At 73.4% G+C, this 57,671-nt stretch carries 45 protein-coding genes (2 of these 45 only partly in view); 33 read left to right on the top strand and 12 right to left on the bottom strand.

What is annotated here, in order from left to right; all coding sequences use genetic code 11:
- The 7 genes from ACF09E_RS31970 to hemL all read left to right on the top strand — a co-directional run.
- Positions 1-433: the 3' portion of an arylmalonate decarboxylase gene (locus ACF09E_RS31970; RefSeq protein WP_392209238.1), read on the top strand. The gene continues 371 nt to the left of window position 1, outside the view; 433 of the gene's 804 nt are visible here — the last part of the coding sequence; its start codon lies beyond the left edge, outside the window; its stop codon occupies positions 431-433.
- The gene (locus tag ACF09E_RS31975) at positions 430-1,686 is read left to right on the top strand and encodes an FAD-dependent oxidoreductase (protein ID WP_392209240.1); all 1,257 of its coding nucleotides are present in this window, start codon (positions 430-432) and stop codon (positions 1,684-1,686) included. Before ACF09E_RS31970 ends, ACF09E_RS31975 begins: the two co-directional genes overlap by 4 nt.
- A complete protein-coding gene (locus ACF09E_RS31980; protein WP_361860440.1) occupies positions 1,655-2,455 on the top strand; it encodes an aspartate/glutamate racemase family protein in 801 nt (266 codons plus the stop codon). Before ACF09E_RS31975 ends, ACF09E_RS31980 begins: the two co-directional genes overlap by 32 nt.
- 139 nt (positions 2,456-2,594) lie before the next feature.
- Positions 2,595-3,614, top strand: coding sequence for a porphobilinogen synthase (gene hemB / locus ACF09E_RS31985; RefSeq protein WP_392209242.1), 1,020 nt, complete (start codon positions 2,595-2,597; stop codon positions 3,612-3,614).
- A 4-nt stretch (positions 3,615-3,618) separates the two neighbouring features.
- Positions 3,619-5,037 (top strand): glutamyl-tRNA reductase, encoded by a 1,419-nt coding sequence (gene hemA, locus ACF09E_RS31990; protein ID WP_392209244.1) that lies wholly within the window; start codon positions 3,619-3,621, stop codon positions 5,035-5,037.
- Positions 5,034-7,097 carry an acetate--CoA ligase family protein gene (locus ACF09E_RS31995; RefSeq protein ID WP_392209246.1) on the top strand — a complete coding sequence of 688 codons (2,064 nt, stop codon included), beginning with the start codon at positions 5,034-5,036 and terminating at the stop codon, positions 7,095-7,097. Before hemA ends, ACF09E_RS31995 begins: the two co-directional genes overlap by 4 nt.
- Complete coding sequence (hemL, locus tag ACF09E_RS32000) at positions 7,094-8,395, top strand: glutamate-1-semialdehyde 2,1-aminomutase (RefSeq protein ID WP_388806885.1); 1,302 nt, start codon at positions 7,094-7,096, stop codon at positions 8,393-8,395. The genes ACF09E_RS31995 and hemL overlap by 4 nt, the downstream gene beginning before the upstream one ends.
- A gap of 90 nt (positions 8,396-8,485) precedes the next feature.
- On the opposite strand, the gene ACF09E_RS32005 is transcribed toward hemL, so the two are convergent.
- Positions 8,486-8,905 carry an organic hydroperoxide resistance protein gene (locus ACF09E_RS32005; protein ID WP_392209249.1) on the bottom strand — a complete coding sequence of 140 codons (420 nt, stop codon included), beginning with the start codon at positions 8,903-8,905 and terminating at the stop codon, positions 8,486-8,488.
- A gap of 229 nt (positions 8,906-9,134) precedes the next feature.
- Between ACF09E_RS32005 and ACF09E_RS32010 the strand changes: the two genes are divergently transcribed.
- Entirely contained in the window at positions 9,135-10,226 is a 1,092-nt protein-coding gene (locus ACF09E_RS32010; RefSeq protein WP_392209251.1) for a CaiB/BaiF CoA transferase family protein, read from the top strand.
- Between the two features lie 13 nt (positions 10,227-10,239).
- Here the strand turns inward: ACF09E_RS32010 and ACF09E_RS32015 are convergent, their stop codons facing one another.
- A complete protein-coding gene (locus ACF09E_RS32015; RefSeq protein WP_392209253.1) occupies positions 10,240-10,896 on the bottom strand; it encodes a DedA family protein in 657 nt (218 codons plus the stop codon).
- Between the two features lie 195 nt (positions 10,897-11,091).
- Between ACF09E_RS32015 and miaB the strand changes: the two genes are divergently transcribed.
- Entirely contained in the window at positions 11,092-12,621 is a 1,530-nt protein-coding gene (gene miaB / locus ACF09E_RS32020; RefSeq protein ID WP_392209255.1) for a tRNA (N6-isopentenyl adenosine(37)-C2)-methylthiotransferase MiaB, read from the top strand.
- 230 nt (positions 12,622-12,851) lie between these two features.
- Complete coding sequence (locus ACF09E_RS32025) at positions 12,852-13,583, top strand: class III extradiol dioxygenase subunit B-like domain-containing protein (RefSeq protein WP_392209257.1); 732 nt, start codon at positions 12,852-12,854, stop codon at positions 13,581-13,583.
- Between the two features lie 90 nt (positions 13,584-13,673).
- Here the strand turns inward: ACF09E_RS32025 and ACF09E_RS32030 are convergent, their stop codons facing one another.
- Together ACF09E_RS32030 and ACF09E_RS32035 are read right to left on the bottom strand one after the other, a co-directional pair.
- Positions 13,674-13,985 (bottom strand): antitoxin, encoded by a 312-nt coding sequence (locus ACF09E_RS32030; protein ID WP_392209259.1) that lies wholly within the window; start codon positions 13,983-13,985, stop codon positions 13,674-13,676.
- A 64-nt stretch (positions 13,986-14,049) separates the two neighbouring features.
- Positions 14,050-14,376, bottom strand: a complete 327-nt coding sequence (locus ACF09E_RS32035) for a hypothetical protein (RefSeq protein ID WP_392209264.1) — start codon at positions 14,374-14,376, stop codon at positions 14,050-14,052.
- Positions 14,377-14,515: 139 nt separating this feature from the next.
- On the opposite strand from ACF09E_RS32035, the gene miaA reads away from it, so the two are divergent.
- From miaA to hflX, 6 genes are all read left to right on the top strand, one after another.
- Positions 14,516-15,454: a tRNA (adenosine(37)-N6)-dimethylallyltransferase MiaA gene (miaA, locus tag ACF09E_RS32040; protein ID WP_392209266.1), complete on the top strand. Its 939-nt coding sequence runs from the start codon at positions 14,516-14,518 to the stop codon at positions 15,452-15,454.
- 108 nt (positions 15,455-15,562) lie between these two features.
- Positions 15,563-16,063 (top strand): hypothetical protein, encoded by a 501-nt coding sequence (locus ACF09E_RS32045; RefSeq protein WP_392209477.1) that lies wholly within the window; start codon positions 15,563-15,565, stop codon positions 16,061-16,063.
- A gap of 50 nt (positions 16,064-16,113) precedes the next feature.
- Positions 16,114-16,995: a diaminopimelate epimerase gene (gene dapF, locus ACF09E_RS32050; protein ID WP_392209268.1), complete on the top strand. Its 882-nt coding sequence runs from the start codon at positions 16,114-16,116 to the stop codon at positions 16,993-16,995.
- Positions 16,996-17,196: 201 nt separating this feature from the next.
- Positions 17,197-19,572 carry a RelA/SpoT family protein gene (locus ACF09E_RS32055; RefSeq protein WP_392209270.1) on the top strand — a complete coding sequence of 792 codons (2,376 nt, stop codon included), beginning with the start codon at positions 17,197-17,199 and terminating at the stop codon, positions 19,570-19,572.
- A 512-nt stretch (positions 19,573-20,084) separates the two neighbouring features.
- Positions 20,085-21,575 carry a M1 family metallopeptidase gene (locus tag ACF09E_RS32060; RefSeq protein ID WP_392209272.1) on the top strand — a complete coding sequence of 497 codons (1,491 nt, stop codon included), beginning with the start codon at positions 20,085-20,087 and terminating at the stop codon, positions 21,573-21,575.
- Positions 21,576-21,735: 160 nt separating this feature from the next.
- Positions 21,736-23,229, top strand: coding sequence for a GTPase HflX (gene hflX, locus ACF09E_RS32065; RefSeq protein ID WP_392209274.1), 1,494 nt, complete (start codon positions 21,736-21,738; stop codon positions 23,227-23,229).
- A 198-nt stretch (positions 23,230-23,427) separates the two neighbouring features.
- Here the strand turns inward: hflX and ACF09E_RS32070 are convergent, their stop codons facing one another.
- Together ACF09E_RS32070 and ACF09E_RS32075 are read right to left on the bottom strand one after the other, a co-directional pair.
- The gene (locus ACF09E_RS32070; RefSeq protein ID WP_392209276.1) at positions 23,428-24,606 is read right to left on the bottom strand and encodes a trypsin-like serine peptidase; all 1,179 of its coding nucleotides are present in this window, start codon (positions 24,604-24,606) and stop codon (positions 23,428-23,430) included.
- A gap of 300 nt (positions 24,607-24,906) precedes the next feature.
- Positions 24,907-26,085 (bottom strand): hypothetical protein, encoded by a 1,179-nt coding sequence (locus tag ACF09E_RS32075; protein WP_361846454.1) that lies wholly within the window; start codon positions 26,083-26,085, stop codon positions 24,907-24,909.
- Between the two features lie 316 nt (positions 26,086-26,401).
- Between ACF09E_RS32075 and ACF09E_RS32080 the strand changes: the two genes are divergently transcribed.
- From ACF09E_RS32080 to ACF09E_RS32100, 5 genes are all read left to right on the top strand, one after another.
- Complete coding sequence (locus tag ACF09E_RS32080) at positions 26,402-27,979, top strand: diaminobutyrate--2-oxoglutarate transaminase family protein (RefSeq protein ID WP_392209278.1); 1,578 nt, start codon at positions 26,402-26,404, stop codon at positions 27,977-27,979.
- 37 nt (positions 27,980-28,016) lie between these two features.
- A complete protein-coding gene (locus tag ACF09E_RS32085; protein WP_392209280.1) occupies positions 28,017-30,470 on the top strand; it encodes an IucA/IucC family protein in 2,454 nt (817 codons plus the stop codon).
- Between the two features lie 218 nt (positions 30,471-30,688).
- A complete protein-coding gene (locus tag ACF09E_RS32090) occupies positions 30,689-31,375 on the top strand; it encodes a GNAT family N-acetyltransferase (protein WP_392209282.1) in 687 nt (228 codons plus the stop codon).
- 262 nt (positions 31,376-31,637) lie between these two features.
- Complete coding sequence (locus ACF09E_RS32095) at positions 31,638-33,410, top strand: IucA/IucC family protein (RefSeq protein WP_392209479.1); 1,773 nt, start codon at positions 31,638-31,640, stop codon at positions 33,408-33,410.
- Between the two features lie 50 nt (positions 33,411-33,460).
- Positions 33,461-35,434: an ATP-dependent DNA helicase gene (locus tag ACF09E_RS32100; protein WP_392209284.1), complete on the top strand. Its 1,974-nt coding sequence runs from the start codon at positions 33,461-33,463 to the stop codon at positions 35,432-35,434.
- 105 nt (positions 35,435-35,539) lie between these two features.
- On the opposite strand, the gene lexA is transcribed toward ACF09E_RS32100, so the two are convergent.
- A complete protein-coding gene (gene lexA, locus ACF09E_RS32105) occupies positions 35,540-36,328 on the bottom strand; it encodes a transcriptional repressor LexA (RefSeq protein WP_361846449.1) in 789 nt (262 codons plus the stop codon).
- Between the two features lie 435 nt (positions 36,329-36,763).
- On the opposite strand from lexA, the gene nrdR reads away from it, so the two are divergent.
- The gene (gene nrdR / locus ACF09E_RS32110; protein ID WP_392209286.1) at positions 36,764-37,273 is read left to right on the top strand and encodes a transcriptional regulator NrdR; all 510 of its coding nucleotides are present in this window, start codon (positions 36,764-36,766) and stop codon (positions 37,271-37,273) included.
- A 170-nt stretch (positions 37,274-37,443) separates the two neighbouring features.
- Positions 37,444-40,332, top strand: coding sequence for a vitamin B12-dependent ribonucleotide reductase (locus ACF09E_RS32115; RefSeq protein WP_392209288.1), 2,889 nt, complete (start codon positions 37,444-37,446; stop codon positions 40,330-40,332).
- 94 nt (positions 40,333-40,426) lie between these two features.
- Here ACF09E_RS32115 and ACF09E_RS32120 read toward each other — a convergent pair whose 3' ends face one another.
- Positions 40,427-40,957 carry a TerD family protein gene (locus tag ACF09E_RS32120; protein WP_392209290.1) on the bottom strand — a complete coding sequence of 177 codons (531 nt, stop codon included), beginning with the start codon at positions 40,955-40,957 and terminating at the stop codon, positions 40,427-40,429.
- Positions 40,958-41,258: 301 nt separating this feature from the next.
- Here ACF09E_RS32120 and ACF09E_RS32125 point away from each other — a divergent pair, with 301 nt between their 5' ends.
- The gene (locus ACF09E_RS32125) at positions 41,259-41,864 is read left to right on the top strand and encodes a YdbC family protein (protein ID WP_361846441.1); all 606 of its coding nucleotides are present in this window, start codon (positions 41,259-41,261) and stop codon (positions 41,862-41,864) included.
- 139 nt (positions 41,865-42,003) lie between these two features.
- On the opposite strand, the gene ACF09E_RS32130 is transcribed toward ACF09E_RS32125, so the two are convergent.
- A complete protein-coding gene (locus ACF09E_RS32130; RefSeq protein WP_392209481.1) occupies positions 42,004-42,588 on the bottom strand; it encodes a TetR/AcrR family transcriptional regulator in 585 nt (194 codons plus the stop codon).
- A 137-nt stretch (positions 42,589-42,725) separates the two neighbouring features.
- Between ACF09E_RS32130 and ACF09E_RS32135 the strand changes: the two genes are divergently transcribed.
- From ACF09E_RS32135 to ACF09E_RS32145, 3 genes are read left to right on the top strand one after another with little or no spacing between them, the layout of a single operon-like run.
- On the top strand, positions 42,726-44,336 hold the full coding sequence (locus tag ACF09E_RS32135) for an ABC-F family ATP-binding cassette domain-containing protein (RefSeq protein WP_392209292.1): 1,611 nt from the start codon (positions 42,726-42,728) through the stop codon (positions 44,334-44,336).
- 33 nt (positions 44,337-44,369) lie between these two features.
- Positions 44,370-45,029: a histidine phosphatase family protein gene (locus ACF09E_RS32140; protein ID WP_392209294.1), complete on the top strand. Its 660-nt coding sequence runs from the start codon at positions 44,370-44,372 to the stop codon at positions 45,027-45,029.
- A 12-nt stretch (positions 45,030-45,041) separates the two neighbouring features.
- On the top strand, positions 45,042-45,950 hold the full coding sequence (locus ACF09E_RS32145; RefSeq protein WP_392209296.1) for an ADP-ribosylglycohydrolase family protein: 909 nt from the start codon (positions 45,042-45,044) through the stop codon (positions 45,948-45,950).
- Between the two features lie 77 nt (positions 45,951-46,027).
- On the opposite strand, the gene ACF09E_RS32150 is transcribed toward ACF09E_RS32145, so the two are convergent.
- Positions 46,028-47,581 carry an MFS transporter gene (locus ACF09E_RS32150; RefSeq protein ID WP_392209298.1) on the bottom strand — a complete coding sequence of 518 codons (1,554 nt, stop codon included), beginning with the start codon at positions 47,579-47,581 and terminating at the stop codon, positions 46,028-46,030.
- 133 nt (positions 47,582-47,714) lie between these two features.
- Between ACF09E_RS32150 and ACF09E_RS32155 the strand changes: the two genes are divergently transcribed.
- The 3 genes from ACF09E_RS32155 to ACF09E_RS32165 all read left to right on the top strand — a co-directional run bounded on the left by ACF09E_RS32155 (position 47,715) and on the right by ACF09E_RS32165 (position 49,926).
- The gene (locus tag ACF09E_RS32155; protein ID WP_392209300.1) at positions 47,715-48,332 is read left to right on the top strand and encodes a TetR/AcrR family transcriptional regulator; all 618 of its coding nucleotides are present in this window, start codon (positions 47,715-47,717) and stop codon (positions 48,330-48,332) included.
- Between the two features lie 126 nt (positions 48,333-48,458).
- The gene (locus tag ACF09E_RS32160; protein WP_392209302.1) at positions 48,459-49,169 is read left to right on the top strand and encodes a ribonuclease HII; all 711 of its coding nucleotides are present in this window, start codon (positions 48,459-48,461) and stop codon (positions 49,167-49,169) included.
- Positions 49,170-49,287: 118 nt separating this feature from the next.
- Positions 49,288-49,926, top strand: coding sequence for a hypothetical protein (locus ACF09E_RS32165; protein WP_392209304.1), 639 nt, complete (start codon positions 49,288-49,290; stop codon positions 49,924-49,926).
- A gap of 59 nt (positions 49,927-49,985) precedes the next feature.
- On the opposite strand, the gene ACF09E_RS32170 is transcribed toward ACF09E_RS32165, so the two are convergent.
- Positions 49,986-50,615: a hypothetical protein gene (locus ACF09E_RS32170; RefSeq protein ID WP_361846426.1), complete on the bottom strand. Its 630-nt coding sequence runs from the start codon at positions 50,613-50,615 to the stop codon at positions 49,986-49,988.
- 228 nt (positions 50,616-50,843) lie between these two features.
- Positions 50,844-53,027 carry a RecQ family ATP-dependent DNA helicase gene (locus ACF09E_RS32175; RefSeq protein ID WP_392209306.1) on the bottom strand — a complete coding sequence of 728 codons (2,184 nt, stop codon included), beginning with the start codon at positions 53,025-53,027 and terminating at the stop codon, positions 50,844-50,846.
- 142 nt (positions 53,028-53,169) lie between these two features.
- On the opposite strand from ACF09E_RS32175, the gene ACF09E_RS32180 reads away from it, so the two are divergent.
- The 3 genes from ACF09E_RS32180 to ACF09E_RS32190 form a co-directional block, all read left to right on the top strand.
- Complete coding sequence (locus ACF09E_RS32180) at positions 53,170-54,588, top strand: DUF4192 domain-containing protein (RefSeq protein ID WP_392209308.1); 1,419 nt, start codon at positions 53,170-53,172, stop codon at positions 54,586-54,588.
- A gap of 115 nt (positions 54,589-54,703) precedes the next feature.
- Complete coding sequence (locus ACF09E_RS32185) at positions 54,704-56,791, top strand: glycogen debranching N-terminal domain-containing protein (protein WP_392209310.1); 2,088 nt, start codon at positions 54,704-54,706, stop codon at positions 56,789-56,791.
- A 109-nt stretch (positions 56,792-56,900) separates the two neighbouring features.
- Positions 56,901-57,671 carry the 5' portion of an NUDIX domain-containing protein gene (locus ACF09E_RS32190; RefSeq protein ID WP_392209312.1) on the top strand. Its footprint extends 66 nt past the window's final position, so only the first 771 of its 837 coding nucleotides appear in the window; it begins with the start codon at positions 56,901-56,903; the stop codon falls past the right edge of the window.

Raw genomic sequence — 57,671 nt, forward strand, 5'->3', positions numbered from 1 at the left:
CCTCGTCTCGCCGTACGAGCCCTGGCTCACCGAACTCTCCCAGGCCTACTGGGAGTCGGCCGGTCTCGCGGTCGACCGGGTGGTCAAGATCCGGGCCGGCGACCGCTTCTCCCCGTACGACGTGACCACCGAGGAGCTGGTCGCCCAGGTCCGGGCGGCCGAACTCCCGGAGGACGCCGCGCTGCTGTTCACCGGCACCGGCATGTTCACCTTCGACGCGCTCGCCGCACTCGGCCGGGACAGCGGGCGCACCCTCCTCACCTCCAACCTGGCGAGCGCCTGGTGGGCCCGGGACGTGCTCGGCCTGCCCGCCGACGGCCCGGACGCCCACCCGCTGCTGCGCCGGCTCGCCGAGCGGACCGGCACGGGCCCGGCCACCCCGGGCGCGGGGCGCGGCGCCGTGGCCGGTGCCGCCGCCGTGGCCGTGCCGTGAGCGGCGCCGGCCCCTCCCACGCCCCCGTCGCGGTCGTCGGTGCCGGGCCCGTGGGCCTCACCGCCGCCCTCGTCCTCGCCCGGACCGGCGTCCGCGTCACGCTCCTGGAGTCCCGGACGTCGCTGGCCACCGAGTCCCGCGCGTCCACCTTCCACCCCTCCACCCTCGACCTCCTCGACGAGCTCGGCGTCGCCGCCGCGCTGCGCCGCCAGGGCCGTACCGTCGACCGGGTCCAGTGGCGCGACCTGGACGGCCACGTCCACGCCGAACTGGACTACGCGGTGCTCGCCGGACACACCGGCCACCCGTACCGGCTCCACGTCGAACAGGCCCGGCTCACCCCGCTGCTGCTCGCCGAACTGGCGGCCACCGGACTCGCCGACGTGCGGTTCGGCACCACCGTCACCGGGGCCGAGACCGCCGACGGGGCCGACGAGGTGCGGGTGCGCGCGGAGGACGCGTCGGGGCGGGCCACCGTCACCCGCCACTCCTACGTCCTGGCGGCCGACGGCAGCCGCAGCCGGCTGCGCGAGCTCGCCGGGCTGCCCGGCACCGCCCGGGAGTACCCCGACTACGCGCTCCGCGTCGTCACCGGGACACCGCTCGACGAGCTGGTCCCCGGGCTCGCCCCGCTGAGCTACGTCCGCGACAGCCGGGCCTCGTTCAGCGCCCTGGGGATGCCCGACCACTGGCGGCTGATCTTCCGGATCCCGCGCGGGACCGACCGGGAGGCCGTCCTCGCGCCGGAGGCCGTCCGGGCCCGGGTCGAGCAGGCCCTGCCCGGCGCCGCCGGGAGGTCCGTACGGATCGCCGAGGCGCACACCTACCGGCTCGCCCGCTTCCTGCTGCCCCGCTACCGGGCCGGCCGGGTGCTGTTCGCCGGGGACGCCGCCCATCTGACGTCGACAGCCGGCGGTCTCAACATGAACTGCGGCATCCACGACGCCGTGGAGACGGCCCGCGCCGTCGCCGCCGTCCTGCGGGGCGACGCCCCGGGCGAGACGGCTCTCGACGCGGCCCTCGAGCACCGCCGTTCGGTCGTCGAGACCGCGGTCCTGCCCCGCAGCGAGGCCCGTACCGCGGGGCTGGACAGCCCGGCCGAACTCCCCGCCCGCCTCGCCGCGATGAGGCGCACCGCGGCCGATCCCCGGTCGGCCGTCGACTACCTGCTCAAGGCCTCACTTCTCGACGTCGCACCACGACCACTGAAAGGTGACGCACATGCGGATCTGGTTTCACAAGCACACCGTTGAGGGACGCCTGCCGCTGCTCGACCAGTGGTACCGCGAGCACCTCGACGCGATCGCCGCACCCGGCACCGTCGTCGACATCAAGACCCTGCCGGCCGACACCTACCCCGACGCCACGCCCTTCGGCCTCGTCGGCCACCACTCCGCCCAGGTCCTCTTCAGCCGCCACTTCTCCGAGTCCGCGCTGGTCGCGGAGCGGGAGGGCTACGACGCCTGGGTGATCGCCGCCGGCCAGGACCCCGGCCTGCGCGACGCCCGCCACCTCGCCTCCATCCCCACCCTCGGCTACGGCGAGACGGCCTTCTTCCTCTCGGCGCTCACCGGCCAGCGCTTCGGCGTCCTCGGCTTCATGCCGCCCCTGGAGGAGCCCATCAGGGCCAACATCCGGCAGTACCGCCTGGAGTCCTCGCTCAGCTCCTACGAGGTCGTCCCCGGCGGCTGGGACTCCGTCCACCGCTCCCTCGAAGGGGACTTCGACCAGTTCGTCGAGGTGTACTCGGCCGCCGCCGAACGCGCCGCGCGGGCCGGGGCCGAGGTCATCATCCCCGCCGAGGGCATCCCCAACGAGATCCTGTGGCACCTCGGCATTCACGAACTCCACGGCCTGCCGGTCGTCGACCCCGCCGGACTCGCGGTCAAGCTCGCCGAGACCCTCGTCCAGCTCGGAGAGCTCAAGCTCTTCCAGCGCAGCGGCCACGGCTACTGGTTCAGCCGCCCGGACGAGCCCGTCGCCAAGCACCTGGAGCAGGTCTTCCTCGGCGAGGCGCTCTAGGAGATGCCGTGTCCGCCGCGGCCCTGTCCGCCGCCCCCGCGCCCCCACACACCCGCCGCGCGCCGTCCGCGCCCCACACCCCGCCTCCGCACCCCGCTCCGCCTCCGCACGCCGCCACGCCCTCGAAGGAGTCACGCTCATGACGTACGACGCCTACGGCCGCAACACCGCGGCCACCGACCCCGCCGCCCCCTATTACCGCCCCCGCCGGCTGCGCCGCACGCCCGCGCTGCGCCGGTTCGCCGCCGAGACGCGGGTCGGCCCCGCCAACCTCGTCCAGCCCCTCTTCCTCCGCGAGGGCCTCACCGAGGCCCGCGAGATCCCCTCCATGCCCGGCGTCTTCCAGCACACCCGTGACACGCTCCGCAAGGCCGCCGCCGAAGCGGTCGCCAACGGGGTCGGCGGACTGATCCTCTTCGGAATCCCCGAGCACAAGGACCCCACCGGCACCGGCGCGGTCGACCCGGACGGCATCCTCCAGGTCGCCCTCCGCGACGTCGTCGCCGAGGTCGGGGACTCCTCCGTGATCATCGGCGACATCAACCTCGACGAGTACACCGACCACGGCCACACCGGCGTCCTCGACGCCGACGGCGACGTCGACAACGACGCCAGCATCGAGCTCTACGCGCAGGCCGCCGTCGTCCAGGCCGACGCGGGCGCCCAGATCGTCGCCCCCAGCGGCATGATGGACGGCCAGGTCCGCCGCATCCGCGAGGCGCTCGACCGGGCCGGACACCAGTCCGTGGCCATCCTCGGCTACTCCGCCAAGTACGCCTCGCACTTCTACGGCCCCTTCCGGGACGCCGTCGAGTCCACCCTGCGCGGCGACCGCAAGGGCTACCAGCAGTTCCCCGGCAACATCCGCGAGTCCCTCCTGGAGGTCTCGCTCGACGTGGCCGAGGGCGCCGACCTCGTCATGGTGAAGCCCGCCCTCGCCTACCTCGACATCGTCCGGCTCATCGCCGACCACGTCCAGGTGCCCGTCGCCGCCTACCAGGTCTCCGGCGAGTACTCCATGGTCGAGGCGGCCGCCGCCAAGGGCTGGATCGACCGCGACCAGGTCGTCCGCGAGAGCCTGGCCTCCATCCACCGCGCGGGCGCCACGCAGATCATCACCTACTGGGCCTCCGAGTTCGCCCAGACGCTGGACCGGTGACCCGGTGAGCCCGTCCTCCACCATGCTGGTCCTCGGCATCAGCCACGCCAGCGCCCCGCTCGACCTCCTGGAGAGACTCGCCGGCACCGACCGGCCCGCCGAGGACCTCGTCTCCGACGCCACCTCGGTCGACGGCATCGACGCCGCCGTCGTCGTCTCCACCTGCAACCGCCTGGAGATCTACGCCGAGACCCGCGACGACACCACCGCAGCGGGCCTCCCCGGCGGCCCCGGCGAACTGAACGGCCTCGACCGGCTGTTCGCCGAGCACACCGGGGTCGACCACGCCGAGATCGCCCCACACCTCTACAGCCACCGCGCCGACGGAGCCGTACGCCACCTGTTCGCCGTCGCCTCCGGACTCGAATCCGTCGTGGTCGGCGAGGACCAGATCCTCGGACAGGTGAAACTGGGCCTCGAACGGTCCCAGCGGCTCGACCGCACCGGCCGGGTCCTCGCCAAGGCCGTCCAGACCGCCCTGCGGGTCGGCAAGCGCGCCCGCAACGAGACCGGACTCAACGAGGCGGGCCGCTCGCTCGCCACCGCCGGACTCGGCTTCTTCGAGCGCCGGGTCGGCTCCCTGCACGGCAAGACGGCCCTGGTCATCGGCGCCGGCGCGTTCGCCGGCGTCGTCGTCGCCGCCCTGCGCCGCTCCGGCCTCGACCGCGTCCACGTCGCCAACCGCACCCCGGAGAAGGCGCAACGGCTCGCCGAGACCACCGGGGGAACCGGCTACGACCTCACGGACCTGCCGCGGCTGCTCACCGAGGTGGACGTGGTCGTCGGCGCCACCGCCGCGACCGGCCACCTCGTCACCGCAGAGGACGTCGAGGACGCGCTCGCCGCCCGCGACGGCCGCGAACTGTTCCTGCTCGACCTGTCCCTCCCGCACAACATCGCCCCCGGCGCGGCCGAACTGCCCGGCGTCACCTTCGTCGACCTCCGCCGGATCGCGGAGGAGGGCCAGGAGGACGAGATCTCGGCGGCCAGCGTCCAGGCCGCCCACCAGCTGATCGACGCCGAGGTCGAGCAGTTCCGCACCGGTCTGCGGCTCGCCGGCGCCAAACCGGTCCTCACCGCGCTGCGGACCGCCGCCACCGAGGCCGCCGAGGCCGAACTCGACCGGCTGGCCCGCCGGCTGGACGGATTCGACGGCATCGACGGCACGGTACGGCGGGAGATCGACCGCAGCGTACGGCGCATCGTCGACAAGGCCCTGCACCAGCCCATTGTCCTGGTACGGGAGTTGGCCGCCGACCCGGACGGGGCCCGGCACATCGCCGCCTTCACCCGCCTCTTCGCGGCGGCGGAGGCCGAGGACGGCCCCCCACAGCAGACACGGCACGCGCAGAACGACCCGAACGCCCCCGCGCAGAACGACCCGAACGCACAGAACGAGACGAAGATCGAGGCCATCGCATGAGTGACATCTCGGCTCTCTGGGAAGCCGAATCCATCGCCGTCATCGGGGCCAGCGAGCGCCCCGGCGCCCTGGGCCGCAAGCCGCTCGACTACCTCCTCCGGTACGGCTACAAGGGCCGCATCCTGCCGGTCAACCCGCGCTCCCCGGAGATCCTCGGCGTCCCCGCGTACCCCAGCGTGAAGGACGCCCCCGGCCCCGTCGACCTGGCCCTGATCATGGTCTCCGCCGAGCGGGTGGCCGGCGCCGTCGACGACTGCGTCGCGGCCGGCGTGAAGCTCGCCGTTATCGCCTCGTCCGGCTTCGCCGAGACCGGCGAGGAGGGCGCCCGGCTCCAGGACGAGATCGTCGCCAAGGCACGCGCCGGGGGCCTGCGGATCATCGGCCCGAACTGCATCGGCGCCGTCGGGTACGAGAACCGCGTCCTCGCCACCTTCAGCCCCCTCTTCGGCGCCGAGTCCGTGCCCTTCGAGCCCGGCACCCTCGCCTTCGTCAGCCAGAGCGGCGCCCTCGGCTTCGGGGCCGCCAGCCTCGCCCTGGAGCGGGGCCTGCGCCCCGGCTGGGTCGTCAGCACCGGCAACGACGCCGACGTCACCGCCCTGGAGGTCCTCCGCGAACTCGCCGCGGTCCCCGAGGTCACCGGTCTCCTGGGCTACCTGGAGGACACCCCGGACATCGGCACCCTGCGCGAACTGGCAGGCTCCGGCAAGCCCGTCGCCCTGCTCAAGTCGGGCCGCACCGAGGCCGGCGGGCGGGCCGCCGCCTCACACACCGGCGCCCTCGCGACCGACGACCGCGTCCTGGACGCGGCCCTGCGTGGACTCGGCATCGTCCGCGTCGACGACATCGACGAACTCCTGGACGTGGCGCGGGTCTTCGAGTCCGACCGGCGCCCCACCGGCAACCGCGTCGCCGTCGTCACCACCTCCGGCGGCTCCGGCATCCTCGCCGCCGACGCCGTCGAGGCGCACGGCCTGGAGCTCAGCGCCCTGGAACCGCGCAGCAAGGAGGCGCTCGCCGAGATCGTCCCCGCCTTCGGAGCCATCGACAACCCCGTCGACATCACGGCCACCGTCCTCAGCGACCCCTCGCTCTTCGACCGCTCCCTCGACGTGCTGATCGCCGACGACACCGTCGACATCATCGTCGCCGCCTTCTGCGTGATGGCCGGACCCGACGTGGAGAAGGCCGTCAACGCCCTCTCCCGGGCCGCCGAGAAGGGCGGCAAGCCCATCCTCGTCGCCCGCACCGGCGCCGACTTCCTCGCCCCCGACGCCCCGCGCGACCTGCGCGAAGCCGGGCTCCCCGAGTACCCGACGCCGGCCCGCGCCCTGCGCGCCGCCGCCGCCCTCTGGGAGGTCAGCCGACCCCGGACGCTGCCCGACGCCCCGCGCCCCGGGACCGTTCCCGGCCCCGGGGCCGAGGCCACCGAACCCGAGCTGAAGCGGCTGCTCGCCGAAGCCGGGATCACGGTGCCCAAGGGGCGGATCGCCGAGGACGCCGAGGACGCGGCACGGGCCGTCGCCGAGGTCGGCGGTACGGCGGTGCTCAAGGCCGTCGTCCCGGGCCTGCTCCACAAGACCGAGGCCGGGGGAGTGGAGATCGGCGTCACCGCCGACACCGCACCCGAGGTCCACGCCCGCCTCGCCGCACTCGGCGGACAGGTCCTCGTCGAGGAACTGGTCGACCCGGCGGGGGAGGGCGTCGAGCTGATCGTCGGCGTCCACACCACCGACCTGGGACCGGTCCTCACCGCGGGACTCGGCGGCATCTTCACCGAGGTCCTGGACGACGTCGGCCACCGGCTCCTGCCCCTCGCCCCCGGCGAGGGCGCCGCCCTCCTCTCCGGACTGCGCGGAGCGCGGATACTCGGCGGGGCGCGTGGGCGGACCGCGGTGGACGTCGAGGCCGCCGCCGACCTCCTCCACAAGGTCGGCGAGCTGGTGCAGGACTGGCCGGCCGGCTTCGCCCTGGACCTCAACCCGGTCCGGGTCCTCCCGAAGGGCGCCGTCGTCCTCGACGCGGCCCTCGGCCACACCGTCTCCGAGGAGGCCGGGCGATGAGCGGTGCCGGGAACGCGAGCAGAGCACTCTTCGAGCGGGCCCGCCGGGTCACCCCCGGCGGCGTCAACTCCCCGGTCCGCGCCTTCGGAGCCGTCGGCGGCACCCCGCCCTTCATGGCCTCGGCCCAGGGCCCGTACCTCACCGACGCCGACGGCAACGAGTACGTCGACCTCATCTGCTCCTGGGGCCCGATGATCCTCGGCCACCGGCACCCGGCCGTCGTCGAGGCGGTCACCGGGGCCCTGGCGCGCGGCACCTCCTTCGGCGCGCCCTCCACCGGGGAGGTCGAGCTCGCCGAGGAGATCGTCGAGCGGGTCGCCCCCGTCGAGCAGGTCCGCCTGGTCAGCTCGGGCACCGAGGCGACGATGTCGGCGATCCGGCTCGCCCGCGGCTTCACCGGGCGCGGGAAGATCGTGAAGTTCGCGGGCTGCTACCACGGCCACGTGGACGCGCTGCTCGCCTCGGCCGGCTCCGGCCTCGCCACCTTCGCCCTCCCCGACACACCGGGCGTCACCGGCGCGCAGGCGAGCGACACGATCGTCCTGCCGTACAACGACCTGGCCGCCGTCGAGAAGGTCTTCGCGGAGATCGGCGACGAGATCGCCGCCGTCATCACGGAGGCCGCGCCCGGGAACATGGGCGCCGTCCCGCCGCTGCCCGGCTTCAACGCGGGCCTGAAGGAGATCACCGCACGGCACGGGGCGCTGCTCGTCTCCGACGAGGTGATGACCGGATTCCGGGCCAGCCGCTCCGGCTGGTACGGCCGCGACGGGGTCGCCCCCGACCTGCTGACCTTCGGCAAGGTCATGGGCGGCGGGTTCCCGGCGGCGGCCTTCGGCGGCCGTGCCGACGTGATGGCGCACCTGGCCCCGGCCGGACCCGTCTACCAGGCGGGCACCCTCTCGGGGAACCCGGTCGCCACCGCCGCCGGCCTCGCCACCCTCCGGCACAGCACCGCCGAGGTGTACGAGCGGCTCGACGAGGTCTCGTCGACACTCGGCCGGGAGGTCTCCGCGGCCCTGACGAAGGAGGGCGTGGCCCACCGGGTCCAGTACTCCGGCACGATGTTCTCGGTCTTCTTCACCGAGGACGAGGTCGTCGACTTCGACGGGGTCCGCGCCACCGAGTCGTACCGGTACACGCCGTTCTTCCACGAGCTGCTGCGCCGGGGCGTCTATCTGCCGCCCTCGCCGTTCGAGGCCTGGTTCGTCTCGGCCTCGCACGACGACCGGGCGGTGGGCCGGGTGGTCGAGGCGCTGCCCGCGGCGGCCGCGGCGGCCGCCGCGGCGACCCCCTGATCCCGGGACGGGACCGCCGCCGACCCGCGAAGGACGAGGAAAATCCCCCGTGGCACCGCCACGGGGGATTTCCCTGCGTTTCCGGGCGGATCACACGGCGGCGATATCCACCCGCACCTCGACATTGCCCCGGACGGCCTTCGAGTAGGGGCAGCGCGCGTGCGCCGCGTCCGTCAGCCGGCGGGCCTCGGCGGCGTCGATTCCCGGCAGTTCGACGGTGAGGACCACCGACAGGTGGAATCCGCTCTCCTCCTTGTGGAGCCCCACCGCGGCGACGACGGTGTCCTCGGTCAGCGCGACCTTGGACTCGCGCGCGGAGACCCGCAGCGCGCTGTGGAAGCAGGCGGCGTAGCCCGCCGCGAAGAGCTGCTCGGGATTGGTGGCGGTGCCGGACCCTCCCACCGCCTTGGGGCTGGTGAGGGGAAGGTCGAGCAGTCCGTCGGAGGAGCGCACGGCGCCGTTGCGCCCGTCTCCGGTGGAGGTGACCTCTGCGGTGTAGACGACGGCCATTCGTCATGCCTTTCGACATCAGGGATTCGGATAATCCGGGAATCCGGGAATCGGGAGGGGGTCGGAGATCGGGGAACGGAGATCGGGAACGGAGATCGGGAACGGAGAAATTCACTCCAGTCTCCGGGGCGGCGTAATGCCGGGCGCTACGGATCTCCGCAGTCCCTCCCGATCCCCCTCGCCCTAGCGTGGAACGCGTCACCGACGCAGCGAAACAGAGGAGTTGGCCATGGCCGGACCGCTGACCGGAGTACGCGTACTGGAATTCGCGGGCTCGGCACCCACCGCGTTCGTCGGCACCGTCCTGTCCGGCCTCGGCGCCGACGTCGTCCGCGTCGACCGGGCACCCGGCCGGACCGCCGGCCCCGACGAGCCGCGCCCGGCGGAGAACCCGCTCTCCCGCGGCCGCCGGTCGGTCGCCCTCGACCTCAAGAGCCCCGAGGGCGTCGAGCGGGCACTGTCGCTCGCCGAGCACGCGGACATCCTGGTCGAGGGCTTCCGCCCCGGTGTCGCGAACCGGCTCGGCATCGGACCGGAGGCGGCCCTCGCCCGCAACCCCCGCCTGGTGTACGGACGGGTCAGCGGCTGGGGCCAGCAGGGCGAATGGGCCGGCCGGGCCGCCCACGACCTGGCCGTCCTCGCCCTGACGGGGGCCCTGGACACCGATCCGGCCACCGGCGACCCGCTGCCGCCGCCGACCGCGTACCTCTCCAGCTTCGCCGGTGGCGCCAACGCCCATGTGCAGGCGCTGCTCGCCGCGCTCCACGAGCGGGAGCGCTCCGGCCGCGGGCAGGTCGTCGACACCGCGCTCGCGGACGGCGCCGCCCTGATCTCCACGCTGATCCACCAGTGGCGCGAGGTCCCCGGCAACCACACGGTCACCGACGCCCCGCACTACTCGCTCTACCGGGCCGCCGACGGCCGCCACCTCGCGGTCGCCGCCATCGAGCCCCGGCTCTACCAGAACCTCCTGGAGCAGCTCGGCCTCGACGGGGCCGACGGCCTCCCCGACCGCGCGGACCCCGAGGCCTGGCCCGCGCTGCGTGCGCTGATCGCGGACCGCTTCGCGACCCGCGACCGCGAGCACTGGGCGAAGCTCTTCGACGCCGTGGACGCCGGAGTGGCCCCGGTCCTCACCCCCGAGGAGGCCGCCGCGCACCACCAGCTCGCCGCCCGGGGTTCCTTCGTGTCCGTCGGCGAAGACGGCACCCGTCAGCCCGCGCCGCCCTCCCGCTTCGACCGCACCCCGGCCGGGACCCCGGGCCGCTCGCCGCTCCCCGGCGAGCACACCGCCGAGGTCCTCGCCGAGTGGCGCAGCTGACCGACGAGCCCCGTCAGGAGGAGCGCCGGTCCTCGGACCGGCTCCGCATCCGGACCGTCACATAGGCGATGACGCCGACGACGGCGAGGGCAAGGACCACCTTCGACAGGACACCGACATAGGTCCCCACGACATCCCACCGGTCGCCCAGCCAGTAGCCCGCCAGGACGAGGGCGGTGTTCCAGATGAGGCTGCCGAGCGCGGTGAGGCCGACGAACAGCGGCATCGGCATCCGTTCGACACCGGCCGGCACCGAGACGAGGCTCCGGAAGACCGGCACCATCCGGCCGAGGAAGACGGCCTTGGTGCCGTGCTTCGCGAACCACTCCTCGGTACGGACCAGGTCGGAGGCCTTCACCAGTGGCAGCTTCCCCCACAGCGCGTGCATCCGCTCCCGGCCGACCAGGACCCCGATCCAGTACAGCGCCACCGCGCCGACCACCGAGCCGAGCGTCGTCCAGAACAGCGCCGAGGCCAGACTCAGCATGCCCTGACCGGCGGCGAAGCCCGTGAGCGGCAGGATGACCTCGCTCGGGAGGGGCGGGAAGAGGTTCTCCAGGGCGATGGCCAGGCCGGCGCCCGGTCCGCCCAGGGTCTCGACGAGGCCGGCTGCCCAGCCCGCTATGCCGTCGGCGGGCTGCTCGGCGGATGCCGTGGTGGTGAGGTTCACGCGGACTCCAGATGGCCGGGGAGGGTGGTTTCGAATGCCCCGTCCGTCTCCTTCGAAACCAGGCGCCGCTCCGCGCCGGTACGAGGGGCGCGGTCCGCCCCGGTGGGGAACCGCACTCCCACCCTACGGAAGCGCGGGGGCCGGGCGCCCGCGGGCCGGGCGGAGGCCTGCCACGGACCGCCTACCCTTGGACGCATGACGAGCAGCAGCGACCGGAGCACCGCAGTGAGCGTTGACGGCACGAAGACCTATGAGATCCGCACCTACGGGTGCCAGATGAACGTCCACGACTCCGAGCGGCTCTCCGGTCTGCTGGAGGAGGCGGGCTACGTCCAGGCCCCCAAGGGCTCCGACGGGGACGCCGACGTCGTCGTCTTCAACACCTGCGCCGTCCGCGAGAACGCCGACAACAAGCTGTACGGCAACCTCGGCCGCCTCGCCCCCCGGAAGACCACGCGCCCCGGCATGCAGATCGCCGTCGGCGGCTGCCTCGCGCAGAAGGACCGCGACACCATCGTCGAGAAGGCCCCCTGGGTCGACGTGGTCTTCGGCACGCACAACATCGGCAAGCTGCCCGTCCTCCTGGAGCGCGCCCGCGTGCAGGAGGAGGCGCAGATCGAGATCGCCGAGTCGCTGGAGGCCTTCCCCTCGACGCTGCCGACCCGCCGCGAGTCCGCGTACGCCGCCTGGGTCTCGATCTCCGTCGGCTGCAACAACACCTGCACCTTCTGCATCGTGCCCGCCCTGCGCGGCAAGGAGGAGGACCGCCGCCCCGGCGACATCCTCGCCGAGATCGAGGCCCTGGTCGCCGAGGGCGTCTCCGAGATCACCCTGCTCGGCCAGAACGTGAACGCCTACGGCTCCGACCTCGGCGACCGCGAGGCCTTCTCCAAGCTGCTGCGCGCCTGCGGACAGATCGAGGGACTGGAGCGGGTCCGCTTCACCTCGCCGCACCCGCGCGACTTCACCGACGACGTGATCGCGGCGATGGCCGAGACGCCGAACGTCATGCCGCAGCTGCACATGCCGATGCAGTCCGGCTCGGACGCGATCCTCCGGGCGATGCGCCGCTCGTACCGGCAGGAGCGTTTCCTCGGGATCATCGAGAAGGTCCGCGCGGCGATTCCGCACGCCGCCATCTCCACCGACATCATCGTGGGCTTCCCCGGCGAGACCGAGGAGGACTTCGAGCAGACGATGCACGCCGTCCGCGAGGCCCGCTTCGCCAACGCCTTCACCTTCCAGTACTCCAAGCGCCCCGGCACCCCGGCGGCCGACATGGAGGGCCAGATCCCCAAGGAGGTCGTGCAGGAGCGCTACATGCGGCTCGTCGCCCTCCAGGAGGAGATCTCCTGGGAGGAGAACAAGAAGCAGGTCGGCCGCACCCTGGAGGTCATGGTCGCCGAGGGCGAGGGCCGCAAGGACGGCGCCACGGACCGCCTCTCGGGCCGCGCCCCCGACAACCGGCTCGTCCACTTCACCAAGCCGGACGAGGACGTCCGCCCCGGTGACGTCGTGACGGTCGAGATCACCTACGCCGCCCCGCACCACCTGCTCGCCGAGGGCCCCGCCACGGCGGTGCGCCGCACCCGCGCCGGCGACGCCTGGGAGAAGCGCAGCACCGCGGCGGCCGCGAAGCCGGCGGGCGTCCTGCTGGGCCTCCCGAAGATCGGCGTCCCGGCCCCCCTCCCGGCAGCCGAGGCCCCGGCCTGCGGGAGCCACTGACACGACGAGGCGCGGGCGCGGGGGCCCACCGAGGCGCGGGCCCGAGCCCCCGCCGGTCCGTCTGCCGAGGCGCGGCAGGCCGTCCGCCGAGGCGCGGCAGGCCGTCCGCCGTGGGCCCACGGCCGGGCACCCGCCATGCAGCGGTCCGGGCGTCCGCCGTGGGCCGTCGGCGGCGCGTCAGGCCGTCGGGGGGCCCGGCCTCGCCGGGCGGGCGCAGTAGGCTGCCGATCATGCTTGTCGCCGCCGCCGTCTGCCCCTGCCCGCCGCTCCTCGTCCCCGAGGTCGCGACCGGCGCCGCCCCCGAGCTGGACGCCGCGCGGGCGGCCTGTACGGACGCGGTCGGGCTGCTCGCCGCGGCGCGCCCCGACCGGCTGTACGTGATCGGACCGGCCGAGAAGGGTGCCCACGGCGTCTTCCCGGCGGGCTCGACCGGCTCCTTCGCGGGCTTCGGCGTCGACCTCTCCGTACGGCTCGGCGACGCCTCGCCGCCGGCCGGGGGAGCCGCCGACGACGCCGACCGGCCCCTGCCCGCCTCCCTCGCCGTCGGCGCCTGGCTCCTCGGCCGGACCGCCTGGGCCGACGCGCCCGTCGAGGGCCTGGGCGTCGAGCCGGGGGCGACCCCGGACGTCTGCGCCGGCATCGGCCGCGGTCTCGCCGGCTCGGCCGACCGGGTCGCCCTCCTGGTGCTGGGCGACGGCAGCGCCTGCCGGACCGTGAAGGCCCCCGGCTACCTCGACGAGCGGGCCGAGGGCTTCGACGCGGAGGCCGCCCGTGCCCTGGGCGCCGCCGACGCCGCCGCGCTGCTCGCCCTGGAGCCGGAGCTCGCGTACGAGCTGAAGGCGGCCGGCCGCGCCCCCTGGCAGGTCCTCGCGGGCGCCGCCGAGAACGCGGACCTGGACGGCCGGCTGCTCTTCGAGGACGCGCCGTACGGCGTGGGGTACTTCGTCGCCGCCTGGTCCTGAGCCCGCGCCACCGGGGCGCACGGAAACGGCGGACGGCCGCGGAGCGAGGTGCTCCGCGGCCGTCCGCCGTGGGGGAGGGACCGGCAGGCGTCAGGCGGCCGGCGGGGGCGTCGGGCCGCCGCTGCCGGGAGCGGGCGGCGTGGTGCCGTCGCCGGGCGGGGGCGGCGTCGCGCCGTCGCCGGGGGCGCCGCCCTCCTTGTGACCGATCCGGTCCAGCGCGTCCTTGGCCTTGTCCGTACCGGAATGGATCTTGTCGCTGTACTTGCCCTTGGTCTTCTCGTCCACCAGCTTCGCGGCCTTGTCGATGCCGTGATCGATCTTTCCGCCGTGCTGCTGTGCGAGATCGGCGACCTTGTCCTTGGCCGGGCCGAGCTTTGCCTTCAGCGAATCCAGGAGACCCATGGGGCACCTTCCCTCCGTGGACCCCCGAGGAGTCCTCGTTCCGATTCCTGCCTACGTGTCCTGCCTACGCGCGGGCGCCTTCGCCGGCCTCGTTGTCCGCGGCGGCCTCGACCGACTGCTGCTTCGGGATCTCCACGACGTCCGCGGCGGTCGCGCCGTCCTCCGCGCCACCGTCCGCATCGGCGGTCGCGTCCGCCGGTACGACGTCCACCGCCACCTCCGCCTCCGCGGTCGCCTCCGCCGCCTCGACCCCGGACTCCGCCCCGGACACAGCCTCCGCGGCGTCGCCGTCGCCGTCCGCGGCCGGAGCGACGGCCACGGTCTCCGTCTCCTCCGACGGGACCGCGGCCGGATCCTTCTTCTTGCGGCTGAACATCGAAAAAACGCCCATATTCACTCCATAGCGTACTCGGACGGGAGGGATTCCGTGATGATCGACAGCCGGAACCTCGCAACAGGCAACGAAGGCGACCGAGGGCCGTCACGTAGCTCGTTCGGGGACGGGCCGTGAGGTTTGCGAGACTGGTGCGGTGAGAAGCGCAGCTCCCGCCCCGCGGGTCATCGCCGTCGTCGGCCCCACGGCAGCCGGAAAGTCCGATCTGGGTGTGTTCCTGGCCCAGCAGCTCGGGGGCGAGGTCGTCAACGCGGACTCCATGCAGCTCTACCGCGGGATGGACATCGGGACCGCCAAACTGACGCCGGAGGAGCGCGGCGGCGTCCCCCACCACCTCCTCGACATCTGGGACGTGACCGAGGCCGCCAGCGTCGCCGAGTACCAGCGGCTCGCCCGCGCCGAGATCGACCGCCTGCTCGCCGCCGGCCGCACCCCCGTCCTCGTCGGCGGCTCGGGCCTGTACGTACGGGGCGCCGTCGACGCCCTCGAGTTCCCCGGCACCGACCCCGCCGTCCGGGCCCGGCTGGAGGCCGAACTGGAGGAGCGCGGCTCCGGCGTCCTGCACGCCCGGCTCGCCGGGGCCGACCCCGAGGCGGCCCGCGCGATCCTGCCCGGCAACGGCCGCCGGATCGTCCGCGCCCTCGAGGTGATCGAGATCACCGGCAAGCCCTTCACCGCCAACCTGCCCGGCCCCGACTCCGTCTACGACACCGTCCAGATCGGCGTCGACGTGGGCCGCCCCGAACTCGACGAGCGGATCACCACCCGCGTGGACCGGATGTGGGAGGCAGGCCTGGTCGACGAGGTGCGCGCCCTGGAGGCCGTCGGCCTGCGCGAGGGGCGCACCGCGGCCCGCGCCCTGGGCTACCAGCAGGTGCTCGCCGCGCTCGCGGGGGAGTGCACCGAGGACGAGGCGCGGACCGAGACCGTGCGCGCCACCAAGCGCTTCGCCCGCCGCCAGGACTCGTGGTTCCGCCGGGACCCCCGGGTCCACTGGCTCAGCGGAGCCGCCGAGCACCGGGGGGAACTCCCGGGGCAGGCGCTCTCGTTGGTCGAACGAGCGGTTACAGCCTGATCACGTGATGGCATCGGGACGCCCTGCCCGTCATTCCGGCGGTCAGGAGCGTGCCATCATCGAGCATCGATCGACCAAGTGAAGTCCGAGTGGGGAGGGCGCGTGGCGATGGAGGCCGGCCCTCGCGACAGAGAACAGCACGAATCGGCGCTCGGCGACCCGACGGGTGACATCCCGGGCCGTCCGACCGGCGACCTGCCCGTCGGTGCCCCCGGGCTGACTCCGGACGGCCCCGACGACGCCGTCGGCACCTCCGTCGAGGTGGACGCCGACGAGGTCGAGGTCGAGCTGCGGCCGCAGCGCCGGCTGCGCATCTGGCAGCTCGCCCCGATCGTGGGCCTGGCCGCCGTCGGCTCCCTGATGTTCGCGTTCCCGCTCGCCTTCGGCTCGGGCGACGGCGGCGCCGTCCTCGCCATGCTCGGCCTCCTCATCAGCTTCTGCGCGGCCGGCTGGGGCATGATGGCCGCCCGCAAGGTCGGCTACACCTGGCCGGGCCTGCCGCCGCGCGGCTCGGGCGAGCGGCCCGACTGGCGGTACCTCGCGCTGTACGTGACAACGATCGCGGCCCTGATCGCCCTCGCGGTCTGGCGCGTCGCCCGCCTGCGCTGACCGCCGGTCGACCAGGCGGTCCGGCGGAGCGACCCCGTACAGTTGATCTCGTGACCAGCACGCAGACCGCCGCACCGCGCCCGCCCCTCCGGTTCCTCAAGGGCCACGGCACCGAGAACGACTTCGTGATCGTCCCCGACGCGGAGAACGCCGTGGACCTTCCCCCGGCCCTCGTCGCGCGCCTCTGCGACCGTCGGGCCGGCATCGGCGCCGACGGAGTGCTGCACGTCGTGCGGAGCGCCGCTCACCCCGAGGCGCGGCACATGGCCGACGACGCCGAGTGGTTCATGGACTACCGGAACGCCGACGGCTCGGTCGCCGAGATGTGCGGCAACGGGGTCCGGGTCTTCGCCCGCTACCTGGAGCACGCCGGGCACGTCACCGCCGGCCAGGTCGCCGTCGCCACCCGCGGCGGGGTCAAGCGCGTCCACCTCGACAAGGACGGCTCCGTGACCGTCGCCATGGGGCGCGCGCTGCTCCCCGAGGCCGGCGTCACCGTGACCGTCGACGGCCGCAGCTGGCCCGCGCGCAACGTGAACATGGGCAATCCGCACGCGGTCGCCTTCGTCGACGACCTCGACCACGCGGGCACCCTCCACACCGAGCCGCCCTACACGCCGGCCTCCGTCTACCCGGACGGCGTGAACATCGAGTTCGTCGCCGACCGCGGGCCCCGGCACGTCGCGATGCGGGTCCACGAGCGCGGCGCCTCGGAGACCCGCTCCTGCGGCACCGGCGCCTGCGCCGTCGCCGTCGCCACCGCCCGCCGCGACGGCGCGGACCCGGCCGCGAGCGGCACCCCCGTCACGTACAACGTCGACGTGCTCGGCGGCACGCTCGTCATCACCGAGCACCCCGACGGGCAGATCGACATGACGGGCCCCGCCGTGATCGTCGCCGAGGGCACCGTCGACCCCGCCTGGCTCGGCTGAGCCCGCGCGACCCGGCGCGGGAATCGAAGGAAGCGGCGAAATCGAAACGGTCAACGACTGATCTGTCGCTCGAATGGGTGATCCGATTCACGCTGAGCGAGAGGGCGACTGCGCCACGTGGTGGGCTCGGTAGCATCAAGCACCGGCCCCCCGGGCACGCCTGGCCCGCCCATCGCCGGTCGACGTTGCCGGAGGTGCCCCATGAGCGCAGAGGCCACCAACCCTGTGAGCGCGGCGGACGCCGCCGTCACCGATGCGACCGCCCGCAGACGCGGACGCTCCCGAATCGACCTGCGCCGGATCGGCCGCGCCGCACTGCTCGGCGCCACGGCCGGACCGGCCCCCCGCGACCGGCTGCCGGACGCGATCAGCCACGTCGCCGAGGCGCACCGGGCCCACCACCCCGAGGCCGACCTCACGGTGCTGCGCCGGGCGTACGTCCTCGCGGAGTCCTCGCACCGCGGCCAGTTCCGCAAGAGCGGCGAGCCGTACATCACCCATCCGCTCGCGGTCACCCTGATCCTCGCCGAACTCGGCGCCGAGACCACCACCCTGACCGCGTCCCTCCTCCACGACACCGTGGAGGACACCGATGTGACGCTCGATCAGGTGCGCCGTGAGTTCGGCGAGGAGGTCGCGTACCTCGTCGACGGCGTCACCAAGGTGGAGAAGATCGACTACGGCGCCGCCGCCGAGCCCGAGACCTTCCGCAAGATGCTCGTCGCCACCGGCAACGACGTACGGGTCATGTCGATCAAGCTCGCCGACCGGCTCCACAACATGCGCACGCTCGGGGTGATGCGGCCCGAGAAACAGGCCAGGATCGCCAAGGTCACCCGGGACGTCCTCATCCCGCTGGCCGAACGGCTCGGGGTCCAGGCCCTCAAGACCGAGCTGGAGGACCTGGTCTTCGCGATCCTCCACCCCGAGGAGTACGAGGCCACCCGCGCGCTCATCGCCGACAACCCGCACGCGGGCGACGCCCTCGACGCCGTCGCGGCGCAGGTCTCGGCGGTCCTGCGCGAGGCGGGCATCGGCGCCGAAGTCCTCGTCCGGCCCCGGCACTTCGTCTCCGTCCACCGCGTCCGCCTCAAGCGCGGCGAGCTGCGCGGCTGCGACTTCGGCCGACTCCTCGTCCTGGTCGCCGAGGACGCCGACTGCTACGCGGTCCTCGGCGAGCTCCACACCTGCTTCACGCCGGTGATCTCCGAGTTCAAGGACTTCATCGCGGCCCCGAAGTTCAACCTGTACCAGTCCCTCCACACGGCCGTCGCGGCCCCGGACGGCGCCGTCGCCGAGGTCCTGATCCGCACCCACCGGATGCACACGGTCGCGGAGGCGGGCGTCGTCGCCCTCGGCAACCCGCACGTGGGCCAGGAGACGGCCGGACAGCCGGGCGCCGCCCCGGACGGCGAGGCCTCCGGCGCCTCCACGGGGACCACCGGACGACCGGGCAGCCCCACCGCGCGGGACGCCGCCACGCGGGACGCCGACGCCCAGGGCTCCGCACCTCGGTCCGGCGCCGCCCCCGCGGGATCACCCGCGGACGCCTCGCCGGCCTCGCCCTCCGCTTCCACCTCCTCCGTCGCACCCGAAGCAGCCGACGCGACGGCCGCCGAGGACGGCGAGCGCGTCGACCCCACCCGGCCCGGCTGGCTCTCCCGGCTCCTCGACTGGCAGCAGGCCGCCCCGGACCCCGACACCTTCTGGACCTCGCTCCGCGCCGACCTCGCCGAGGACGACGAGATCACCGTCTTCCGCGCCGACGGCAGCGGCCCCGGCACCATCAGCCTCCCCGCCGGCGCCAGCTGCGTCGACGCCGCGTACGCGCAGCACGGCGAAGCCGCCCACGCCTGTCACGGCGCGCGCGTCAACGGACGCCTCGCACCGCTCGGCACCGTCCTGCGCGACGGGGACACCGTCCAGCTGCTGCTCGCCCAGGACACCGTCTCCGGACCGTCCCCCGAGTGGCTGGACCACGCCCGCACCCCCGCGGCCCGCATCGCGATCACCGGCTGGCTCCGCGCCCACCCGGAGACCACCGCACCGCCCGTCGCCGCGACCGGCCCCCGCCCGCCGTCCGGGGTCACCAGCGACCACCGCTCCGGGGCGGAGCTCCACGCCGACCTGGAGGGCGAGCCCCGCGCCTCCGTCCGCCCGGCCGGCTGCTGCACCCCCGTACCCCCGGACAAGATCACCGGATTCCGGGTCCGCGGCGGATCCGTCACCGTCCACCGGAGCGGCTGCGCCGCCGTCGACACCATGCGCCGCCTCGGCCGCGAACCCGTCGCCGTCCGCTGGGGCGACACCGCCCAGGGCCGGGTCACCCTCGTCGCGGAGTCCTTCGGGCGGCCGGGTCTCCTCGCCGACCTCACCGAGGCCATCGCCGTCGCCGGGGCCGCCGTCGTCTCCGCCACCGTCGAACCGCCCAGCGAGCAGCGGGTCCGCCACACGTACACCCTCCACCTGCCCGACGTCGCCCGGCTCGCCGCCCTCATGCGGGCCATGCGGGACGTGCCCGGCGTCTACGACGTGAGCCGCGCCCGACACCGCTCCGCGGAACCCCGCAGGGCCTGACCGGGCGGGGGAGACGGCATGGAGGCCTGCCCGGGGCAGGGCTCCGTGGTCGGACGGCCGCGCGGTGTCGGAGGAGCGCGCCGGCGGCCCGATCCCGCACGCCGCCCGGTAGGTCGGTGGAAGAGCGCCCCGCGGCCCGCGCGCCGGCCGGTCGCTCGTCGGACGAGCGCCCCGGGCCCGCACGCCGCCCGGTAGGTCTGCCGGAGAGCGCCCCGGCGCCCTGCCGGCCCGCGCGCCGCACCCCTGCCGGGCCTCGCCGGCCCGCCCCGCCCTGCGCGCCCCGGGGCCCGCACGCCGCCCGGTAGGTCTGCCGAAGAGCGTCCCGGCGCCCCGCGGCCCGCGCGCCGCACCCTGCCGCGCCTCGTCGGCCCGCCCGCCCCGCCCGTCGCATGACGGCGGCGTCCGCCGGAGGACGGCCCGTGCCTCCTTCGAGTGGCGGGCGAGCGCGTCGCCCCGGGGAGCGGGCGCGGCCCTGGTAGCCGTAGGGCCAGTCCTCCGGAAAGGCCTGGCCCATGCCGCTCGTCCGAACGCCCCTGCCCCGCGCGCGATGGCTCCGCTCCGCCGTCCTGGTCGCCTCCTCGGCCGGTCTCGTCGCCGCCGCGCTGCCCGCCCCGGAGCCGCTCGGCATCGGGGACTCGCTCTTCCCCCACCTCGGCAATCCCGGCTACGACGTCCTCGCGTACACCGTCGACCTCACCTACCCCGGGGTCAACACCGCGCCGCTGGCCGCCGTGACCCGGATCGACGCCCTCGCCACCGACGACCTGGACCGGCTCAACCTCGACTTCACCCACGGCACGGTCTCCGCCGTCACCGTCGACGGACTCGCCGCGACCTACGCCGCCGCCGGCGAGGACCTCGTCGTCACCCCCGCCGTCCCGATCGACGAGGGCGAGTCGGTCACGATCACCGTGACGCACACCAGCGACCCCGGCGGCCCCGCCGACACCGGAGGCTGGGTCCGGACGAGCGACGGCCTCGCCATGGCCAACCAGGCCGACGCCGCCCACCGGGTCTTCCCGTCCAACGACCACCCGTCGGACAAGGCGTACTTCACCTTCCGCGTCACCGCCCCCAGCGGCCTCACCGCCGTCGCCAACGGCCTCCCCGCCGGCCGCGTCACCCGCGGGGACACCACGACCTGGACGTACCGCACCGCCCACCCCATGGCCACCGAGCTCGCCCAGGTGTCCATCGGCCGCTCCACGGTCGTGCACCGGGCGGGCCCGCACGGCCTGCCCGTCCGGGACGTGGTGCGCACCGCCGACCGGCAGCTCCTGGAGCCCTGGCTCCGCCGGACCCCCGGCCACCTGGAGTGGATGGAGCGGCAGGTCGGCCCGTACCCCTTCGAGACGTACGGGGTACTCGTCGCCGACGCCACCACGGGCTTCGAGCTGGAGACCCAGACCCTCTCGCTCTTCGAGCGCCGCCTCTTCACCGAGCCCGGCTACCCCGAGTGGTACGTCGACTCCGTGATGGTGCACGAGCTGGCCCACCAGTGGTTCGGCGACAGCGTCTCGCCGCGCACCTGGTCCGACCTCTGGCTCAACGAGGGGCACGCCAGCTGGTACGAGGCGCTGTACGCGGAGGAGACCGCGGGCAGGTCCCTGGAGCGGCGCATGAAGGCCGCCTACGCCGCCTCCGACGGCTGGCGGGCCGCCGGCGGGCCCCCGGCCGCCCCCGAGCCCCCCTCGCCCGGCCACAAGATCAGCCTCTTCCGGCCCGTCGTCTACGACGGCAGCGCCCTCGTCCTCTACGCGCTCCGCCAGGAGATCGGCGCCGAGGCCTTCCGGCGCGTGGAGCGGCGCTGGGTCGCCGACCACCGCGACGGAACCGCCACCACGGCCGACTTCGTCGCCCTGGCCGGTGAGATCGCCGGACGCGACCTCACCGCCTTCTTCCGGGGCTGGCTGTACGAGGCGAAGACCCCGGCCATGCCGGGCCACCCGGACTGGCGCAGCCGCCCCGCCGGGACCGCGCGGACCGCCCCGAAACCCGGATGACGGGCCGCGCCGGGGCGTGTCACCATCGTCAGGTCGGCGACGTGGCCGACGGCCCGGGAATCATCCCGTGCCCTCACGCGTTGTGACGGCATAAGACTCATCGCTCCACGGCTCCGCCGATCCCGGCGCCGGCCGTGCGGGCACTCGACGTAAGGATCCAATGACCTCCTCTTCTTCCCCTTCCCAGGACGAGCAGAGCTTCGCGGAGACGAGCCGTACCGAGAGCCTTCGGGCCGATGCCCTGATGGAAGAGGACGTCGCCTGGAGCCACGAGATCGACGGAGAGCGGGACGGCGACCAGTTCGACCGCTCCGAGCGCGCGGCCCTGCGCCGCGTCGTGGGACTCTCCACCGAGCTCGAGGACGTCACCGAGGTCGAGTACCGCCAGCTGCGCCTCGAGCGCGTCGTGCTGGTCGGTGTCTGGACCTCCGGGACCGTCCAGGACGCGGAGAACTCCCTCGCGGAACTCGCGGCCCTCGCCGAGACGGCGGGTGCCCTCGTACTCGACGGCGTGATCCAGCGCCGCGACAAGCCCGACCCGGCCACCTTCATCGGCTCCGGCAAGGCGCGCGAACTGCGCGACATCGTGGTCGAGACCGGCGCCGACACCGTCGTCTGTGACGGCGAGCTCAGCCCCGGCCAGCTCATCGCCCTCGAAGACGTCGTCAAGGTCAAGGTGGTCGACCGGACCGCCCTGATCCTCGACATCTTCGCCCAGCACGCCAAGTCCCGAGAGGGCAAGGCGCAGGTCGCGCTCGCGCAGATGCAGTACATGCTGCCGCGCCTCCGCGGCTGGGGTCAGTCGCTCTCCCGTCAGATGGGCGGCGGCGGCGGTGGCGGCATGGCCACCCGCGGTCCCGGTGAGACCAAGATCGAGACCGACCGGCGCCGCATCCGCGAGAAGATGGCGAAGATGCGCCGGGAGATCGCGGAGATGAAGACCGGCCGCGACATCAAGCGGCAGGAGCGGCGCCGGAACAAGGTGCCGTCGGTCGCCATCGCCGGATACACCAACGCCGGCAAGTCGTCCCTGCTCAACCGCCTCACCGGCGCGGGCGTGCTCGTGGAGAACGCACTGTTCGCCACCCTCGACCCGACGGTCCGCCGGGCCGAGACGCCCACCGGCCGGGTCTACACCCTGGCCGACACGGTCGGCTTCGTCCGGCACCTGCCGCACCACCTCGTCGAGGCGTTCCGCTCCACCATGGAGGAGGTCGGCGACTCCGACCTCATCCTGCACGTGGTGGACGGCTCGCACCCGGCGCCGGAGGAGCAGCTGGCCGCCGTGCGCGAGGTCTTCCGTGACGTCGGCGCGGTGAAGGTGCCGGAGATCGTCGTCATCAACAAGGCGGACGCCGCGGACCCGCTGGTGCTCCAGCGCCTGCTGCGGACGGAGAAGCACTCCATCGTGGTCTCGGCCCGCTCGGGCCAGGGCATGCAGGAGCTGCTCGCCCTGATCGACTCCGAGCTTCCCCGCCCGCAGGTCGAGCTCGAAGCCCTCGTGCCGTACACGCAGGGCGGTCTCGTCTCGCGGGTGCACGCCGAGGGCGAGGTCGAGTCCGAGGAGCACATCCCGGAGGGGACCCTGCTCAAGGCCCGGGTGCACGAGGAACTGGCGGCGATGCTCGCGCCGTACGTCCCGGCGGCGCACTGACCGAACGACGCCGAAGGCGCCGGCCTCCTCCCGAGCGGGAGGGGACCGGCGCCTTCTGCCTTCGGCTTTCTGCCTTCGCCTTCTGCCTTCGTCTTCTGAGTTCCGGCGTCCGCTGTCCGGCGTCCGCTGTCCGGCGTCCGGCCGTTCCGCCGCGCTGTCAGCGACCGGCGGAACGACGCGGGGCGCCGGTGGGACGGGTCAGCGGGCGTACTTCTTGCTGACCATGTCGTGCGCCGCCTTGGCGCCCCGGCCCAGCTGCGGTCCCGCGAGCCAGCCGTTGCTGCCGGCCGGGCCGATCGAGGTGTTCGACACGAGCGCGGTCCTGCCGTTCGGCATGACGCGGAACCAGCCGCCGCCGGACGAACCCGCGGTCATCGTGCAGCCGATCCGGTACATCACCGGGGTGGCGGGCGCCGTCGTCATGCGGGTCGCGCGGTCCACGCACTTGTGCATGATCACGCCGTTGTACGGGGCGGCCTGCGGGTAGCCCCAGGCGCCGATCGTGCCGGCCTGGGCGGGCGCGGGAGCGGAGAAGTCGACCGGCAGCGCGGCCCCGACGGTCTCCTCCAGGGACTTGCTGCCGCGCTGCGGCTTCACGTGCAGGACGGCGTAGTCGTACGGCCAGGCCTGGTTGGTCCCGCCGGAGTTGATCCACTCGCCCGAGGTGACCGCCCAGTCGGCCCAGTACTGGCCGTACGGGTAGACCTCGTGCGGCTGCGCGTTGTTGAGCGCGGAGGGGGACTTGCCCAGGTCGTTGAAGGCCGGGACGAAGGTGATGTTGCGGTACCAGCCGCCCTTCTTGCCCGCGTGGACGCAGTGGCCCGCCGTCCAGACCAGGTTGGACTTACCGGGCCGCCGCGGGTCCTTCACGATGGTGCCGGAGCAGACCATGTGGCCCTGCGGCGAGTCGAAGAAGATCTTCCCGACCGGTGCCGCGTTGCGGTGGTACGGGGTCTTCTCGCGCTGCGCCCGGACGGGCCGGGGCGCCGGGTCGGTGCCGCCGCCCGCGGCCTGCGCGGTGATCGTGGGGTCCGGGCTCTCGGCGGACTGCATCCGCGCCGGGTCCCACAGCCCGTCGATGACCGGGTTGACGAAGTCCTCGGCCTCACGCAGCCAGGTGTTCGTGTCCCAGTTCTTCCATTCGCCGTCCTTCCACTTCTCCAGGTCGACGCCGCGCTTCTTCAGCCTGTCGGCGAGGTCCTTGGTGAGGCCGGCGTCACCGTCCCCGGTGCCCGCGTCGGTGGCCGACGCGGAACTGCTCGCTCCGGCGGCGGGCTTGTCGGCCGCCGGTGTCTCGGTCGGGCCGCAGGCCGTGGCGGTCAGCGCGAGCGCGGTGACCAGGCCGAGGGCGGCGGGCAGGAGTCGTACGGAACGCATGTGGTGAATTCCCCCTGAGATGATTCCCGCGTCCGGAGAACGGCCTCGATGCGGGCGCGCTCCCGTCCTGGCATTGCCATGGACGCGTCACTTGCGGTGCACAGTATGCCGGTCGGGCCCACGGCCGGACGAAGCCCGGCGCAGGGCCGGGCCGAAGCCCGGCGAAGAGTCGGCCGGAAGCCCGGCAGCGGGTCCTTGCTCGGACCGGCGACGGGTCTCCCGTGCTCACCCGGGGCGCGGCCGGCGCCGGCGGTCATGGGGGAGGCGGGGCCCCAAGGCCCCGCCCCTCCCGTCGGGCGCCTACTGCCCGGCGTACTTCTTACTGACGTCCTCGAAGATGCTCTTGGCCTCGGCGCCCAGACGCGGACCCGCGAGCCAACCGGCCGACGACGGGCCGATCGAGGTGTTCGACACCAGCGCCGGCTTGCCGTCGGCACCCTTGGCGACCCAGCCGCCACCGGACGAACCACCGGTCATCGAGCAGCCGATGCGGTACATCGTCGGCTGCTCCGCCTTCAGGGACAGCCGGCCCGGCTTGTCCGCGCACTGGAACATCCGCTGGCCGTCGTACGGCGCCGCCGCCGGGTAGCCGGTCGCCGTCATGCTCGCGATCTTCGGCACCGCCGGCGCGTTGAACTCCACCGGAAGCGCCGAACCGACGGTCTCCTCCAGCGACTTGCCCGTGCCGCCCTTCTCCGGGGTCACCTTGATGACCGCGAAGTCGTACGGGGCCCCCGCGCCACCGGTGGACGCGCCCTCGGCGATCCACTCGTCGGAGGTCTTGACCCAGTCCGCCCACCACACGCCGTACGGCGCGATCTGCTCCCGCGTCGCCTGCTCGAGAGCGGAGGTCGAGAGCGCCGAGTCGTTGTACGAGGGAACGAAGGCGATGTTGCGGTACCAGCCGCCCTTCTTGCCCTTGTGCACGCAGTGGCCGGCCGTCCACACCATGTTGGACTTGCCGGGGTGCGCCGGGTCCTGCACGACCGTGGCCGAGCAGACCATCGAGCCCTCGGGGCCGTCGAAGAAGACCTTTCCGGACTCCGGCGCGTTGGCGTGGTACTTCGCGTCCACGGCCCTCGCCCGCACCACGGCCGGCGTCGGGTCCGTCACACCCTCGTCGCCCGAGATGTCCTCCTCCTCGACCGGCTTGTCGGGGCGCTCGGCGTCCCGCATGCGGTCCGGGTCCCAGAGGCCCTCGATGATCGGGTTGACGAAGTCCTTGGCCTCACGCAGCCACTTGTCGCGGTCCCAGTTCTTCCACTCGCCGTCCCGCCACCTGTCGACGTCGATCCCGTGCTCCTTCAGGCGCTCCTTCAGGTCCGCCGGAATCTTTATCTTGTCGGCCGGGCTCTGGGCGGTCGCGGGCGCACTGGGCTTGTCCCCCGCGTTGTCCTCGCTCGGTCCGCAGGCCGTAACGGTGAGCGTCAGCGCCGCGACGGCGGATGCCGCCGTCAGCAGCGGACGAATCGATCGCATCTCGTGATCCCCCTGGGACTACGTCAACTGGTGCATGGACAGCGGCCCTGCCCGTACGGGCGACGGCCGACGGCCCCCACTATGCCGGTGCCGGAGGGGACGGTACGCGGCCGGTCGGCGGTTCCGGTCGTCGTTCCGTCGTTGTCGTCCCGTGATCCGGGACACGCCAAGTTCTTGCCTCGGGCCCGTGATCCCGGGCGGTTCCCGTCGTTGGTACGTACGGGGGACACAACGGTGGCGTTCGGGGCAGCCCTTGCGGCGGCTCCACGACGTCCCGATGTGCAACGCAACTGTTACAGCGGGAGGACACCGAGCCGTGGCCGTGACCGAATCAGCTCCGGCCGTCCCACCGGCCGGGGGGACGCAGAGCAGGACGTCCGACGCGCCGGTCGCCGGCGCGCCCGGCGAGGCCGCCCCGGCGGGCGCCGCGGGGACGCGCGTCCCGACGGGCCGCCGCTCCCAGGAGCCGGGCCCGGCCGACCGGACGTCCTCCGCCCGGGGCTCCTCGGAACCCGGCGGTGCCGGATACGAGGGCATCCTGCGCCGCCAGTCCCTGCGGGAGTCCGCGGCCCGTACGTACGCGCGCTCCCTCCCCATCGTCCCCGTACGGGCCAGGGGACTGACCATCGAGGGCGCCGACGGCCGCCGCTACCTGGACTGCCTGTCGGGCGCCGGGACGCTCGCCCTCGGCCACAACCACCCCGTGGTCCTGGAGGCCGTCAAGAAGGTCCTCGACTCCGGGGCCCCGCTGCACGTCCTCGACCTCGCCACCCCCGTCAAGGACGCCTTCACCTCCGAACTGTTCGCCACCCTGCCGGGCGAACTCGCCGACAACGCCCGCATCCAGTTCTGCGGACCGGCCGGAACGGACGCCGTGGAGGCGGCCCTCAAACTGGTCCGCACCGCCACCGGCCGCAGCGGACTCCTCGCCTTCACCGGCGCCTACCACGGCATGACCTCCGGCGCCCTCGACGCCTCCGGCGGCGCGACCGACATCCGTGTCACGAGGCTGCCGTACCCGCACTCCTACCGCTGCCCCTACGGCGTCGGCGGCGCCCGAGGCGCCCAACTCGCCGCCCGCTGGACCGAGAACCTCCTCGACGACCCCAAGAGCGGAGTCACCACCCCCGCCGGAATGATCCTCGAAGCCGTCCAGGGCGAGGGCGGAGTCATCCCGGCGCCCGACGACTGGATGCGCCGCATGCGCCGCATCACCGCCGACCGGTCCATCCCCCTCGTCGTCGACGAGGTCCAGACCGGCGTGGGCCGCACCGGCGCCTTCTGGGCCGTCGAGCACAGCGGCGTCGTGCCCGACGTGATGGTCCTCTCCAAGGCCATCGGCGGCTCCCTCCCCCTCGCCGTCATCGTCTACCGCTCCGAACTCGACGCCTGGGAGCCCGGCGCCCACGCGGGCACCTTCCGCGGCAACCAGCTCGCCATGGCCGCGGGCACCGCCACCCTGGCCTACGTCCGCGAGAACAAGCTCGCGGAGCGCGCCGGCGTCCTCGGCGCCCGGATCCTCGGGCAGCTCCGCGGCCTCGCCGCCGACCACCCCTGCATCGGCGACGTCCGCGGCCGGGGCCTCATGATCGGTGTCGAACTCGTCGACCCCGACGCCGCGGGACCCGACGACACCGTCCCGCCCGCCGCCCCCGCCCTGGCCCTCGCCGTCCAGCAGGAGTGCCTCGCCCGGGGCCTCATCGTCGAACTCGGCGGCCGCCACTCCGCCGTGGTCCGGCTCCTGCCGCCGCTCACCCTCACCGACGAGCAGGCCACCGCCGTCCTGGACCGCTTCGCCGACGCCCTGGCCGCCGCCGAACGGGCCCACACCCCCCAGCCGCCCGCCACCCGCCGGCCCCCGGCTCCCCGTACCGCCCCCGGGCCCTCCCACTGACCGGGCCGTCCCAGCCCCCGCCTCCCAAGGAAGCCCCGTGAACGCCACACCCCCCTCCCCGGCGCCCGAGACCGCTGTCCCCCTCGCCGTCCACCACAGCACCTCCCAGATCCTCACCTCCACGGCACCCCACCCCACGGCCCGGCCCACGGAGACCCCCACCGCCACCACGGAACCCGGCAACGCGATCCCCGCAGCCGCCGCGGACACCGGCACGACGCCCCCCAGCACCTCGGCCCCCGGCACCGCGGGCCCCAGCACCTCGACCCCCGGCACGGCGGGTCCGGGCGCCGTGGGTTCGGGCGCCGCGGGACCCGACGGCTTCCCGGATACCGGGCTGCAGGGCACCGCGGCCCCCGGCACCACCCACGCAGCCGACCTCCCGGGCACCGCGGACCTGAGGGCCGGCCTCCCCGGCGCCGCGGGTTCGAGCAGCGGCCTCTCCCGCATGCCGACCTCGGGCATCGCGGGTTCGAGCGCCGGCCTCCCGGGCGCCGCAGGTCCGCGCGCCGGCGGCCTGCCCGGTACGCCGGCCCCCGGCACCGCGGCCCACGCCCCGGGCCACCCGGGTGATGCCGGGTTCGAGCCCGGCGCCGTCCGCCCCGGCGACCCCACGGTCCCGCGCCAGCACGTCGGCCCGTACGACCCCCGTCCGCACCGGACCTCCGCGGGTACCGACCCGCTGAACGCCGCGGACCCCCAACCGCACCGCTCGGCCGTCGCCGTGGCCCCGGAGCCCGCCCCCGCCCAGGGCCTCCACCACCCGGCCGGCGCCGACCTCTTGGACGACCCGGACCCGCAGCGGGCCGCCGACGCGGCCGCCGTCGAGAACCTCCTCCGCTGCTGGGTCCGTGAGAAGAACCTCCCGGCCCCCGGGTCTCCCACCCTCCGCATCCCCCTCGACGCCAGCGGCACCGCCCTCCTCGTCCCCGTCCGCTACTGGTCGCCCACCGGCTGGCACCGCTTCGGCGCCCCCGCCCTCGAAGGTCTCCCCGCCACGGCACCCACCGTGGACGCCGTGACCGTGGCCGCCCTGCTCAGCCGCGAGACCGGCCGCCCCGAGGGCACCGAACTCGTCGGCAGGGTCGCCGACTCGGCCCGCCGCACCGCCGACTTCCTCGCCGAACGCCGCCGCTCGCCCCAGCCGCACCCGGACGCCGACCTCTTCCTCGCCGCCGAACAGGCCCTGCTCCTCGGCCACCCCCTCCACCCCACACCCAAGAGCCGCGAAGGCCTCTCCGACGCCGAGGCCCGGCTCTACTCACCCGAACTGCACGGTTCCTTCCCCCTCCACTGGCTCGCCGTCGACTCCTCCCTCCTCGCCTCCGACTCCGGCTGGACCGAGCAAGGCCGCCCCGTCACCGCAGAGCAGCTCGCCATCGGCCTCGCCGAAGGGCTCCCGCTCCCCGCCGGGACCGCGCCGCTGCCCGTACACCCCTGGCAGGCCCGGGAACTCCTGCACCGGCCCGACATCCGCGCCCTCGTCGACGCCGGACTCCTCCACGACCTCGGTCTCCACGGCAGCCCGTGGCACCCCACCTCCTCCGTCCGCACCGTGCACCGCCCCGGCGCCCGCGCCATGCTCAAGCTCTCCCTCGGCCTGCGCATCACCAACTCGCGCCGTGAGAACCTCCGCAAGGAACTCCACCGCGGCGTCGAGGTCCACCGACTCCTCCGCACCGGCCTGGTCGACGAATGGCAGGCCGCCCACCCGGGCTTCGACATCGTCCGCGACCCCGCGTGGCTCGCCGTCGACACCCCGGACGGCGCCCCCGTCCCGGGCCTCGACCTGATGATCCGGCACAACCCCTTCGGTCCCGGCGACGACGCCGTCTGCATCGCCTCCCTCACCGCCCCCCGGCCCTGGCCGGGCACCGGCGCCATGCGCTCCCGCCTCGCCGACGTCATCAGCCGCCTCGTCACCCGCACCGGCCGCCCCACCACGGCCGTCGCCACCGAGTGGTTCCTCCGCTACCTCGACCAGGTCATCCGCCCCGTCCTCTGGCTCGACGGCCACGCCGGCATCGCCCTGGAGGCCCACCAGCAGAACACCCTGGTGATCCTCGACCCCGAAGGCTGGCCGGTCGGCGGCCGCTACCGCGACAACCAGGGCTACTACTTCCGCGAGTCCCACCGCGGCGAGCTGGAGAGCCGCCTCCCCGGCATCGGAGCCGAGAGCGACACCTTCGTCTCCGACCAGGTCACCGACGAGCGCTTCGCCTACTACCTCGGCATCAACAACGTCCTCGGTCTGATCGGCGCCTTCGGCGCCCAGCACCTCGCCGACGAGCGCGTGCTCCTCGCCGCCTTCCGCAGCTTCCTCACCTCCGCGACCAGCCTCGGCTCCCCCCTGCCGCACCGCCTCCTGGAGGCCGCCACCCTCCGCAGCAAGGCCAACCTCCTCACCCGCCTCCACGGACTCGACGAACTCGTCGGACCCGTCGACACCCAGTCCGTCTACGTCACCGTCACCAACCCCCTTCGCCCCTAGCCCGTCTCCCTCCGTTCCCGCCGACCCGCGCCGCCCGACACCGCACCCCGCCGCGCCGCCGGGGCCATGAGTACCTCCCGTACCCCAGACCCCCTCCACCCCGCGACGCACGGCACCGGACGACGCGGGACGTCACCGGCAGGCCCGGAAGGAGTCGCCCCGGCCCACCCGCGGCCGGCACACGCCCGACCGCCCACCGCCGAGAGGAGAGCGACACCGTGTCACCCACCCGCCCACCGGCCGACCCACCCGGTGACGACACCCTCGACCTGAGGCTCGACGAACTCGTCACCCTCCTCGAAGGCGGCCACATGGACGCCGAGATCCTCGACGGAGACCTGCTGGACTCCGTCGCCTCCTGGAACCCCGCCCCCACGTCCGCCGGCGTCTTCCAACTCGTCCCCGTACTGCTCGAACGCGACCTGCCGCTCATCACCCGGTGGATGAACGACCCGGCCGTCTCCGCCTTCTGGGAACTCGCCGGCCCCGAGAGCGTGACCGCCCAGCACATCCGCGCCCAACTCGAGGGCGACGGCCGCAGCGTCCCCTGCCTAGGACTGCTCGACGCCACGCCCATGAGCTACTTCGAGATCTACCGGGCGGACCTCGACCCGCTCGCCCGGCACTACCCGGCGCGTCCCCACGACACGGGTGTCCATCTGCTGGTCGGAGGCGTCACCGACCGCGGCCGCGGCGTCGGCAGCACCCTGCTGCGCGCCGTCGCCGATCTCGTCCTCGACCACCGTCCCCGCTGCAGCCGCGTCATCGCCGAACCCGACATCCGCAACACCCCCTCCGTCTCCGCGTTCCTTACCGGCGGCTTCCGCCTCGCGGCGGAAGTCGACCTCCCCGACAAACGAGCGGCGCTCATGATCCGTGACCGCGCCCTCCGTCACGTTCTGTGAACAACCCCCTGCCTTCTATACACCGCCCGACCCACAGCGGTTCCCACTCCGAGGAGTCCTCGTGTCGACGTCCCCTGCACCCCACGACTCCGCACAACCCCGCCCGTCCGCACCGCCCAACGCCTCCGGGGCCGTTCCCGCCCCTTCCGCACCGCCCAGCCCCTCCGAAGCCGTCCGCGGCGGTTCCGAGGCCGTCCCCGGCCCTTCCCGCGCCGTTCCCCACCCCTCCGCCCCACCCGCGCCGCCGACGGGCCCGCGCGCACTGCCCGCGCCTCCGGAACTGCTCGCCCCGCCCGAGCTGACCGCCGCCGCCTGGACCCGGGCCTCCTCCCGGCTCCTCGCCAAGGCCCTCGCCGAGTTCGCCTACGAGGAGATCGTCGAACCCGCACCGGCGGCGGACGACCCGGGCCTGCACACCCTGCGGCTCGACGACGGCACCACCCTCGCCTTCCGCGCCCGCCGAGGCGCCTACGGCAGCTGGTACGTCGCCGCCGACTCGATCACTCACGAGGGCCGGCCCATGACCGACGCCCTCGACTTCCTAATCCGCGCCCGTCGCCTCCTCCAGCTCGACGGAGCCACCCTCGGCCACCTCATTCGCGAGCTCTCCGCGACCCTCGCCGCCGACGCCCGCCTCGACCACACCGCCCTGCCCGCCGCCCGGCTCGCCGACCTCTCGTACGCGGAGCTCGAAGGGCACCAGACCGGTCATCCCTGGCTCGTCCTCAACAAGGGCCGCATCGGCTTCTCCGCCACCGACGCCGCTCGCTGGACCCCCGAGGCCCGCAGCGCCACTCGGCTCCCGTGGATCGCCGTCAGCAACCGCCTCGCCGCCTACCGGGGCGTGTCCGGACTCGGCACCCCCGACCGCCTCTACGCCCAGGAGCTCGACCCCGAGGTCCACGCCGCCTTCCGCGCCGAACTGACCGCCCGCGGACACGAACCCGACGGCTACCTCCTGCTCCCCGTCCACCCCTGGCAGTGGGACGAGATCCTGCTCCCCCTCTACGCCCCCGCCGTCGCCGCCGGAACCGTCGTCCCGCTGTCCACGGACGCCGATCTCCGCCTGCCGCAGCAGTCGGTGCGCACCTTCCTGAACATCAGCCGTCCCGAACGGCACACCGTCAAACTCCCGCTGTCCGTGCTCAACACCCTGGTCTGGCGCGGCCTGCCGACCGAGCGCACGCTCGCCGCCCCGGCCGTCACCGCCTGGGTCCACGGCCTCCGCGACGCCGATCCGTACCTCCGGGACGAGTGCGGGGTCGTCCTCCTCGGCGAGGTCGCCTCCGTCACCGTCGAGCACCCGCTGTACGACCGGCTGCCCGAAGTCCCCTACCAGTACAAGGAACTCCTCGGCGCGATCTGGCGCGAGCCGCTGCGCCTGCCCCCGGGCGAGCGGGCCCGGACCCTCGCCTCCCTGCTGCACACGGACCCCGACGGGCGGGCCTTCGCCGCCGAACTCGTCGAGCGCTCCGGACTCGCGCCGGCCGCCTGGCTCCAGCACCTCTTCGCCGCGCTGCTGCCCCCCCTGCTGCACTTCCTCTACCGCTACGGCACCGTCTTCTCCCCGCACGGCGAGAACGCCATCGTCGTCTACGACGGGGAGGACGTCCCGGTACGCCTGGCGATCAAGGACTTCGTCGACGACGTGAACATCAGCGCCCACCCGCTCCCCGAGCACGACACCCTGCCCGACGACGTGCGCGCCGTCCTCCTCACCGAGGAGCCCGACTTCCTCGTCCAGTTCATCCATTCGGGGCTCTTCGTCGGCGTCTTCCGCTACCTCGCGCCGCTCTGCGAGGAGCAACTCGACGTCCCGGAGGCGGAATTCTGGTCCCTGGTCCGCGCCGAGATCCTCCGCCACCAGGCGCGCTTCCCCGAGCTGAAGGAACGGTTCGAGCTCTTCGACCTCCTCACGCCCCGGATCGAGCGACTCTGCCTCAACCGCAACCGTCTGCACCTGGACGGCTACCGCGACCGCCCGGAGCGGCCCCACGCGGCCGTCCACGGGACCGTTCCCAACCCGCTCGCGTGACGCGCGCGCGTGCCCGGGCTGTCAGTGCTGCCCCGTAGGGTGGAGGGGCTATGACGAAGCCATCCCTCCCCGAGCTCCTCCATGCCGCCGTGACCGCCGTCGGCGGCACGGAGCGGCCCGGCCAGGTCACCATGGCCGAGGCCGTGGCCGAGGCCATCGACGACAATTCCCACCTCCTCGTCCAGGCCGGTACCGGCACCGGAAAGTCGCTCGGCTACCTGGTGCCGGCACTGGCCCAGGGCGAGCGGGTGGTGGTGGCCACGGCCACCCTGGCGCTCCAGCGCCAGCTCGTCGAGCGCGACCTCCCGCGCACGGTCGACGCGCTGCATCCGCAGCTGCGCCGCCGCCCCCAGTTCGCCATGCTCAAGGGCCGGTCGAACTACCTCTGCCTGCACCGGCTTCATGAAGGAGTCCCGCAGGACGAGGAGGACGGGCTCTTCGACCCGTTCGAGGCGGCCGCGCCCACCAGCAAGCTGGGCCAGGACCTGATGCGCCTCCGGGACTGGTCGGACGAGACGGAGACCGGCGACCGGGACGACCTGACGCCCGGCGTCTCCGACAAGGCCTGGGCGCAGGTCTCGGTCTCCTCCCGGGAGTGCCTCGGGGCCACCAAGTGCGCGTACGGCCCGGAGTGCTTCGCCGAGTCGGCCCGCGAGCGGGCCAAGCTCGCCGACGTGGTCGTCACCAACCACGCCCTCCTCGCGATCGACGCCATCGAGGGCGCCCCGGTGCTCCCGCAGCACGAGGTGCTGATCGTCGACGAGGCCCACGAGCTCGTCTCCCGGGTCACCGGGGTCGCCACCGGCGAGCTCACCCCGGGCCAGGTCAACCGTGCGGTGCGCCGGTCCGCGAAGCTGGTCGACGAGAAGATCGCCGACCAGCTGCAGACCGCCGCCGAGGGCTTCGAGCGGGTCATGGAGCTGGCCCTGCCGGGGCGCCTGGAGGAGATCCCGGAGGACCTCGCGTACGCGCTGATGGCGCTCCGGGACGCCGCCCGAGCCGTGATCACCGCCCTGGGTTCCACCCGGGACCGGTCGGTCCAGGACGAGGACGCGGTGCGCCGGCAGGCCATGGCCTCGGTGGAGACCGTCCACGGTGTGGCGGAGCGCATCACGCACGGCTCGGAGTACGACGTCGTCTGGTACGAGCGCCACGACCGCTTCGGCGCGTCGGTGCGGGTCGCGCCGCTCACCGTGTCGGGCCTCCTGAGGGAGAAGCTGTTCACGGAGCGGTCGGTGGTCCTGGCCTCGGCGACGCTCAAGCTGGGTGGCGACTTCAACGGCGTCGGCGCGTCTCTGGGTCTCGCCCCGGAGGGCATCACGGGCGACGACCTGCCCGTCTGGAAGGGGATCGATGTCGGCTCCCCGTTCGACTATCCCCGGCAGGGCATCCTCTACGTCGCCAAGCACCTGTCCCGGCCCGCGCGGGACGGCGACCGGGGCGACATGCTGGACGAGCTGACCGAGCTGATGCAGTCGGCCGGCGGGCGCACCCTCGGCCTCTTCTCCTCGATGCGGGCGGCCCAGCAGGCGGCGGAGGAGCTGCGGGTCCGCGTCCCCGAGCTGCCGATCCTGCTCCAGGGTGAGGACACCCTGGGCGAGTTGATCAAGAACTTCGCCGCCGATCCGAAGACCTGTCTGTTCGGCACGCTGTCGCTCTGGCAGGGCGTGGACGTCCCGGGGGCCAGCTGTCAGCTGGTCGTCATGGACAAGATCCCGTTCCCGCGCCCGGACGACCCGCTGATGAGCGCCCGGCAGAAGGCCGTCGAGGAGGCCGGGGGCAACGGCTTCATGGCGGTCGCGGCGACCCACGCGGCCCTGCTCATGGCTCAGGGCGCCGGCCGTCTCGTCCGGGCGACGGGGGACCGGGGCGTCGTGGCGGTTCTCGATCCGCGGCTGGCCACGGCCCGGTACGGCAGCTATCTGAAGGCCTCGCTGCCCGACTTCTGGTACACGACCGATCGCAACCAGGTGCGGAAGTCGCTGGCGGCCATCGACGCCGCGTCGAAGGCGGCGGAGGCCTGAGGCCCACCCTGTCCGAGCCGGGCGCACCGGGGCTCGGACAGGACATGGCAGGGCCCCGGGACCGGCGCAGTGGGTCCCGGGGCCCGGTCAGAGCCGGCGAGGTGGTCAGACCCGCCGGAGCACCGCCACGACCTTGCCGAGGATGGTCGCCTCGTCGCCGGGGATCGGCTGGTACGCCGCGTTGTGCGGGAGCAGCCAGACGTGGCCGTCCTCGCGCTTGAAGCGCTTGACCGTGGCCTCGCCGTCCAGCATGGCCGCGACGATGTCGCCGTTCTCCGCGACCGGCTGGCGGCGGACGGTGACCCAGTCCCCGTCGCAGATGGCGGCCTCGATCATGGAGTCGCCGACGACCTTGAGGACGAAGAGCTCGCCGTCACCGACGAGCTGTCGGGGGAGGGGGAAGACGTCCTCGACCGACTCCTCGGCCAGGATCGGGCCACCGGCGGCGATCCGGCCGACCAGGGGCACGTAGGACGCTGCGGGCTTGCCCGTGGTGTCCGTCGGCTGAGTGCTCGGCTGGTCGGAGCCGCGTACCTCGTACGCGCGGGGACGGTGCGGGTCCCGGCGGAGGAAGCCCTTGCGCTCGAGCGCCATGAGCTGGTGTGCCACGGAGGACGTGCTGGACAGGCCGACGGCCTGGCCGATCTCGCGCATCGACGGCGGGTAGCCGCGCCGCTGGACCGAGTCGCGGATGACTTCGATGACCCTGCGCTGCCGGTCCGTGAGGCCGGAGCTGTCGGCCCGGATGCCTGGAGGTCGCCCGGGGAGGGCGCGGGCGGGGCGCCCGGGGTCCTCACCGTTCATGCTTGCGTCGTTCATGGCGTGCACCGGCTCGAGTCGGCCCTGGGAGCGGTCCTGGGCGGTGATGGTGGCACTGTCTGCGGTGGTGGTCACGTCGTCGGCCCCTCTCGAATGGTCTCCCTGGCTGGCACAACGGTAGTGGCTTTCGAAAGGTTGCGCCAAACACACGTTCGAGTGAAAATTCGCAGATTGCCTTACGCGTGTATGCATGCGGGTGTATGGGCACTCATGCGCGACCGTCCCGGAGCGGCTTTGCGGTGGCGTTTCGCGGCTGTCGCCGCGCGCGGTGCGCCCTCTCAGTGTCGCACCGGGAGGGGCCGAATCGCGGGAGCGGGCGCCCCGCGACACGCGGAAGGTCCCGAATCGCCTACAACCCAAGATCTAGTGGTTGGATGGCACCGGCCACCTAGGGGTAGTGGTCCCCCGTCTGTCGGGGGTGCCCGCATCGCCTATGCTGGTGGTCGCGTCGAACGGCCTTGACGGCCGTGCGGGGTTCACCAGTCGTGCCGTGAGGGAGGGTCGGAACCTATGCACTGCCCCTTCTGCAGGCACCCCGACAGCCGAGTCGTCGACAGTCGCACCACCGACGACGGGACGTCGATCCGGCGTCGTCGCCAGTGCCCCGACTGCTCCCGTCGCTTCACGACGGTGGAGACGTGCTCGCTCATGGTGGTGAAGCGGTCCGGTGTCACCGAGCCCTTCAGCCGTACCAAGGTCATCTCGGGCGTACGCAAGGCGTGCCAGGGGCGACCGGTCACCGAGGACGCCCTCGCCAAGCTCGGCCAGCGGGTCGAGGAGGCGGTGCGCGCCACCGGCAGTGCCGAGCTGACCACCCACGACGTGGGTCTGGCCATCCTCGGCCCGTTGCAGGAGCTCGACCTCGTCGCCTACCTGCGCTTCGCGTCCGTGTACAAGGCTTTCGACAGCCTCGAAGACTTCGAGGCCGCCATCGCGGAACTCCGCGTGCGGCCCTCCGTCGAGAACTGCGGGACCGGTGCGACCCCCGAGGTCCCCGTTCCCGCCACCGCCGCCGACTGACCGGCGGTCCGGGTCCCGTGCCCGGCGACCGGCCGCGCCGAGCGGCCCTGCAGACGTGCCCCGAGCGACCCCGTGACGCTCGTGGCAGCAGTACAGAACGACGTACAGAAGACGGTGCCCTGGGACTATTTGGGCGCCAAAGTGTGTTTTGCCCGTATATGGGAGGCGGCATGACAGAGACGGCGAGCGGTCCGGCACGTGGTTCTCGTTCCAAGGGGACGAAGGCCACGGGCAAGGGACTGCGCATCGAGCGCATCCACACCACCCCCGGCGTGCACCCGTACGACGAGGTGGCGTGGGAGCGTCGTGACGTCGTCATGACCAACTGGCGCGACGGCTCGATCAACTTCGAGCAGCGTGGCGTCGAGTTCCCCGACTTCTGGTCGGTGAACGCGGTCAACATCGTCACCAGCAAGTACTTCCGCGGGGCCGTCGGCACCCCGCAGCGCGAGACCGGTCTCAAGCAGCTCATCGACCGCATCGTGAAGACGTACACGAAGGCCGGCGAGGACCACGGCTACTTCTCCTCGCCCGCCGACGCCGAGATCTTCGAGCACGAGCTGGCCTACGCCCTCCTGCACCAGATCTTCAGCTTCAACTCGCCGGTCTGGTTCAACGTCGGCACGCCCCAGCCCCAGCAGGTCTCCGCCTGCTTCATCCTCGCCGTCGACGACTCCATGGAGTCCATCCTCGACTGGTACAAGGAAGAGGGCATGATCTTCAAGGGCGGCTCCGGCGCCGGCCTGAACCTCTCCCGCATCCGCTCCTCCAAGGAGCTGCTCTCCTCCGGCGGCAACGCCTCCGGCCCGGTCTCGTTCATGCGCGGCGCCGACGCCTCCGCCGGAACGATCAAGTCGGGCGGCGCGACCCGCCGCGCGGCCAAGATGGTCATCCTCGATGTCGACCACCCCGACATCGAGGACTTCATCGAGACCAAGGTCAAGGAGGAGGAGAAGATCCGCGCGCTGCGCGACGCGGGCTTCGACATGGACCTGGGCGGCGACGACATCACGTCCGTCCAGTACCAGAACGCCAACAACTCCGTCCGCGTGAACGACACGTTCATGAAGGCCGTCGAGTCCGGCGGGAAGTTCGGCCTCACCTCCCGGATGACCGGCGAGGTCATCGAGGAGGTCGACGCCAAGTCGCTCTTCCGCAAGATGGCCGAGGCCGCGTGGGCCTGTGCCGACCCGGGCATCCAGTACGACGACACGATCAACCACTGGCACACCTGCCCCGAGTCCGGCCGCATCAACGGCTCGAACCCGTGCAGCGAGTACATGCACCTGGACAACACGTCCTGCAACCTCGCCTCCCTGAACCTGATGAAGTTCCTCAAGGACGACGGCAAGGGCAACCAGTCCTTCGACGTCGAGCGCTTCGCCAAGGTCGTCGAGCTCGTCATCACCGCGATGGACATCTCCATCTGCTTCGCCGACTTCCCCACCCAGAAGATCGGCGAGAACACCCGCGCCTACCGCCAGCTCGGCATCGGCTACGCCAACCTCGGCGCCCTGCTGATGGCGACCGGCCACGCGTACGACTCCGACGGCGGCCGCGCCCTCGCCGGTGCCATCACCTCCCTGATGACCGGCACCTCCTACAAGCGCTCCGCCGAGCTCGCCGCGGTCGTCGGCGCGTACGACGGCTACGCCCTCAACGCCGAGCCGCACCAGCGCGTCATGCAGCAGCACGCCGACGAGAACACCAAGGCCGTCCGCACGGACGACCTGGACTCGCCGATCTGGGCCGCTGCCACGGAGGCCTGGCAGGACGTGATCCGCCTCGGCGCCAAGAACGGCTTCCGCAACGCCCAGGCGTCGGTCATCGCCCCGACCGGCACCATCGGTCTCGCGATGTCCTGCGACACCACCGGCCTCGAGCCCGACCTCGCCCTGGTCAAGTTCAAGAAGCTCGTCGGCGGCGGCTCGATGCAGATCGTCAACGGCACCGTCCCGCAGGCCCTGCGCCGCCTGGGCTACCAGGAGGAGCAGGTCGAGGCGATCGTCGCCCACATCGCCGAACACGGCAACGTGATCGACGCCCCCGGTCTCAAGACCGAGCACTACGAGGTCTTCGACTGCGCGATGGGCGAGCGCTCCATCTCCGCGATGGGCCACGTCCGCATGATGGCGGCCATCCAGCCGTGGATCTCGGGCGCCCTCTCCAAGACCGTGAACCTGCCGGAGACGGCCACGGTCGAGGACGTCGAGGAGGTCTACTTCGAGGCCTGGAAGATGGGCGTCAAGGCGCTCGCCATCTACCGCGACAACTGCAAGGTCGGCCAGCCCCTCTCCGCCAAGAAGAAGGAGGAGGAGAAGGAAGAGGTCACCGCGAAGACCGAGGCGACGATCCGCGAGGCCGTCGAGAAGGTCGTCGAGTACCGTCCGGTCCGCAAGCGTCTGCCCAAGGGCCGGCCGGGGATCACCACCTCCTTCACCGTCGGCGGCGCCGAGGGCTACATGACCGCCAACTCCTACCCGGACGACGGTCTCGGCGAGGTCTTCCTCAAGATGTCCAAGCAGGGCTCGACGCTCGCGGGCATGATGGACGCCTTCTCCATCGCCGTCTCCGTCGGCCTCCAGTACGGCGTTCCGCTGGAGACCTACGTCTCGAAGTTCACCAACATGCGCTTCGAGCCGGCCGGCATGACGGACGACCCGGACGTGCGGATGGCGCAGTCGATCGTCGACTACATCTTCCGCCGCCTGGCACTCGACTTCCTGCCCTTCGAGACCCGCTCCGCCCTCGGCATCCACTCCGCCGAGGAGCGTCAGCGGCACCTCGACACCGGCTCGTACGAGCAGGCCGAGGACGTCGACGTCGAGGCCCTGGCCCAGTCGGCCCCCCGCGCCCAGGAGCTGAAGGCCGTCGCGGCCCCTGCCCCGAAGATCGAGGTCCCGGCCCCGAAGCAGGCGCACACCTCGGCCGAGCTCGTCGAGATGCAGCTCGGCATCAGCGCCGACGCCCCGCTCTGCTTCTCCTGCGGGACGAAGATGCAGCGCGCAGGCTCCTGCTACATCTGCGAGGGCTGCGGCTCGACCAGCGGCTGCAGCTGACACCGTCTGGCTGACCAGTGAAGGGGACCGGCCTCGCGCCGGTCCCCTTCGCCGTACCCGGACCGGGGAGATTCCGTCCGGGGGAGTCCCGACCTCAGGGGCGTGCGGAGCCGAGGACCGCGCCGAACGCCTGGGGATCGGCGTCGAAGCCGTGGCTGATCGGGCGGTACGTCCAGCCGTCGGCGCCCTCTCTCGTGAACTCCACGACCGTCGCCGAGAGGGCGTCCGGTACGTCCGCGAAGTCATGGAGCAGCAGGTCCGTGTAGCCCTCGCGGACCCGTACGCCCGTGTTCGCCACGTCGCCGAAGGACCGCCGCCCGCCGCCCTGCTGTATGGCAACGCCCACCACCACGCGCGCGTACCGCGGTGCCAGCCGGTCGAGTTCCAGGGTCATGGCCTCGTCGTAGCCGAACCCCTGACCCGTGCGGCTGTCCCGGTGGAGGGTGATCGTGCCGTCGGGGGACCGGCTCCCGAAGTGCACCAGCTGGACCGGCGTCCCGTGGGTGTCCTCCGCGTCGAAGACACCGGCGACGATGTCCAGGTCGTGGGCCGGTGCGCCGCTCGGGGCAGGGTCCCACTTGAGCGTCACCTCGACGCGGCTCACCCCTTTGTTGAGTCCGCTCATGGTGCTTCCCCTCTCCGCGCACGCCCCCGCGCACGCCTCGCGTCGTCCCGCCGGCCCCTTCATCTGCCTGTGGTCGCCGACCGGTTGCTCATGGTGTCACGGTGCTCCGACAGAGAGCCCGGGGGTCGAGGAGGCGAATGGTTCGTGCAGCGATGTGGAGCCGGATCTCGATGCATCAATGGCTCGATTCAAACGTGCGGGCGAGCGGGGCAGGAGGACGCGCGCCGATCGGGGACGAGCGCGCCCCGTGGGAGCCCGACGAGGCCTGCCGGGGCGGTCGTCCGCGCCGTACGATGGCGCGGTGCTGGTCAAGTGGATTCGCTGCACCGTCACGGACCGTCGAGGGTTCGAGCGGGGGCAGCGGAAATGGGCGGGGCTGCTCGGTGAGCCGGGGTTCCGGGGGCAGGGCGGCGGTTGGAGCCGATCTCGGCCGGACGTCGCCCATGTCTTCGGGTTCTGGGAGAGCCGCGCCTTTTACGACTCCTTCATGGCGCGCTCGCACGATCGCCTGGCGGCGACGCAGGCGGGCACCTTCAAGGACAGCCAGGTCAAGCTGTTCGACCACCGCTTCGACGTGAAGACCGGGTTCGAGCCGCGGTTCGCCGACGCGGACGTGGCCAGGGTCGCGCACTGCCGGGTTCACGAGGACCGCGCCGAGCACTTCGCGCTGATGCAGGAGAAGGTGTGGAACCCGGCGATGGCGGGGTCTCCCGGGATGCTGCGGGGGCTGTTCGGCGAGGCGCCCGGCAGCGAGTTCCTGGTGCTGTCGATGTGGCAGTCCGCCGCTGAGCACGGGAAGTACCGGGTGGAGCGGATCGAGCGGCTCGGGCTCCGGGCGAGGACCGACGCCGATGTGGCGGCGCTGGCCGGGGACGTGGTGCAGCTCGAACCGGCCTGGACGGTCTGAACGGGACCGGACTCCGCGCGAGCCCGGCTCGCACGGCCCCGCGCTGGTTCGACTCCTGTCCTCGTGCGGCCGTGCTGCGCAGCTTTCCACGGGCGCGGCCGGGTGATCGCGGGCTCCCGGAAGCACGGGGGAGCAGGGCCTACGCGGGCGCGTAGGCACCGGCTTCGACGCCGGCCAGGACCGTGCGCGCCGCTTGGTCCGCGAGCGCGCCGTCGATCGGTTCGCGGGTGACGAAGAGCCGTAGGAACAGGGGGGCGGAGACCGCCCGGACGACGGCGCCCGCGTCGGTCTCGCGAGGTGCCTCGCCGCGGCCGACCGCCCGTTCGACGACGATCTCGCAGCGGCGGAAGCGCTCGGCGTAGAAGGCGTGCAGGGCCTGCGCCGCCCGCGGGGACTGGAACGCGGCCCCGACGAACGCCGTGGGAGCCGCCGCGACGGCCGGATCGCCGAACGCGTCGACGACCTCGTGCGCGAGTGCGTGCAGATCCCCGGCGAGGGTGCCGGTGTCCGGCGGTGTCCAGGCGTCCTCGTTCGCCAGCTCCAGCGCGTCCGCCAGGAGGCCCTCGACGCTGCCCCAGCGACGGTAGAGCGTCGTCTTGTGGACTCCCGAGTGTTCGGCCACGTACTCCACGGTCAGTGCGGGGTAGCCGTGCTCGGACAGGCCGGTCAGGACGGCGTCGCGGACGGCCGCCCGGGTGCGGGCCGTACGGCCGCCGGGGCGCATGCTGCCCGGCGCCGGGGCCGGGCGGTCCTCGATCGAGTCGTTCAATTGCCACTCCCGTTGCGTTAGGTGATCGAGTGTGCCACACTCGTCTTAATGCGATCCAGGTTGCATTTGACTCTCGGCCGTTGGAGGCGCCCTTGCCCACTCAGATCTCACTGCACGACGTCGTCGTCTCCCGTGGCGACCGACTGCTCCTCGACCAGGTCTCGCTCTCCGTGCGCCCCGGGGAGCGGATCGGGATCGTCGGGGAGAACGGCGCGGGGAAGTCGACCCTGCTCCGGCTCCTCGCCGGGGCGGACCAGCCGGACGAGGGCAGCGTCGTCACCGTCGCCGACGGCGGTCTGCGCATGCTGGCCCAGACCCCCGAGCTGCCGGCCGGCTCCACCGTCGGCGACGCCATCGACGCCGCCCTCGCCGAGCTCCGCGCCATGGAGCGGCGGCTGCGGGAACTCGAAAGCCGGCTCGACGCGGCGGACGCGGCCGAGCTCGACGCCTACGGCGAGCTCCTCACCGCCTACGAGCTGAGAGGCGGCTACGAGGCGGACGCCCGGGTCGACAAGGCGCTGTACGGACTCGGCCTCGCGGGGACCGGCCGTGCGCGGACACTCGGCAGCCTCTCCGGCGGCGAGCTGGCCCGGCTCGGCATCGCCTGCGCGGTCGCCGCGGGGCCCGAGGTGCTCCTGCTCGACGAACCCACCAACCACCTCGACGCGCAGGGTCTCGACTGGCTGGAGCAGGCCCTCGTGGCGCACCGCGGGACGGTCGTGGCCGTCTCCCACGACCGGACCTTCCTGGAGCGGGTCGCCACCGCGATCGTCGAGGTCGACGCCGACCGGCGTGCGCTCGCGCGGTACGGAGACGGATACGCCGGCTACCGCACGGCGCGCGCTGCCGCGCGGCGACGGTGGGAGCAGGACTACGAGGAATGGTGCGAGGAGACGGCGCGGCTGGAGGCGTACGCCTCGACCACGGCCCACGGAGTCGCACAGGGGAGGGAGATGAAGGACAACAACAAGATGGCCTTCGACCGGGCGGCAGGACGGGTCCAGGCCTCCGTCTCGGGCCGGGTCCGCAACGCCCGGGAGCGGCTGAAACGCCTCCGCGAGGAGCCCGTCCCCCCGCCGCCCGCACCGCTCTCCTTCTCCGCGCGCCCCCGGACGGACGGAGCGGAGGGAGCACTCGTCACCCTGACCGGAGTGCGGGTCGCGGACCGCCTCCGCGTGGACGCCCTCACCGTCCGTGCCGGGGAGCGGCTGCTCGTCCACGGCGGCAACGGCGCGGGCAAGTCGACACTGCTACGGATCATGGCGGGTGCGGACGACCCCGACGCCGGAGTCGTCCACCGCGCCGGACGCGTCGGATACCTGGCCCAGGAGATCACGGTCCGGCGTCCGGACGAGCGACTCCTGACCTGCTTCGGCCGAGGACTCGCCCTCGCCGAGGACGAGCGGGCGGAACTGCTCCTCTCGTACGGACTGTTCCGGGTGGGCGACCTCGACGTACCGGTCGGCGCCCTCTCCGCCGGCCAGCTCCGCCGGCTCGCCCTCGCCCGGCTCCTGGCGCGGCCCGCCGACCTGCTCCTGCTCGACGAGCCGGCCAACCACCTGGCCCCCGGGCTCGTGGAGGAATTGGAGCAGGCCCTGGAGCAGTGGACCGGAGCCCTGGTCGTCGTCTCGCACGACCGTGCGCTGCGCCACCGCTTCACCGGGCACATACGCCGGATGGACTCCGGACGCCTCCTCGGTTGAGCCTGCCCGGGAACGGCGATCTAGGGTCGGGGTATGGCACGACCGCGGCGCATCGTCCTCGTACGGCACGGAGAGTCCGAGGGCAATGTCGATGACACGGTGTACGAACGGGAGCCCGATCACGCCCTGCGGCTCACGGAGACCGGATGGCGACAGGCGGAGGAGACGGGGGAGCGGCTGCGGGAACTCTTCGGGGACGAGGCGGTCAGCGTCTACGTCTCGCCGTACCGGCGCACCCACGAGACGCTCCGGGCCTTCCGGCTGCCCCCGGAGCAGGTCCGGGTCCGGGAGGAGCCCCGGCTCCGGGAGCAGGACTGGGGCAACTGGCAGGAGAGGGAGGACGTACGCCTGCAGAAGGCCTACCGGGACGCGTACGGGCACTTCTTCTACCGCTTCGCCCAGGGCGAGTCGGGGGCGGACGTCTACGACCGGGTCGGCGCGTTCCTGGAGAGCCTCTACCGCAGCTTCGAGGCGCCCGACCACCCGCCGAACGTCCTGATCGTCACCCACGGACTGACCATGCGGCTGTTCTGCATGCGATGGTTCCACTGGACCGTCGCGGACTTCGAGTCGCTGTCGAACCCCGGCAACGCCGAGACCCGCACGCTCACGCTCGACGCGCACGGGCGATACCGTCTGGACAGGCCGTTCGAACGCTGGCGCACCCCGGAACCGTACGGCCCCACCGGATAGAGTGGCAGACCGATGACCGCTGACTCCTCATTCGACCGGCGCTTCGACCGCGCCCTGGCCAGCCTGCGCGGGCTGTCCGTGGGAGACGCCCTGGGCTCCCAGTTCTTCGTACCCGCCAACTATCCCCTGCTGAAGCGCCGCGAGCTGCCCGACGGCCCCTGGCAGTGGACCGACGACACCGAGATGGCCTGCTCCGTCCTGGCCGTCCTCGCCCGCCACGAACGGATCGACCAGGACGCCCTGGCCATGTCGTTCGCCCGGCACCACGACTTCGACCGGGGCTACGGGCCCGCGGTCAACCGCATGCTCCGCCTGATCCGGGAGGGTGGCGACTGGCGTGAGCTGGCCGCCGCGCTCTTCCAGGGGCAGGGCTCCTGGGGCAACGGCGCCGCGATGCGGATCGCGCCCCTCGGCGCCTGGTACGCGGACGACCCGGAGCAGGCGACGCATCAGGCCGAGATCTCCGCCTACACGACCCACCAGCACCGTGAGGCCGTGGTGGGCGCCATGGCCGTCGCCGCGGCGGCAGCCCTGGCCGCTGACCCGGCCGGACCGCCCACACCGGAGGCGCTGCTCGACGGGGTCGTCGCCCTGGTGCCCCGCAGCGCCGTCGGCGCGGGCCTGCGCCGGGCGCGCGACATGCTCGACTACGGCGACGCCGGAACGGTCGCCGCCGTCCTGGGCAGCGGCCGGCGCACCAGCGCGCACGACACGGTTCCCTTCGCGCTCTGGTCGGCCGCCCGCGGCCTCGGTGACTTCGAGCGGGTGTTCTGGACGACCGCACAGGTCGGCGGCGACGTCGACACGACCTGCGCCATCGCCGGCGGCGTGGTGGCCGCGGCGACCACCGGCGCGCCGCCGGCGGAGTGGCTGCGCCAGACCGAGGACCTGCCGGAGTGGGCTTCGGTCCAGACGGCCTGATACGGCACGACAGCCCCGGGCCCGCGCGTGCGAAGGTCCGGGGCCGTCGGTGCGTCGTCAGCTCACCGGTCGCGTCGTCACGCCACCGGCCCCGCGGCCTCCGCGCGGCCGCTGAGCGCCTCCAGATCGCTCTTGCGGACCCTGATCACCAGTACGGCCGTCACCAGCGCGATCAGCACCATGACGACGGCGGCGGTGAAGGCCGAGGAGATGCCGGAGGTCAGCACCTCGTGGCCCCAGGGCGCGGGCAGCTCCTTCGTCTTCATCGCCTCGGCCTGCTGCTCGGGTGTCGCCTTGGCGAGGAAGTCGGGCAGCTGCCTCTCGCCCTCCTCCCGGCTCGCCGTTCCGAAGATCGTGACGAGGATGGAGAGGCCCAGCGAACCACCGACCTGCTGGGTGGCGTTGAGCAGGCCCGACGCGGCCCCCGCCTCGTGCTGCGCCACTCCGGAGACGGCCGTGAGGGTGAGCGTCACGAAGTTGAGGCCCATGCCGAAGCCGAAGAGGATCATCGGGCCGAGGACGCCGCTCGCGTAGCTGCTGTCCGCGCTGATGAAGGTCAGCCAGAACAGACCCGTGCCGGTGATCGCCGCACCGCTCACCATGAACGGCTTGGGGCCGATCACCGGCAGCAACCGCTGGGCGAGGCCCGCGCCGGCGCCGATCGCGAAGGTCACGGGAAGGAAGGCGAGTCCGGACTGGATCGGGCTGTACCCCAGGACGTTCTGCACCCACAGCACGATGAAGAAGAACATGCCGAACATGGCGGCCGCCAGGCTCAGCATGATGACGTACGTGCCCGAGCGGTTGCGGTCCGCGAACATGCGGAGCGGGGTGATCGGCTCTTTCGCGCGGGACTCCACCACGGCGAACGCGACGAGCAGGACGACCGCCGACACGAAGGACCCGATGGTGAGCGAGTCCTTCCACCCCTCCTCGGACGCCCGGATGAAGCCGTAGACCAGCGCCGCCATGCCGAGGGTCGAGGTCGCGGCGCCCGCGATGTCGAACCGGCCGGGGTGCCGCTCGGACTCGGCGATGTAGCGCGGGGCCAGGAAGGCGATCAGGAGGCCGATCGGGACGTTCACGAAGAGCACCCAGCGCCAGTCCAGCCATTCGGTGAGCAGGCCGCCGGCCAGCAGACCGATCGCGCCGCCACCGGCGGAGACGGCGGCGAACACGCCGAACGCCCGGTTGCGTTCCGGCCCTTCGGGGAAGGTCGTGGTGATCAGCGCGAGCGAGGTGGGCGAGGCGATGGCGCCGCCGACGCCTTGGAGCGCCCGCGCGGCGAGTAGATGCCAGGGCTCCTGGGCGAAGCCGCCGAGCAGCGAGGCGAAGGTGAAGAGCAGGATGCCGGCCATGAACACCCGGCGGCGTCCCAGGATGTCTCCGGCCCGTCCCCCGAGGAGCAGCAGACCGCCGAAGGTGAGCGTGTAGGCGCTGAGCACCCACGACAGGTCGGTGGTCGAGAAGGACAGCGCGTCCTGGATGTGGGGCAGGGCGATGTTCACGATGGTGGCGTCGAGCACGACCATCAGCTGGCAGGCGGCGATGACCGTCAAGGCGATACCCGGCCGTCCTCCGGCGCGAGCTGGTCCGTCCTTGGCCTGTGTGTCGACCGGAGAAGTTGTCACTATGGATCCCCCACGGAAGAATTAGTGAACGCGCCCGTTCACTGTTCATCACGGTAGTGAGTCCCCCCGAGTGAACGCAACCGTTCACTCGGCACCGCCGACGACATGACACCGTCTCAACGGAGAGATCCTGATGGTTACTTCGCGCTCCGCGGCCGCCGCTCGGCCGGAGAGGGTGGCGCTGCGGCGTCGTGGCCCCGTACTCGAGCGGGCCATTCTGGAAGCCGCGCTGGAGCAGCTGGGCCGCGTCGGCTGGAACGGTCTGACGATGGAGGGTGTCGCGGTCGGCGCTCAGACGGGCAAAGCCGCGGTGTACCGCCGGTGGCCCTCGAAGGAAGACCTCGTCGCGGACGCGCTCCAGGCCGGTCTTCCCGCCCTCGACGAAGCGCCGGATCTCGGCGACGTGCGCGAGGAGCTGTACGAGCTGTGCCGCCGCGTCCGCGATGTCATGTACTCCAAGCCCGGCTTCGCGCTGCGTGCAGTCCTTCACGAATGCGACGCGGAGGCCGCCGAACGGTTCCACGGCCTGATCGTGACGGGCGTCGTCGAGCCCTCCGCCCGGCTCTTCCGTGAGGTACTGCGCCGCGGAATCGCCAGAGGTGAGGTGCGGGCGGACGCGAACAACGATCTCGTCGTCGATGTCGTTCCCGCGATGATGATGTATCGATCGAAAGTGTGCGCGAGCGAATGGACGGATGTCGAGATCGCCGATCTGATCGACCGGATCATGGTGCCGCTCCTCCGCGCCTGACCCGGACGGGAGGCCTCCGAGGGGCGGCCGGCACGGGCCCGCGACAGCTCGGAGCCGACCCTTCGGGCGCCTGACGGGAATCCGGGTATCGCACTCGGTGCCGGGCGGCGTAACCTGTCAGGCGCCATGCCGTATGAACCACCCACCCACACCGTCGAGCGATCGCTCCGAGCCACCACCGGAGCCAAGATCGTTGCCGGAGTCGACGAGGTCGGACGCGGGGCGTGGGCCGGCCCCGTCACCGTGTGCGCCGCCGTCACCGGACTGCGCCGGGCGCCCGAAGGGCTCACCGACTCCAAACTGCTCACCCCCAAGCGCCGCACCGCGCTCGCCGCGGAGCTGGAGCGCTGGGTCACGGCCTACGCCCTCGGCGACGCCTCTCCTCAGGAGATAGACGAGCTCGGGATGACCGCCGCCCTGCGCCTCGCGGCCGTCCGGGCCCTGGAAGGCCTCCCCGTCCGGCCCGACGCGGTGATCCTCGACGGCAAGCACGACTACCTCGGCAGCCCCTGGCAGGTGCGCACCGTGATCAAGGGCGACCAGTCCTGCATCGCCGTGGCCGCCGCCTCCGTCATCGCCAAGGTCCGGCGCGACACCGTCATGGCCCGGATGTGCGTGGACGCCGAGGAGTACGCGGCATACGCCTTCGACGCCAACGCGGGCTACCCTTCCCCGGTCCACAAAGCGGCTCTCGAAGAGCTGGGGCCCACCCCGCACCACCGTCTCTCCTGGTCGTACCTGGACGCCATGCCCAGGTGGCGCCACCTCAAGAAGGTCCGCCTCTCCGCCGAGGCGGTCGCGCTGGAGAGCGGGGGCCAACTCGGCTTCGACTTCTGAACTTCCGGTCACGGAACCGCGGCCCCGTCCCAGGGACCGGGTCCTCCACGCGGCCGGGGTGCACATGTGCGCCCACCCGCCGGTGCCCCGCGCAGCGGCGTTTGATAGACATCCACCCATGCCTCTCATCCCCGAGGAGCCTCAGATTCACGAGAGCGCCCAGGGTCCCCGCGCCACCGCGGCCGCCGGCCGCCCCGCGTCGACCCCCCGTCCCGTACCCGGCCCGCGTACCGCGGCCTCACCGCGTCCCGGACGCCCCGTTCCCGGCCCCGCCAGGCCCGCGGCTCCGGCACCTCGCCCGCACCTCGGTGCCGGGCCCTCTCCGGCGAACACCGCGGAGAATCGTTCCGATCAGCGATCCACCCCCCAGCTCCAGCTGATCCCGGCCCCCGCCGACGGTGCGCTCGACGCCGCCGAGGAGGCACTGGACCTGCTCCTGGAGAGCGGGCGGGCGCCGGGCGAGGTCCTGGTGCTCACCACCGGCGACCCGCACCCGTGGGCCGCGCACGAGATGACCTTCGGCGAGGCCGCCTACTGGGCCCAGCAGGACAGCGGTGACGACGTGTTCTTCGCGCCCGCCGCCGCAGTGGAGCGGGCGGCCTCCCGCCCCGTGGTGATCGTCGCCGTGAACGGCGGGGACGACCGGACAGCCGCCGAGGCGCTGCCGTCCGCCATGGCCCGCGCCGGAGTCCTGCTCGTCGTCTGCGGTGACCCGCAGCGCGTCACGACGCTCCTCGGAGCGGGCGCCGGAGTCTGATCGACGGCCCCTCCGCCGGACCGAACCGGGTCCGGCGGAGGTCGACGTCCTCCGCGTCCTCAGCGCGCGGCGGCCCGGCGCAGGGGCTCGGTAGCCCCGCTCGCGGTTCTCGGCGTCAGCCGGCCGAGCTCGGCCGACCCCTCGCCGAGCGGCAGGGGGAGCGAGTCGGAACTCGGGCGGCGCCCTCCGCGCCCCTCGCCGAGCACCTGCCAGCCCGCCCGGGTCAGCGTGATGTACGCGCCGCAGCGGAGGCCGTGCAGGGTGCAGGCGTCCCTGAGCCCCCACATCCACGCGCCGTCCTCCTCGGTCCAGCGCTCGTCACCGTCGCGGCAGTACATCAGCACCGCCGTGCGCACCGGAGTCCGTCTGCGGAGGTCGTGCGGGATGACCCGCCGCAGATGCGCGAGCAGCGCGTTGCGGAACTCCCAGCCGTCCGCCGGAGTCGGGCGACGGACGAACGACGCGCTGGCGGCGATCCGTTCCTCGTGGTCGAGGATCGCGAGGACCGCCGTCGAGGGCGTGGGCGCGTGGCGCGAGTGCAGTCCGCCGACGACCTCGCGCGGACTGCGCAGCAGCGGGATCCCCGCCGCGGCCCACTCGGCCGGTTCGAGTACCCGAGCGAGGCGGTTGGCGGACTCGGACGACGATCTGAGCGAGGCGGCTGTGGGCGGAGCGAATCCGAGGGTCACGGTCCTCCCTTCGGATACGCGCCCGCAAGGCGGGCAAGGTCGGGTGAGGGCGCACCACAGCACAGCCCGTCCAGACCGCTGGCGGGGCGTGCGAGGCGGTTTCCCAATTCTTGCGGGCCCTGGGGCGAGCGGCAATGAGCAATTGAGGCCGCTGACGGGATTGCGTCGGTATGCCTTTCATATCCCTGCCCAGTCGCCCATTGTTCACTCCCCGTTTCCCCTCCCGTTTCACCCTTGGACTGCGAGCACCAGCGGAAACACTCCTTCCGCTCCGGCCCGGCGCAGCAGCCGGGCCGCCACCGCCAAGGTCCAGCCGCTGTCGGACAGGTCGTCGACGAGGAGCACCGGCCCTCCGGCCGCGGCCAGCCGCTCACCCAACTCGGTGGAGACCGTCAGCGTGCGCTGCAACCCCACCACCCGCTGGGCGCTGTTGGTCCGGGACAGCCGCACGTCCTCCGCCTCCGGCGCGTACTCCACCGTCCCGAGCAGGGGCATCCTGCCGATCTCCGCGATCCGCTGCCCGAGCGAACCCACCAGCCGGGGCCTGCGGTGGGAGGCCACCGTGACCACACCGGCCGGGCGGGCGGGCGCGTCGGACGCCCCCGAGGCCCAACCGCCGGGCCCCTTGGCCCAGTCGGCGAGCACATGCACCACCGCCTGCACGACATCGTCTGGAACGGGACCGTCGGCCGCGGTGTCGGCCAGGAGCGGACGCAGCCGGTTCCCCCAGCCGATGTCCGAGAGGCGTCCCAGAGCCCGGCCGCCGAAAGCCTGTTCCCCCGCCGGGATACGGCCCTTCAGATCGACGCCGACGGCCGCCAGTCCGGTCGGCCACATCTTCCGCGGCTCGACCTCCACGCCCGGCCGGCCGAGCTCGCCCTTGGCCGCGTCCAGCGCCGCGTCGGTGACCTTCGGGTCGAACCGGCTCCCCGCGCAGTTGTCGCAGCGACCGCACGGCGCGGCCTCCTCGTCGTCCAACTGGCGGCGCAGGAACTCCATCCGGCATCCCGAGGACGCCGCGTAGTCGCGCATCGCCTGCTGCTCCGCCGCCCGCTGCCGCGCCACCCAGGCGTACCGCTCGGTGTCGTACACCCAGGGACGGCCCGTGCTCTCCCACCCGCCCTTCACCCGCCGCACCGCGCCGTCCACGTCGAGGACCTTGAGCATCGTCTCCAGACGGGTCCTGCGCAGCTCGACCAGAGGCTCCAGGGCGGGCAGCGACAAGGGCCGGCCCGCGTGGGCGAGTACGTCGATGGTCCGACGCACCTGCTCCTCGGGAGGGAAGGCCACCGACGCGAAGTACCGCCAGATCGCCTCGTCCTCCTGCCCCGGCAGCAGCAGCACCTCGGCGTGCTCCACACCACGCCCGGCACGGCCGACCTGCTGGTAGTACGCGATCGGAGAGGACGGCGACCCGAGATGCACCACGAAGCCGAGATCGGGCTTGTCGAAGCCCATGCCGAGGGCCGAGGTCGCCACGAGCGCCTTGACCCGGTTGGCCTGGAGGTCGTCCTCCGCCTGCTGCCGGTCGGCGTTCTCCGTGCGGCCCGTGTACGAGGAGACCGTGTGTCCGCACTGGCGCAGATAGGTCGTGACCTCGTCCGCCGCGGCGACCGTCAGCGTGTAGATGATGCCGGAACCGGGCAGTTCGCCGAGGTGGTCGGCCAGCCACGCCAGGCGGTGGGCCGCGTCCGGCAGCCGGACCACCCCCAGGCTCAGGCTCTCCCGGTCCAGCGGGCCGCGCAGCACCAGGGCGTCCGTCCCGGCGCCGGTGCCGAGCTGCTCGGCCACGTCGGCCGTCACCCGGGCGTTCGCCGTCGCCGTGGTCGCGAGCACCGGAACCCCGGACGGCAGGTCCGCCAGCATCGTGCGCAGCCGGCGGTAGTCGGGACGGAAGTCGTGCCCCCAGTCCGAGATGCAGTGCGCCTCGTCCACCACCAGCAGGCCGGTCGCGGCGGCGAGCCGGGGCAGCACCTGGTCACGGAAGTCGGGGTTGTTGAGCCGCTCGGGGCTCACCAGGAGGACGTCCACCTCGCCGGCGGCCACCTCCTCCTGGACCGTGTCCCACTCCTCCGTGTTCGACGAGTTGATCGTCCGGGCACGGATGCCCGCGCGCGCCGCCGCCTCCACCTGGTTGCGCATCAGCGCGAGCAGGGGGGAGACGATCACGGTCGGTCCGCTGCCGCGCTCGCGGAGCAGCGAGGTCGCCACGAAGTACACGGCCGACTTGCCCCAGCCCGTCCGCTGCACCACCAGGGCGCGACGCCGGTCGGCCACTAGTGCCTCGATGGCCCGCCACTGGTCCTCGCGCAGTCTCGCCGTGCCGGTCGGGTCCGAGACGAGACGGGAGAGCACGGCGTCGGCGGCGGTCCGGAGCGCCGCACGGTCTTCCAGGGGGTCTGCGTGGGTCATGACCCCATGCAACCCGATGCCTCGGACATCCGGCGAATGAGCGCCGGATCTGTGGATAACCCGAACGGGTCGACGAAAGCCCCGTTCTCGGAGTTATCCACAGGGGTTTCGGATTTCGGGAGATCACGAGACCGTCCTGACCATGAACGCGAACCACCACGAAACCAGCGGACCCACCCGTACCCAGATCACCCTGCGCGGCCCCGCCGAACTGGCCGACGCCCTGCCCTTCGTCCTGGGCTTCCACCCCACCGACTCCGTCGTCCTCGTCGCCCTCCACGGCGAGCACGGCCGCTTCGGCGGACGGGTCAGGCTCGGCATTCCCCGTTCGCCCCGCGAATGGGCGACCACCGCCGACCACCTCGCCGAATGCCTCGTGGAGGGAGGCGCACGGAGCGGCGCCCGCCCCGACGGCATCGTCGTCTTCCTCTGCCAGGACCCTGGGGCGGGCGAGACGGGACGCAGGGTCATGGAGCGCCTTCGCCCCTTCGCCCAGCGGTTGCGCACGGCCTGTGGCGCCCTCGACATCCCGGTCTACGAGGCCCTCTGCATCTCCGACGGCCTCTACTTCTCCTACTGCTGCCCCGACGCCCGCTGCTGCCCGCCCGACGGAACCCCGCTCGCCCTCAGCGGTACGACGGTGATGGCGGCGACCGCGGCCTACGCCGGCGTCCAGGTCCGGGGGACCCTGCGGGACATGCAGCGGCGGTTCCGGCCCACCGGTGGGCCTCGGGAGGAGCAGCAGCGCTCGGCGCTCGACGCGAGCGCCGCCGCCACCGTCCCCCGGATCATCGACGGAGCCCAGGACGAGGGGCGGGAGGAGGTGCGCGAGGCGACTCTGAGCCTCGCCCGCGTGGTGCTCCGCCGCTTCGCCCATCCGGTGAAGGCGGCCGCGCCGACCGGCTCCACAGGGAGTCCCGGTGACCCGAGGACGGCCCGGATCGACGCCGCCGGATGGGCGGCGGAGGACGAGGCCGACGACGCCCTGGTCGGGACGGACGAGGCGGCCACCCTGATCATCGGACTCCAGGACCGGGCCACCCGGGACCGCGCCGCCGAATGGATGGAGGGCTGGGAGGGCGCCGCGGCGCTGCGCCTCTGGCGGGTCCTGGCGCGACGCTGTGTCGCCCCCTACCAGGAGCACTCCGCCGCACCGCTCACCCTCGCGGGCTGGGCCGCCTGGTCCACCGGCGACGAGCCGACCGCCCGGGTCGCCCTCGGACTCGCGCTCGAGGTGGACGCCGAGTACGTCTTCGCCCGGCTGCTGCACCAGGCGTGCAACGAGGGGCTCGATCCCGAGTCGCTCCGCTCATGCCTGCGAGCCGAACGGGACGACCGGCTTGCCGCGGACGAGGCGGCTGTCCGCGTGTCCGCGCAGGTCCGGACCCGCGTCGCGCGCTCGCGGGGCAGCAGGCGGACCGTGCGGAAGGCCGGTCGCGGGCCCGCTGCGGCGGAACGGCGCACCGCGGCCGGCGTCCGGCCCGGCGGGCCCGCCGCGGGGAGGCCGGGAAGCCGGTCGCCGCGGCAGGGTGGGCAGCGTGGCACCAGGAGCGGCCGATGAGGACCGTGACCCGGCCCCCGGTCGGCGCGTTCAGCTCTCTGGCGGAGTCGTCCGAACCGTCCCGCCGACACCGCGCCGGCCGCCCGGTCCGCACAGAGAGCACCCCGTACCCGCCATGGCCCTCAGCCCCGTCCCGGCCCCCGGCCGCCCCACCGGACCCCCCGTCGGTCACACGCCCGGCCGCCCCACCGGGCACCGGACCGGGGTCACAGCCGGCGCTCCGCCGCCCCGCGCGGTCCGGCCGGTGGACCTTCCCTCGGTGCACGACGCGCTCCTCTGCGTCGCACTGCCCGCCCTCGCCGTCAGCGCCGGGCACGGCCAGCTCACCGGGGAGGGACCCGAGGGCGTGTACGCGGCGGGCCGACGGATCCTCTCCCGGTGCGTCCTCCGCGTGGCGGGGCGTGAACCGCTCGCCCTCCAGGGCCGGATGGCCGCCGCGGACCGGGCCGTGTTCCTCGGAGCCCTCCGAGCACCAGGAGACCTGGGCCCCGATCCCGGACTCACCGTCGAACGCACCCGGAGCGCCGACGGCAGTGAGCGGATCACGCTGCGCAGTGCCGCCGCCCGCCCGCTGCGCCTCCCCGTGGAAATCGCTCTGGGGTCGGATCTCGCGGACCTGGGGGCGGTGGCGTCCGGCCGGCCCGGACCCGAGCTCACGGCGAGCGTCCACGGCACCGGCCTGCGCTGGACCGGCGAGGGCGGACGATCCGTCACCGTCACGGCGGACCCGCCGCCCATGGACGCCCTGGCCGCGGCGGGCGTCCTGCGCTGGGAGGCCGAGCTGGCGCCCGGGGGCACCTTCACGGTCCGGCTCCGGGTACGCGACGGCGCGCCCGGCCGTCCCGCCGGTTCCCAGGGCGGCGCCGGGCGGCCGGGCGGTCACGTCCTTGCCGAAGCCCTCGCCGAGGGCGACGACCCCCGCCCGGGGCAGCTGCTGCGCACCTCGGTCGAGGACCTGCGGGCTCTGCTCCAGCGCGACCCGGCCCATCCGACCGGCGTCCATCTGGCGGCGGGCGTCCCCTGGCGCTGCGGACCCGTCACCGCCGAGGCGCTCTGGGCGGCCAGGATGGCCCTGCCCCTCGGCACCCGGCTCGCCGCCACGACCCTGCGCGCCCTCGGACGGTCCCAGCTGTCCGGCGGCTCCGAGGCCGGTCGCATCCCGGGCCCGCTCCGGGACGCAGGACCCCATCTGCCGCCCCACTGCACCGGAATCGAGGCCACCCTCGCCTTCCCCGTCGTGCTCGCCGAGGCCCGCCGCTGGGGGCTGCCGACGGCGGACCTGGAAGAGCTGCTGCCCACCGCGGAGCGATGCCTGGAGTGGCTGCGCCGCACCGCCGGCACGAGCGGGCTCGTCCCGGACCCGGGGACCGCCGGGCCCTGGCGCGCCGAGACGCAGGCGCACGCACATCGTGCGGCGCAGCTCGGCGCGGACCTGCTGGGCGCCTGCGGAAGGCCCGGGGGAGAGGCGCTGTTGGAGGCCGCGGGCGCGATGCGCGAGCAGTTCCGGCGGGAGTTCTGGCTCGACGACCCGGCCGGCGGACGGCCCGCCGCCGCCCTCGGACCGGACGGCCGGACCTGGCCCCAGCTCGGCGGCTGGGCGGCCCATCTCCTCGACACCGGACTGCTCGGCGGCGGCCGCCTCGCCCAAGGACTGCTGGACAGGGCGGAGGCCGAGCAGGTGGCGCGGCTGCTCGGCACCCCCGCGCTGGACTCCGGCTGGGGCCTGCGCAGCCTGGGTGCCAAGGAGCCCGGGTACAACCCCTTCGGGCATCGGGCGGGCGCCGTGCGGGTGCACGAGACGGCGGTCGCGGTGGCGGGGGTCGCCGCCCTCGGCCACGAGAAGGAGGCCGCCTCCCTGCTCCGCGGGCTGCTCGACGCGGCGGAGAGCTTCGCGTACCGGCTGCCCGAGATGTACGCGGGGGAGCAGCGCACGGCGGGCGGGCGACCGGTTCCCCACCCCGCCGCGTGCCGCCCGGCGGCCGTCGCCGCCGCCGGAGCCCTCCACGCGTTGCTGGCCCTCGCCGGCGTCCGGCCCGACGCCCCGGGCCGCTCCGTGTCCACGCACCCCCTGCGGTCGGCGCCGCTCGGGGCGATCAGGTTCTCGGGGCTCGTGGTCGCGGGCGAGCCCTTCGCCGTGCGAGTCGGCAGGCTCGGTCTCGGTATGGTCGAGGAGGCCGCAGAGGGCCTTCAACTGGGGGTGTGACGGGATGCCGGGCACAGACACGACGGAAGCCTCGCGCGAAGGTGCGGGAGTCGCCGCCGATGCTTCCGAGGGGCGTGCTTATCGTCAGGAAGACGACTATGATCGCGGCATGCCTCCCTACGACCCGTCGGCCTTTCCGCCGTTCGCCGTGACCGTCGATCTGGTCGTACTCACCGTGCGCCGCCACGCGCTCTGCACACTGGTCGTGCGGCGGGGGGAAGCGCCGTACAAGGGGCGTTGGGCGCTGCCCGGCGGCTTCGTGCGCGAGGACGAGGACCTCGGCGGCGCCGCCGCGCGAGAGCTGGTCGAGGAGACGGGTCTCTGCGCCCACGACCCGGCCGCCCCGCCACCGGTGCCGAGCAACGGCGCGCACCTGGAGCAGCTGGCGACCTACGGGGCGCCCGATCGGGACCCGCGCATGCGGGTGGTGAGCGTCGCGCATCTGGCGCTCGCCCCCGACCTTCCCGCCCCGCGGGCCGGCGGCGACGCGAACAGCGCCCGCTGGGCCCCCGTCGAGGAGCTGCTCGGCGAGGAACTGCTCGCCGGCGCGGCGGACGCGTCCACGGCGCTCCGGAGTGCCGACGACGAGGCCTCCGGAGATGCCGGAGGCGACGAGAAGGAAGGCGGTCCGGTCGCGCTCGCCTTCGACCACGCCCGGATCCTCGCCGACGGGGTCGAGCGGGCCCGGTCCAAGATCGAGTACTCGTCCCTGGCCACGGCCTTCTGCCCGCCCGAGTTCACCGTAGGCGAGCTGCGACGGGTCTACGAGGCCGTCTGGGGCGTCGCACTGGACCCGCGCAACTTCCACCGGAAGGTGACCGGCACGCCCGGCTTCCTCGTGCCGGCCGGCGGCACGACGACCCGTCAGGGCGGGCGCCCG

This window comes from Streptomyces sp. NPDC014891, from assembly GCF_043081085.1.
In the GTDB taxonomy this organism is placed as follows: domain Bacteria; phylum Actinomycetota; class Actinomycetes; order Streptomycetales; family Streptomycetaceae; genus Streptomyces.

Bases quoted from the DNA above. Each gene is read 5' to 3' on its own strand.
- ACF09E_RS31995 (WP_392209246.1), top strand. From the start codon at position 5,034: ATGAGTGACATCTCGGCTCTCTGGGAAGCCGAATCCATCGCCGTCATC.
- ACF09E_RS32175 (WP_392209306.1), bottom strand. From the start codon at position 53,027: ATGACCCACGCAGACCCCCTGGAAGACCGTGCGGCGCTCCGGACCGCC.
- ACF09E_RS32145 (WP_392209296.1), top strand. From the start codon at position 45,042: ATGACCGCTGACTCCTCATTCGACCGGCGCTTCGACCGCGCCCTGGCC.
- ACF09E_RS32045 (WP_392209477.1), top strand. From the start codon at position 15,563: ATGGAGGCCGGCCCTCGCGACAGAGAACAGCACGAATCGGCGCTCGGC.
- hflX (WP_392209274.1), top strand. From the start codon at position 21,736: ATGACCTCCTCTTCTTCCCCTTCCCAGGACGAGCAGAGCTTCGCGGAG.
- ACF09E_RS32030 (WP_392209259.1), bottom strand. From the start codon at position 13,985: ATGGGTCTCCTGGATTCGCTGAAGGCAAAGCTCGGCCCGGCCAAGGAC.
- ACF09E_RS32075 (WP_361846454.1), bottom strand. From the start codon at position 26,085: ATGCGATCGATTCGTCCGCTGCTGACGGCGGCATCCGCCGTCGCGGCG.
- ACF09E_RS32130 (WP_392209481.1), bottom strand. From the start codon at position 42,588: ATGCGCCCCGGCGGCCGTACGGCCCGCACCCGGGCGGCCGTCCGCGAC.
- miaB (WP_392209255.1), top strand. From the start codon at position 11,092: ATGACGAGCAGCAGCGACCGGAGCACCGCAGTGAGCGTTGACGGCACG.
- ACF09E_RS31980 (WP_361860440.1), top strand. From the start codon at position 1,655: ATGCGGATCTGGTTTCACAAGCACACCGTTGAGGGACGCCTGCCGCTG.
- hemL (WP_388806885.1), top strand. From the start codon at position 7,094: ATGAGCGGTGCCGGGAACGCGAGCAGAGCACTCTTCGAGCGGGCCCGC.
- ACF09E_RS32100 (WP_392209284.1), top strand. From the start codon at position 33,461: ATGACGAAGCCATCCCTCCCCGAGCTCCTCCATGCCGCCGTGACCGCC.
- ACF09E_RS32055 (WP_392209270.1), top strand. From the start codon at position 17,197: ATGAGCGCAGAGGCCACCAACCCTGTGAGCGCGGCGGACGCCGCCGTC.
- ACF09E_RS32070 (WP_392209276.1), bottom strand. From the start codon at position 24,606: ATGCGTTCCGTACGACTCCTGCCCGCCGCCCTCGGCCTGGTCACCGCG.
- nrdR (WP_392209286.1), top strand. From the start codon at position 36,764: ATGCACTGCCCCTTCTGCAGGCACCCCGACAGCCGAGTCGTCGACAGT.
- ACF09E_RS32035 (WP_392209264.1), bottom strand. From the start codon at position 14,376: ATGGGCGTTTTTTCGATGTTCAGCCGCAAGAAGAAGGATCCGGCCGCG.
- ACF09E_RS32160 (WP_392209302.1), top strand. From the start codon at position 48,459: ATGCCGTATGAACCACCCACCCACACCGTCGAGCGATCGCTCCGAGCC.
- ACF09E_RS32185 (WP_392209310.1), top strand. From the start codon at position 54,704: ATGGCCCTCAGCCCCGTCCCGGCCCCCGGCCGCCCCACCGGACCCCCC.
- ACF09E_RS32025 (WP_392209257.1), top strand. From the start codon at position 12,852: ATGCTTGTCGCCGCCGCCGTCTGCCCCTGCCCGCCGCTCCTCGTCCCC.
- ACF09E_RS32010 (WP_392209251.1), top strand. From the start codon at position 9,135: ATGGCCGGACCGCTGACCGGAGTACGCGTACTGGAATTCGCGGGCTCG.
- ACF09E_RS32060 (WP_392209272.1), top strand. From the start codon at position 20,085: ATGCCGCTCGTCCGAACGCCCCTGCCCCGCGCGCGATGGCTCCGCTCC.
- ACF09E_RS32180 (WP_392209308.1), top strand. From the start codon at position 53,170: ATGAACGCGAACCACCACGAAACCAGCGGACCCACCCGTACCCAGATC.
- ACF09E_RS32140 (WP_392209294.1), top strand. From the start codon at position 44,370: ATGGCACGACCGCGGCGCATCGTCCTCGTACGGCACGGAGAGTCCGAG.
- ACF09E_RS32005 (WP_392209249.1), bottom strand. From the start codon at position 8,905: ATGGCCGTCGTCTACACCGCAGAGGTCACCTCCACCGGAGACGGGCGC.
- ACF09E_RS32165 (WP_392209304.1), top strand. From the start codon at position 49,288: ATGCCTCTCATCCCCGAGGAGCCTCAGATTCACGAGAGCGCCCAGGGT.
- ACF09E_RS32120 (WP_392209290.1), bottom strand. From the start codon at position 40,957: ATGAGCGGACTCAACAAAGGGGTGAGCCGCGTCGAGGTGACGCTCAAG.
- hemB (WP_392209242.1), top strand. From the start codon at position 2,595: ATGACGTACGACGCCTACGGCCGCAACACCGCGGCCACCGACCCCGCC.
- ACF09E_RS32115 (WP_392209288.1), top strand. From the start codon at position 37,444: ATGACAGAGACGGCGAGCGGTCCGGCACGTGGTTCTCGTTCCAAGGGG.
- ACF09E_RS32155 (WP_392209300.1), top strand. From the start codon at position 47,715: ATGGTTACTTCGCGCTCCGCGGCCGCCGCTCGGCCGGAGAGGGTGGCG.